Here is a 44,891-nt window from a genome sequence, read left to right as displayed (position 1 = left end):
TTCATCGACTCACCCCTGACCATGCTCGTCACCGCCATCGCCTCCATCCTCATGGTCATCGGCTGGTACGCCTGCCGGGCCCGCATCCGCGAAATCGCCGAAACCCGCGACGGCTACACCGGAACCTCACCGGTCATCGCCAACGCTCCGGCTGAGACCTTCAAGAAGTAACTGCCTCCACGCGCAGTAATTGCTGAGACGCCCGACGGCGGCACTTGAGTTCTGGAATTCCGGAACCCAAGTGCCGCCGTCGGGGTTTAATGCTGTTGCTGCTTTACTTTGAGGGCTTGACCACCATCGCCGAGCCGCCGCCGCGCCTGGCCGGTTCGGCTGCCGCGAGGGTCCTGCCGTCCTCCAGGAATTCAATGGCGGTGGCCGCCCCGATTTCCGAGGCGGACGAGAACGAGTCGCCGGACGGGGCAAGGATGTGGCCGAACCTGCTGGTGAGGTCCGCGCCGTACTTGTCAATGAAAGCCGGCTCAGCGCTAACTTTTTCCGTGTTCCGCTGTGCTGCACGCGGAGCCGCAATGGCCTCCGGGATGCTCATGCCCAGGTCGATCCGGTTCACCAGGGTCTGCAGGACGGTGGTGATGATGGTGGATCCGCCCGGGGAGCCCAGGGCCAGGAACGGCTTGTCGTCCTCCAGCACGATCGTGGGCGACATGGACGAACGCGGCCGCTTGCCCGGCTCAATCCTGTTGGGGTCCGCCGCGTCATAGACGGTGGAGAAGTCCGTGAGCTCGTTGTTGAGCAGGAACCCGCGGCCGGGAACCACCATGCCGGAGCCGCCGGTCTGCTCGATGGTCAGCGTGTACTCCACCACGTTGCCCCACTTGTCCGAGACCGTCATGTTGGTGGTGGAAATGTTTTCCGTGTCCTTCTCATCGGCGGCAGCGGCCGGTTTCACCGGGCAGGTGCCGTCGTAGTTGGTGACATCCCCCGTCGTCTCCAGCGGCTTCACGGCTGCGTGCATCGGGTCGAGCTCACAGGCCCGTTCCTTACCGAAAATGGGATCGGTCAGGGCTTTTGTGGGCACTTTCACGAAGGCGGGGTCACCCACGTACTTGGCGCGGTCCGCGAAGGCCAGGGCGCTGGCTTCCAGGTAGTGGTGCAGGACGGCCGGCTGGTCCTTCTTTAGTGCGGGCAGGTCGAAGACGTCCAGAATGTTCAGAGACTCACCTACCGTGGTGCCGCCGCTGCTGGACGGTGCCATGCCGTAGACGTCGTACCCGCGATAGTTCACATGGGTGGGCTTTTGTTCCAGAGCCTTGTAGTGCTCCAGGTCCTCCTCGGTCATGGAGCCCACAGGGACGGGAAGCCTGTCCTTCGGGTCAATGGCCAGGTCCACCGGCGGATTTTGGACTGTCTTGGCAATCTCCTTGGCCAGCACTCCGTCATAGAACGCGTCCATGCCCTTGTTTGCCAACAGCCGGTAAGTGTCTGCCAGGTCGGGATTCTTGAAAACAGATCCCACCTCCGGGAGCTTCCCGTCCTGCAGGTACAGGTCCTTGGTTGAAGTGAAGGCTTCGAAGCGCTTCTGGTTGTCCTCCGTCTGGCTGCGGAACGTCCTGTCCACCACAAACCCGCGATCGGCAACTTCAATGGCCGGCTCGAGCGCGTCGCTGAGGCTAAGGGTGCCCCAGCGTTTCAGGGCGCGCTCCCAGGTAGCGGGAGTACCGGGGACGCCCACCGAGACGCCGCTGGTGACGAGTTCAGGGGTGAACCGGTACGGCTTGCCGGTAGCGGGGTCAATGAATGAATCCGGTTTGATCCCCGCCGGCGCTGTTTCACGTCCGTCGATGGTGCTGACCTTCTTGCTCTTGGCGTCGTAATAGACGAAGTAGCCGCCGCCGCCGATCCCGGCGCTGTACGGTTCGGTGACTCCAAGGGTGGCTGCTGCGGCGACCGCGGCGTCCACCGCGTTTCCGCCCTCGCGAAGGACTTCAATTGCCGCCGCTGAGGCCTCGGGGTCTACCGTGCTGACCGCACCGCCATGCCCTACAGCTGTCGGCTCCTTGTGGACCTGGCGCTCGTCGGTGTCACTGGCAAATGCAGTGCTGCCGACGGCCCCGGTGGTAACGCTCATGGCCAGCGCTGCCGTAACAGCTGCGAGCCGGCGTCCAAGATGTGGCATGGTGGCTCCTAAATGGGGGTTTGAGTGATGTGGGCCACGCTACTCTTCGGGTAGGACACACTCAACGGCTCCGGAAAGGGAGAGGGCACCATGGCAGGATCCAAGCTCGCAGTGGTTGGCGCCGGGAGCGTCGGGACGTCGCTGGCATACGCGGCGCTGATCCGCGGCTCGGCCAGCAACATCGCGCTGTACGACGTCAACACCCCCAAGGCGGAGGCCGAAGCCCTGGACCTCGCCCACGGCAGCCAGTTCGCCGCGGCATCGGCGACCGTCACCGGAGGCGGGGATATCGCCGTGACGGAAGGTGCCGACGTCGTGGTCATCACGGCAGGTGCCAAGCAAAACCCGGGCCAGAGCCGGCTGGACCTTGCCGGCACCAATGTGCGGATCCTGGAACAGCTGATGCCGCCGCTGCTTGAACGTGCGCCGGACGCCGTCTATGTCCTGGTGACCAACCCCTGCGATGTCCTGACGGTGGCTGCCCAGCGCATCTCCGGGCTGCCACCGGAACGGATCTTCTCCTCCGGCACGGTGCTGGACACCTCCCGGCTGCGCTGGCTCCTGGCCCGGGAGGCCGGGGTTTCCGTCACCAGCGTCCATGCCAGCATGGTGGGAGAGCACGGGGACACGGAGTTCCCGCTGTGGTCCGGCGCCACGATCGGCCCGGTCCCCATTCGCGACTGGACGGTCGCCGGGGAGCGGATCTTTACGCCCGAATACCTCGCTAACACCGCCCGGGAAGTGGTCCAGGCGGCCTACAAGGTCATCGCAGGCAAGGGGGCCACGAACTACGCCATCGGCCTCTCCGGCGCCCGCATTGTGGAGGCACTGCTCCGCGACGACAACGCCGTCCTTCCGGTTTCCACCGTGTTGTCAGGGCTGTACGGGATTTCCGGGGTGGCCCTGTCCCTCCCCAGCGTGGTGGGGAGGGGCGGAGTACACCGCGTCCTGGAAACGCCCATGGACGACGCCGAGCGGGCAGCCCTGCAGCATAGCGCTGACACCCTGCGGAACACGATGGTCAAGCTGGGGGTCTGAAACGTTTGCAGATGCCCGCGGCCCACGTCATGCAACGCCACTGCAACCCCGGCCGGCAGCTGCTTCACATATGCTCACCTGAGACGGCCACGCTGGCTCAACCACGACTGGCTCAATGACGAACCAACAGGAGTAACGCATGACCAACTGGCGGATCAGGGATTTCCACTCGGCGGACCTGGACGGGATCCTGCACCTGTGGGAGACACTGAAGGCACACAATGTGGAACCCGTGTACGCCCTGTCCGAGGTCCTCGCGTCCTGCGAAAAAGACCATGCCGTGGTTGCCGTGCAGGGCGAGCAGGTGGTGGGCGCCGCCGTCGGCCGGGCCGCGCACGACCAGGGCTGGATCGTCTTCCTTGCCACCCTCCCCGAGTACCGGGGCAGGGGCATCGGCACCTCGCTGCTGGCCGCCGTCGAGAACCGGATGGCCCCCCACGGCCTGAACAAGCTCTCAGCCCTGATGCCTGAGTCCGAAACCCGCGTGGAGGCCTTCCTGGGCCGCGGCTTCGCGCTGAAGAAAAACCTGCGCTACTTCGAGCGGACCATCCCCGTCCAGCGCCAGGAACTCGGAGCGCTGGGCCAGCTGGGCGGCCGCGTCCTGGCCCGCGACCTCTGGGAAAACGTGGCCGGCATGCGCAGGGAAAAGGAACTGCTGGAACGGCGCCTGGTGCTGCCGCTCGCCGAGGCGGACCTGGCCGATGAATTCGGTGTGGTGCCGCCGCGCGCCGTCGTCCTTTTCGGCCCTCCCGGTACCGGCAAGACCACCTTCGCCAAGGCCATCGCCTCCCGGCTGGAGTGGCCTTTCGTGGAGGTGTTCCCCTCCCGCCTGGCCGGCGACCCGCAGGGCCTGGCCGGCGCGCTCCGCGAGACCTTCCTGGAAATCGCCGAACTGGAGCACGCCGTGGTGTTCATCGACGAGGTGGAGGAGATCGCCTCCCAGCGCTCCGGCGAGCCGCCATCGCCGCTGCAGGGCGTCACCAACGAGCTGCTGAAGATCATCCCCGCGTTCCGGGAGCAGCCGGGCCGGCTGCTGGTCTGCGCCACCAACTTCATCCGGGCCCTGGACTCGGCCTTCCTGCGCCACGGGCGGTTCGACTACGTCATCCCCATCGGGCTGCCGGACCGGCAGGCGCGCGAGGCGATGTGGCAGCGCTTCATCCCCGCGGCCGTGGTGGACGCCGTGGACGTGGAGCTCCTGGTGGAACGCACCGAAGGCTTTTCCCCGGCGGACATCGAGTACGCGGCGCGGAGCGCCTCCCAGCGGGCGTTGGAAAAAGCGGTGTACGACGACGGCGGGCTGGCCTCCGGGGGCGACGTTTCCGTCCGTACGGCGGTCAGGAAGGGGCCTTCCACACAGGACTACCTGGACGCCATCGGTGATACCCGCACCACCGTGAGCGCTGAGGTTCAGGCCGACTTCCTGGAAGACATCGAGGCGCTGGGAAGGGTCTAGCCGGCGGTTTTCCATCGGACCGTTGCAGGGACTTTTGCCCCTTTGCCCGGCCCCTGCGGGACGCCAGAGTGGTGGTCATGGCAAGAATCCTGATCCCATACGGAACCGCGGAGGGCCAGACGGCCCGCATCGCCGACTACATCTCCGACGTGCTGCAGGCCCACGGCCACCAGGCCGACACGTTGGACCTCAAGCACGCGGAGCACGACCTGCCGGACGGCTACGATGCCGTCATTGTGGGCGCCTCCGTCCATGCCGGGAAGCACGAAGGGTTCGTGGCGGATTTTGTCCGCCGGAACCGGTCCAGGCTGGAGAGCCTGCCGGCCGCCCTGTTTTCGGTGAGCCTGGCCGCCCACGGGGATCCGGAGGATGCGGAAAAGTACGTCGCGGAGTTCGAGGAGAGCACCGGCTGGCAGCCTGACAAAGTGGCGATGTTCGGCGGCGCCCTCCTGTACACCCAGTACGGATTCCTGAAGCGCATGATGATGAAGAAGATCGTCAGCGGCCACGGCAGCCAGGACACCGATACCGGGCGCGACTACATCTACACGGAATGGGACGGGGTGCGGCGGTTCGCGGAGGAGTTCCTGGTCTACGTGGACAGGAACCCGGGGCCGGCGTCGTAGCGGAGGTTCTCGTAGTCGGTGTCGTCGGCCTCGTCCAGCTGCTCGTCGAATTCCTCCAGCAGCCAGGGGTTGGCCCGCGCCAGGATCTTCCGGACCTCGTCCACCTCCACGGCAGCGTAGAGCACGGGCCGGGCATCCCGGTACTTGGTCACCGGGGGCTTGTCCGGCCACTTCTCCGCCAGCGCCTGGACCCGCTCGGGCAGCGAGTTGTGCGCATTGTCCGCGATCTTGACCAGGGCAGCATCATGGTCCTCGGCGATCTCACGGATGCCGGACTGGTAGTCGTCCGGGTTGCTGTGCAGGCGGTTGGTGACCCGCTCGATGATGTCCACGGAGCGCTCCGGGACACCCATGTCCAGCAACGCCTGCCGGGTCATTGGCGTGTCCTCGGCGATGTCGTGAAGGTAGCCGGCGATCCGGATCTCGTCGTCGAAGTCCGCCAGGGCGTCCCCGACCGCGAGGACGTGCTCCCGGTAGGGCCGCTTCAGCTTGTCCTTCTGCCGGTTGTGGGCCACCTCGGCCAGGACCTTTGCGGTCTCCACCGTGAACGTGGGCGTGCGGACCTGGTCCGGCATGTGATCGTCTGGCATCCCACAAGTTTAGCCAGCGGACAGGCGGTCCATTCCGGTCCACACCCAGGGTTTGCGCGGCAGCCGTGCGGGGTCAAGTGCCGGCAGTGCCCGGTCCAGCGTTCCGGCGGGCAGTCCCAGGGACTCCAGCAGCAGGTCCCTCACTTCGTGGGCAGCCACCCCGGCCTGGGCGAGGTCCGCCAAAGTGACTGCGCCGTCACGCTTTGCCAGCCTTACGCCGTCGCGGTTTACCACCAATGGAACGTGCACATATTCCGGAACAGGAATATCGAGGAGCGAGGCGAGGTAGGCCTGGCGCGGCGTGGAGGGGAGCAGGTCGTCGCCGCGGACCACCTGGTCTATGCCCTGCGCGGCATCATCCACCACCACGGCCAGGTTGTAGGCGGTAACCCCGTCATTCCTGCGCAGCACGAAATCGTCCACCGCCCCCGTATATGCACCATGGAGGACATCCTGCACCGTATATTCCCGCACGTCCGCCCGCAGGCGTATGGCGGCCGGACGGGTGGACCGCTTGTACTCCAGTTCCGCGGGCTCCAGGTCGCGGCAGGTGCCTGGGTAGGCTCCCAGCGGGGCATGCGGGGCGGACGGCGCCTCCTGGATCTCCCGGCGTGTACAGAAACACTCGTACGTCAGGCCGGCCTGTCCGAGCCGGTCGATCGCCTCCGCGTAGAGGGCCGCGCGGTCCGTTTGCCGGACCACGTCGCCGTCCCAGGTGACGCCCACAGCCGCGAGGTCCCGCAGCTGCACAGCCTCCGCTCCTGCGCGGGCCCGGTCCAGGTCCTCGACACGCAGCAGGAAGCGGCGTCGGGTGGAGCGGGCGAAAAGCCAGGCAAGGATTGCAGTCCGAAGGTTTCCTACATGCAGCTCACCGGAGGGGCTGGGGGCAAAACGGCCGGCGGAGGTCATGGATCAACCCTAGACGGAAGCACACAAGAGCCCCTCAGCTACCGATGACTCCGCCGGGGCGGGCGTCGGTAGCTCAGGGGCTCTTGCCGTGTTTACAGAATGAGCGTGGTGTGAACAAGCGTCAATCCGGCGGCCTCCTTGCGGGAAGCGATGTCCAGGTGCCGGGTGGTGTGCCGGGAAACTGTAGCCTGCGCGGACCGGCGGTAGCCTTTGTCCTTGTTGCCACTATTCCAGCAGAGAACATACAGTTGGGACAACCGGCCGAACTTCGCTTGGTCAGTCTGACTAATCACCGGCCTTCAGATCGACAGGAAATGATCAGATTGCAGGAACTTGACGCCACGGACCGGCGGATCCTGAATGCCCTGGACCAAGACCCCCGCGTCCCCATCATGGTGCTCGCGCAGCGGTTGGGCCTGGCCCGCGGGACCGTCCAAAGCCGGCTGGAGCGGATGACGGCGTCGGGAGCCCTCCGGCCCAACAGCAGCCGGGTGATCCCGGCATCCCTTGGACGCGGGGTGGCTGCTGCGGTCAGCGCCGAGCTGGACCAGAGCCACCTGAACGAGGCCATCGCTGCCCTGCGTAAGATCCCCGAGGTCCTGGAATGCCATGCGCCGGCCGGCGATACCGACCTCCTCATCCGGGTAGTGGCCAAAAGCCCGGACGACCTCTACCGGGTGTCGGAGGAAATCCGGCTTTGCCCCGGCATTGTCCGCACGTCCACCAGCATGTTCCTCCGTGAGGTCATTCCGTACCGGACCACGGGGCTCCTGCAGGACCAGGCGGAGTAGCGGCGGCACCAGGGGCAGCTCTCCCCATCGCCGCAGGAAAGATGCCCGGCTAGGCTGGCACGCGGGAGATCCAAAAGCGGGGGACCAACAGGGGGACAACATGGCGGGGAACTTTTACGGCGGCGATGTGGCGCAGCTGCGGCAACTGGCCAAGGACCTTTCCGCCGGCGCCAACCGCCTCAACGCTTTGGGGCAGCAGCTCAGCAGCAGCGTAGGTTCCGGCCTCTGGAAAGGGCGCGACGGCGACAGGTTCCGCAGCGAATGGACGTCGTCGCACGCAAAGCTGCTGAGGTCCGCAACGGCAGGGCTGGAGTCGGCCGCGAAGGCAGTCCTGGCCAACGCGGACGAACAGGAGAAGGCAAGCACCACCGGGTCAGGCGGCGGCGGTGGTGGTTCCGGAGCAGGCGGGCCTGGCGGCAGCGGTACCGCCCAGGAACTGACAGACACCCTGAACGGCATGACCCCCGCTGAGCGGCGCGCCTACCTGCAGAGCGACGAATTCCGCCGGTGGGCCGAGGCGAACCCCGACGCTGCCAAGGCCGCCATGGATGCCGCCGCGGACTCGGGCCTGATCAGCAAGAACTCCAAGGGGTACCAGGACTTCCTCAATGACTACTGGAACCGGCAGGCGATGCTGGAGATGGGCATCGATCCTGCCGACTGGGACACGTCAAAGGGTACGGAATACAACTGGGAGACCATCGCCAAGGTCTATGACTTCTACGGCCAGGCCTACCTTGCCAATCCGGACCTGCAGTGGGCAGGGATGGCCAACATGATCGGCCCGTCCTTCGCCGGCGGTTTCCGGGACATGGCCATGCTGCGGGACCTGGCCCAGCAGATTACCGACAACCCGGCCTCCGATATCCCCCTTCCCGTCCTGGACCAGCTGGAAGAGCTAGCAGGGATGACGGATGGTGAAATCCGGTTCTACGAGACCAGCATGCTGGACATGAACAAGGAAATTTTCCTGGACCAGGCCCGCCAGCACCAGGCGTACCTGAACGGCGGCCTCGACGAGATCAACCGCCTTCGCGACTCCGGCGCCATCGACCACGCCACGGCCAACGCGTGGGCGCAGATCGATTCGGGAGACCCCGGCCAGGTCCGGGAAGGCAACACAGCACTCCTGTACCGCGAGCAAAACGAAATCATCGCCGACGACTACGACACCATGCGCAGCCACCCCGGCGGCGAAGCGGTGACCTACATGGTGACGCTCGCCGGCGAACCCTCCATCCCCGGCGCCAGGAGCTACCCCGAGGTGTTCCCGTACAGCTTCAGCGTGGAAAGCCCCGGCCCGGAGAACATCCCCTTCACCAGCTGGGACAACCCGGCACAGTTCCGCACGGACTTCACCACCGGCTTCCCGGACGGCAACATCGCCGACGCCGACCAGCGCTGGAACCTCATCAGGCAGGACACGCTCCCCGCTTACCAGCACCTCCTGGCCACGGACCCGGACCGGGCCGCGCAGATCATCGGCTCCGACTTCGACGGCCGCGTGGACCAGTACCGCCCCACCAATAACATTCCGGGCATCATGGACCGGTTCCTTGACGGGTTTGACGCGGAGGTCCACCAGTGAGTGCGCCACGCCGGGCCGCCGCACCCCGCGGAAGTGCCGCCGTCGTCATTGCCCTCCTCTCAACCCTTGTCCTGACCGGCTGCCAAGCCGCCACTCCGGCCCCCGCCGATCCGACCGCCGCCACATCACCTTCTGCAGGGAGCACCATGAAGACCTCCTCCTTCTCCACCCTTGACGCCGCCGGCGTGGAAAACATCCGCACCACCAGGACTGCCCGGCTGGATATGAGCTCGGGGCGCCTGGAGAAGGACGCCGTCCGCGTCACCGAGGACAGTTACGGGCCCGAGATCAATACCCGGGACTCGGGCAGGATCAGCCTCAGTATCCTGGCACCCAACGGCGAAATCACCGCCGAAACAGACCGGATCCGTTTCAACACCACTGACACCCGCACGGACTTCAGCGAGGTCACCTACTTCCTCACCGCAGGCTCGGCGGAAGAGTTCTTTGAGCTGATCAGGGACGGCGTGCAGCGGTACGGGATATCCGCGGAATCGGCTGAAGAGTGGATCAGCAGCACGCAGGCGGACCCAGCCTCCAGGAGCGATTTCTCCATCACGCCCGGAACAGACACGGGACTGACGGTGAACTATGACCTTCGCTATGACGGCAGCAAGGACACGCAGGTGATCATCGTCCACATCCTGCCCGCAGCCTGACCCGCCGGACCCTGCTCCTAGACCGGCGGACCCGCGTTGGACTTCAGGTTCTTCATCACCAGCGTGGATGTCAGCCGCTCCACGCCGGGCAGGGACGTCAGTTCGGTGTCATAGAAGCGCTGGTAGGCGGGCAGGTCCGCGGCGATCACCTTCAGCAGGTAGTCCGGTGAACCAAACAGCCGCTGCGCCTCCACGATGTTCGGGTTGTCCGCCACCCGGTTCTCGAAAATCTCCATGGTGGGCCGGTCCACCTGGCGAAGCGTAACGAACACGATTGCCTCGAACCCCAGGCCCACTGCGGCAGGGTCGACGTCAGCCTTGTACCCGCGGATCACCCCGGACTGCTCCAGGTCCCGCAGCCGCCGGTGGCACGGCGCCACCGTCAGGCCCACCTTCGCAGCCAGCGCGGTGGCAGTCATGCGGCCATCCTCCTGAAGGTGCCGCAAAATATTCCTGTCAATTTGATCAAGCATGCAATAAACATACTGCCCACGCCGCGGGGCGGGCGAAAACCGGACAGCACTTTTGGCGGAATTCTCCCTATGGTTGCTCCTGAGAGCCCGTCGACAGGAGAAACCCGCATGAATCCGCAGCTGTTCCTGGCCTTCCTGGTGGTGGCCGCAGCCCTGGCCTGCACGCCGGGAGTGGACTGGGCCTACACCATCGCGGCGGGCCTGCGGCAGCGCAGCTTCGTCCCGGCCGTTGCCGGGCTCTGCGGCGGTTATGTCCTGCATACCGTCCTGCTGGTGGCCGGGTTGGCCGCCGTGCTGATAGGCATGCCGGGCGTCCTGGGCTGGATTACCCTGGCCGGCGCAGGTTACCTGCTGTGGCTCGGGGTGGGAACCCTCCGTTCCTGGCGCAACGCCAGCTTCAGCGCGGACGGCGGCGCCGCCGGAACCCAGCTGCGCACCTTCCTGCAGGGGATGGGCACCAGCGGGATCAACCCCAAAGGCCTGCTCTTCTACATTGCCCTCATCCCGCAGTTCGTCAGCTCCGAGGCCGCCCTGCCCGTGCCGGTGCAGTCCGGGCTGCTGGGCCTGACATTCGTGGCGCTGGCGGGCCTGGTCTACACGGCGGTGGCCCTGCTCTCGCGCACGCTGCTGCAGAGCAGGCCGGGGGCCGCGCGGGCAGTAACCCTTGCCAGCGGCATCATCATGGTGGCACTGGGGGCCGTGCTGCTGGGCGAGCAACTGCTGCCGTTCGCAGCCAGCCACATCCAGTAGCCGGCCGGGTTCCTAGTCCCCGCCCAGTTCCTTCCAGTCCTGCTCCCAGATCCGCCGCATTTCTTCGTCCTTGCGGATGGGCACCGGCGCCTCGAGCTCGCGCTGCGGTTCCGGGTCCCCGCGCCGTTTTCCCCAGTCGCGGGGGTTCAGCGTCCGCCGGCCCGATTCCAGCACGAGCAACGCCCGGTCCGTCAGGGCGTCATTGCGGAGCACCAGGTGTGTCTTCCGGCGCCGCAGGACTTCGGCGATCGCCTGGTGCGCAGCATCGAGGCGGCCCTCCCGCCGCAGGGCACGGGCGCGGACCAGCAGCAGGGCGGCGGAGAGGTCGTCCGCGTTCAGCAGCCCCTCCGTCCAGTCGATGACGGTGCGGCTTCGTCCCAAGGTGAGGGCCAGGGAGCAGCGGGCCAGGGCCATGGGGAGCGACGGCGGCAGCCCGGTCAGTGCGTCGAGCGCGGCTTCGGCGCGGCCGGTCTCACGCAGGGAATGGGACAGGGCAAGGAACACGGATTCTTCGCTGAACAGCACCGGGATCTCCACCCGTTCGGCCAGTTCAATCCGGGTGACGATCCGGGTGAGGTAGGTCGACGAGTAGCGGTTGGCTTCATCGTCATTCCTGGTGGTGAGCCCACGTTGCAGGAGCTCGGAAGCACGCAGGTAGCCGCCGTGCTTGTACGCCAGGAGCCCGCCCATGAGGTAGCAGAGGCCGGCCCATCCGGGATAGGCCCGTGCCAAGGTAATCAGGCGCTCCGGTTCGCGGCTGGTGAAGACGGCTTCGTGGACCACCTTGGCGGGCTTGGGCAGCAGCCGCTTGAGCCGCGGCACCTCGCCGTCAATGGACAGCAGGGCAGGGTTGCGGCCGCCCAGGACGCCGGTCAGCAGGCCCCCCACTCCCCCGGCCAGGTCGTGGACAGGGGTGCGCAGCTGTGCCTGCCCAAAAGGGGTGAGGTCGCGGCTGTCCCAGTAGATTGGTGCGGTGTCCCCGGCGCTCATCTTTCAATGCTAACTGCGAGTCCAGGGCCCCGGGCCTCTGCGTACACCAACCCGCAATCGCGCCAGGGCCTTGTCCCCGACCCCTTTTTCGGGAAGGGTAGCAAGCACCCTTAGTAAGCAAATTACAGCAAGGAGAAACCCATGCAGATCGACAAGAATCAGATCCTCGAACTCCTTCGGTCGCAGGGAGACCAGGCCAAAGCCTCGCAGGCGGAATCGGAACTGCCTGACCAGGTGGACACGGAACAGCACGCAGGCCTGCTGTCCAAACTCGGCATCGATCCCGCCGAACTGCTGTCCAGGCTTCCCGGTGGACTCGGGGACAAACTCCCGGGCGGACTGGGCGATAAACTCGGCGGGCTGGGGCTCTGAGGCCTCAGCTCCCCGCCATGAACCATTCGGTAAAGGAGCTGGCGCGGCCGGATCCGTCGAACGTAATGACCCACAGGTTGTCATAGGTGGGGCGGCCACCCGAGTAGGTGGTGGCGCCCTGGACAAAGGCGGTGCGCCCATCGCAGCCCAGCAGTTCCCAGGTGAACGTCCAGTCCGCGGGCTCGTCACGTGCCGCAAGCCAGCCCTGGACGATCCCGTCCTGGCCCCGCCAGGGTTCGGGATCATGGGGACGCGTCTCGTAGAGCGCATCCGGGGTGAAGAGGGCGCGGATGTCCTCCGGGGCGTTGCTGGTCCAGGCAGCCTGGTATTTTTCCATCCAGGAGCTGATGAAGTCTCTGGCTGAGGCCGGTTGGGTCATGATCCGGTTGTACCCGCGGAACATGCCGCGCGCAACAACGGGTTCAGCCGTTGGCGGCGGCGATCCACACGCCGATCACCCAGGTGCTGGCGGCAAGGCAGGCCAGCCCGAATTCCGCAAGCATTCCCAGCCCGGTGGCCTTCAGGGCAGCCCAGCTTGACCTGGCCGCCGTCGAAAAATCCCGCGTCCGGGTGAACTCGCTGACCAGCAGACCGGCCGCGAAGCCGACGAAGAGGCCCACCACCGGGATGATGAACATCCCCACCACGCCCGCCACAAGGGCCACCACGATGCTGCGGCTGGGAATGGCGTGCTGCTTGAGCTTCCTGCCAGTGAGGACGGCGCCGGCTGTCATGCCCGCGGCGACAAAGACCATGGCCACCGCGAAGATGACCCACCCTGCCGTCCCGGCGCCGCCCCAGATGGCCCAGGCCAGCAGGCTTAGGCCGATGAGGACGCTGCCGGGCAGGACGGGAATGATGGTGCCGGCCACCCCTACCAGGATTGCCAGGCCGCACAGGATGGTCACCACTGTCTCGGAGCTCATGGACCCCAGTCTATGGGCCGGTCCTTAATGCCCGACGGCGGTGCCTCCTTTGGGGAAGGAGGCACCGCCGTCGTGGTTTCTGCCGGAAGGCGCTACTCCGCCTCGACTGCCGCGGCGACGGCGGCGGTGACCGCGGGTGCCACCCGCGGGTCCAGCGGGCTGGGGACGATGTAGTCGGCCGAGAGGTCTTCGGCGGCGAGCCCGGCGATGGCGCGCGCTGCCGCGAGCTTCATGGCCGGCGTGATCCGGCGGGCGCCGGCGTCGAGGGCACCGCGGAAGATGCCGGGGAACGCCAGGACGTTGTTGATCTGGTTGGGGAAGTCGCTGCGGCCGGTGGCCACCACGGCGGCGTACTTGACGGCCACCTCGGGCAGGACTTCGGGGTCCGGGTTGGACAGGGCGAACACGATGGCGTCCTGGTTCATCGAGGCCAGGTGTGCCTCATCGAGCTTGGAGGAGGAGACGCCGATAAAGACGTCAGCGCCTGCCAGGGCCTCGGCCGGCCCGCCGGTGACACCGCGGGGGTTGCTGCGGCCGGCAATGTCGGCCTTCTTGCTCGCCGGGTCCGCGGCAAGGTCCTTGCGGCTGCTGTTGATGACGCCGCGGGAGTCGAGCAGGACGACGTCGGTGATCCCGGCTGCGAGCAGGATTTCGGCGACGGCGATCCCCGCCGCACCGGCGCCGGACACCACCACCTTCAGGCCCTCGAGGCCCCGGCCGGTCACCTTGGCGGCATTGGTCAGCGCGGCAAGGGCCACGACGGCGGTCCCGTGCTGGTCGTCGTGCATGACCGGGCAGTCAAGGGCTTCGATCAGCTTTTCCTCAAGCTCAAAGCACCGCGGTGCCGAGATGTCCTCGAGGTTGACGGCGCCGAAGCTGGGGCGCAGGCGGACCAGCGTTTCAACGATTTCGTCCACGTCGGTGGTGTTGAGGACCAGGGGGATGGAGTCAAGGTCGCCGAAGGTCTTGAAGAGGGCGGACTTGCCTTCCATGACGGGAAGCGAGGCGCTGGCACCGATGTTGCCCAGGCCCAGGACGGCAGTGCCGTCGCTGACCACCACTACCAGGCGTTCGGCCCAGGTCAGGGTGCGGGCCAGTTCGGGCTTCGCGTGGATGGCCCGGCTGACCTCGGCCACTCCGGGGGTGTACGCAATGGACAGGTCCCGCTTGTTGGAGAGCGGAACATTGCTGGTGACGGACAGCTTTCCGCCCTGGTGGGCACCGAAGATTTCGTCTTCGGTCAGGGCCGTGGCTGCGGAACTGTCGGTGGCTGTGAATGCGTCAATGGACACGTCGTTGTCTCCTGGTGCTCGCCGTGGGCGCACGGCGCATGGGGCTGGAGCCCGGCCGGGCCCAAGCGGGGAAAGTAGTGCGGCAGCAAACCCAGGGGTGGCGGGTCCGTGGGAACGCCGGGGATGTTTCCGCCCTGCCGCTCCGGTGCCCCCATGGTAGGCAGCCCGGGAAGGGCGCTTTCGTCCTCCTTGACAAGGCTCAGCGGAGCCAAAACGTTTAACCAGACATTTTAGTGATCCACATCACGGCATTATGGCGTATTTAATACCGTTTTGGTCTAGACCAGTTACGCAGACTTGGCCACTGTGAAGCCCGCCTCTGCCGCAGGGGACAGCCTTCCGCACGCCTTTTTCAGGTCCTCCTCGGCTTCGAAGAGGGACAACCGCCGGTTGCGCACTGACTGGACCAGACCAGTGACTGTCAGGAGGAGGACCCTCGCCCCCACGGCGTCACCGCAGGCGCCGGCGACGAGCTTTTCACTCAGCGCATCAATCTCGCGCAGGAGTTCGGTGGTGTCCTTTTCCGGGTGGTACACGCCCCTGCTGAGGCATTGCTCCACGGCGGGTTGCATGACGCGCATGTGGAAGATCTCCATCAGCAGGCCGGACAGTGCACGGCCGCGGAAGCGTGGGGATGAGCCCCTGGTTCCGGCCTGCAGCTCGTCCAGCTGCTGGCGGTACAGCGCAAGCATCAGGTGGGCGGAGGACGGAAAGTAGCGGTAGAGGGTGCCCAGCGGGACGTCTGCTTTTTCTGCCACCTGGGAGAGTTCCACGGCATCCAGTCCCGTACGGGCGAACCCGGCGGCGGTGTCCAGGATTCGGGTGTAGCGGAGGCGCTGGCGCGGAGCGGAAGGCCGGGCGGCCATGGGCGGATGGTCTGAAAAAGTCTCGGGCATCAGCATTCCGGGGTTGTGTTGTAGGGACTGCGGCCAGGAGCGCCCCCACTTCCGTACCGCCCTGCAGCCGGGTTCAACTATACGGCACAGCAGTGTGCCCTAATTAGTCAGCGGCCTTAGTTTTGGGGCACCGGCCGGTCAGTCGACGCCCTTGATTTTCACCACGAAAACCGCGCCCGTCAGCCCGACGGCAGCGGCCGTGAGGAACAGTGTCCGGTAGCCGCCACCGTAGGTCACTGCCAGCAGTGCCAGGGCCGGGGCAACCACCTGCGGCAGCGAGTTGGCCACATTGATGACCCCCATGTCCTTGCCCCGGCTCGCGGCGAACGGCAGGACCTGGGTCAGCAGCGCAAAGTCGACGGCCAGGTAGGCCCCGAAGCCGATGCCCAGGACGGCGGCGCCGGCGAGCGCGCCGGGCCAGACCGGAAAGAATGCCATGATGGCGCCGGCCATGGCGATGGTGGCGGAGGAGCCGATGACGAAGGGTTTCCGCCTGCCCACCCTGTCGCTCCACGGTCCGGCCAGCACCGCAGTGATCATCACCATCACCGCGTAGATACCGGTCAGGACCAGCACCCCCGTGGCGGGATCCCCATACCCGATGACGTCCCGCAGGAAGAAGAGCAGGTAGACGATGGTGAGCTGGTTTCCCACGTTGACCAGGAAGCGGGTGAGCCAGGCCCAGGCGAAGTCCCGGTGGCGCCGGGGGCTGATCCAGAAGCCCCTCAGGAAGCGGCCCATCCGGAATCCGCCGGCTGTCTCCGCCGGCAGCGGGGGATCGTTCCGGTGGAACAGGTACGGCAGCACGGACAGCAGCAGGGCGCCCGCGCACAGCCAGTAACCCACCAGGAAGTTCCCTGACACCACCGCGCCGAAGACGGCCCCGGCAAGGATGCCAAGGGTCTGGCCCATGGCAGCAAGGCCGCCCACTCCCCCGCGCTGGATGACGGGCACCCTGTCCGGGACGGCCGCGGTGATGGCTGCGTAGGCGGCGTTGGCTCCCAGCTGCACCAGGCACCAGAAAAGGACCATCAGGGACACGGCAGCGGAGAAGGACATGGCCAGCAGTGCCGCCGTGGCGAGGACTGCTCCGGCCAGCACCCATGGGGCGCGCCGGCCGAACCGGGAGGTGGTCCGGTCCGAGAGGGCACCGAAGAGCGGGTTGGCCACCAGCGAAACCGCGGCGCCGCAGGCCGTGACCAGCGAGAGGATGGCTTCTTTTGACGGCGCGTCGATGCTGATGGCCTGCTGGCCGATGAACACGTTGATGGGCCCGAAAAAGGCCGCGTTGATGCCCACGTTCACCAGCACCAGCCCGGTCACCCAGCGGGCGGTGACCTTCTGCACCGGCTCGGCGAGCGCCGCCGTGGCTTTCCCTGGCGATGTGCCGTCCAACGGCGCAGGCGTGTTGAACGGACTCATTGGCTTGGCTCCCCCTGGTGCGGCCGGCTGACGGTGGAATCAGACTATCGTGGGCGGTAACGCGACGCCCGGCGGCGGGCGGCGGATGTGCATAATCCACCACTACGCGAGGAGAGCTACGTGACCACAACAGCAGGAAACCAATCCGTTCCAGCAGTCAATACCGCGGACCTCTACGATGAGCGCGGCGACCAGTTGGCGTCCGTCTCCCTGCAGTTCCAGTCCCTTGGCGGCCGCTCGCATTTCAGCGGCCCGGTCCGGACCATCCGCTGCTTCCAGGACAACGCCCTGGTGAAGTCCACGCTCGGTTCACCCGGTAACGGGGCCGTACTGGTGGTGGACGGCGGCGGATCGCTGGGCACGGCCCTGATGGGGGACATGATCGCCGAAAGCGCCGTGGCGAACGGCTGGGCCGGCGTCGTCATTAACGGCGCCATCCGCGACCGGCTGGCCATCGCGGACCTGGACCTCGGCGTCAAGGCCCTGGGCAGCAACCCGAAGAAGAGCCAAAAGGCTGGCGCGGGTGAGGTTGACGTCGATGTGGTGATCGACGGCGTGACCTTCCGTCCCGGAGCCACCGTCTGGTGCGACCCGGACGGCATCCTCGTGGAGCCGTAGCAGGAACGTTCGCAGGGCCGGGAATAGAAACAACGAGTAAGATAGTTACTGAAAGCAACTATCGCTGCTTATTTCCTTTCTTTCCCTTGGAGCACCCATGTCCAAAGCCACTGCCGCGCCCCGCGCCGGAGAAGTCCTGACGCAACGCCAGATCGTCACCGTCATGGTGGGCCTGATGCTGGGCATGTTCCTGGCATCCCTTGACCAGACCATCGTCTCCACCTCCATCTACACCATTGCCAACGACCTGGACGGGCTCTCCCTTCAGGCGTGGGCCACCACGGCGTACCTGATCACCTCCACTGTCAGCACGCCGCTGTACGGCAAGCTGAGCGACATCTTCGGACGCCGCCCGCTGTACCTGACCGCGATCGTCGTCTTCCTGGTGGGCTCCCTGTACGCCGGCTCGGTCCACTCGATGACCGAACTCGCTGTTGCCCGCGGCATCCAGGGCCTCGGTGCCGGCGGCCTGCTGGCCTTGGCGCTGACCATCATCGGCGACATCGTCTCGCTCAAGGACCGTGCCAAGTTCCAGGGCTACTTCATGTCCGTGTTCGGCATTTCCTCGGTCCTGGGCCCGGTGGTGGGCGGTGCGTTCGCCGGTTCCGCAAACATCCTGGGCTTCGATGGCTGGCGCTGGGTCTTCTTCATCAACATCCCCATTGGCCTGGCCGCCCTGGCGGTGGTGTTCCTGTTCCTGCACCTGCCGGCGAAGCACCTGAAGCAAAAGATCGACTACTGGGGCGCCGCCGCCATCACCGTGGCCATCGTTCCGCTCCTCCTGGTGGCTGAGCAGGGCCGCACCTGGGGCTGGACCTCCCTGAACTCCTTCCTCTGCTACGGCTTGGGCGTGGTGGGCATTGCCTGGTTCCTGCTCGCGGAGAAGCGTGCCGGCGATTACGCCCTGATTCCGCTGCGGCTCTTCCATAACGTCACGTTCGGGCTGTCCTCGCTGCTTAACTTCATCATCGGCATCGGCATGTTCGGCGCCATCGCCATGCTCCCGATGTACCTCCAGCTGGTCAAGGGACTCACCCCCACCGAGGCCGGCCTGATGATGATCACCTTCACCGTGGGCATCCTGTTCGGCTCCATCACGGCAGGCCGCACCATCTCGGCCTCCGGCACGTTCCGCATTTTCCCCATCATGGGCACCGGCATCCTGACCGCGGCCGCCCTGGTGATGGGCTTCTCGCTGGCAGTGGACACCGAACTCTGGGTACCGGGCCTGATCGCGGTGTTCTTCGGCGTGGGCCTGGGCTTCTGCATGCAGCCGCTTACCCTGGCCATGCAGACCTCGGTGCCGCCGCGGGACATGGGCGTGGGCACCTCCTCCGCAGCCTTCTTCCGCTCCATGGGCGGCGCCGTGGGCACCGCCGTCTTCATCTCCATGCTCTTCAGCCTGGCTGCCAGCCGGATCGCCGACAGCATGAAGACCGCCGCCACCGACCCCGCCTACCTCGCCGTCCTCAAGGACCCTGCCGTCGCGGCGGATCCGGCCAACGCCAAGCTGTATGAATTCTTCAGGAACGGCGCCTCCAACGACTCCCTGAACGACACCAGCTGGCTGCACACCGCCAACAGCACCCTGACCAGGCCCATCACCGAGGGCTTCGCCACGTCCATCGACACCGTGATGCTGACGGCGGCGGCGCTCACCGGCCTGGCGTTCCTCATCAGCTTCGCCCTTCCGCGCAAGAAGCTGACCGACCAGAAGGCATCCCCGCAGGACAGGGACAGCATGGAAATTCCGGCTCACTAGCCCTGAAGCGCAAGGCAGGACGACGACGGCGGCACGGCCCGCCGTCGTCGTCCTGCCTTAAGGGGGCAACAGGCGCCAAGTGGAACCTCGGGCGGTGACGTGCCACACTGTTTAGCGCGTGTGCGCCGGCCCCTCTGGCCGGTACCGCAGCCGACGACGTCCGCACCGCATCCATAAACCCCCAAACCCAGGGAGAACCATGCCCACTGCACAGGAGCAGACCACAACCGGGATACCGCGGCGGGTGATCTGGCTGGCGCTCGCGGGGGCGGTGGGCGGATTCCTCTTCGGTTTCGACTCATCAGTGGTCAATGGAGCCGTGGACGCCCTGAAGGAAGAGTTTGCGCTCTCGGAGGCCGTCACCGGCTTCGCCGTGGCCATCGCCCTGCTGGGCTGCGCGGCCGGCGCCTTCCTGGCCGGCAAGGTGGCTGACCGTTACGGCCGCATCCCGGCCATGAAGCTGGGCGCCCTGCTCTTCCTGGTCAGCGCCGTAGGCACCGGCTTTTGCTTCGGCGTCTGGGACTTGATCTTCTGGCGCCTTGTGGGCGGCCTGGGCATCGGGCTGGCCTCTGTCATCGCCCCTGCCTACATCTCCGAAATTTCGCCCCGGAAGGTCCGCGGCCGCCTGGCGTCCCTGCAGCAGCTGGCCATCACCACGGGCATCTTCGCCGCACTGCTCTCGGACGCGCTCCTGGCCACCAGTGCCGGCGGCGCGGACCAGGCCTTGTGGCTGGGCATTGAATCATGGCGCTGGATGTTCCTGGCCGCGGCCGTCCCGGCCGTCGTTTACGGCTGGGTTGCCTTCACCCTGCCCGAGTCCCCCCGGTTCCTGGTGTTCCAAGGCAAGGAAGACCAAGCCCGGAAGGTCTTCGAATCCATCGCGCCCTCCGAGGACGCCGACCGCCACATCCGGGACATCCGCGAAGCCATCGAGGAAGACAAGCTGGCCGGCCAGAAGGGGTCCCTCCGCGGCAGGACGTTCGGCCTCCAGGCTGTGGTCTGGGTGGGCATCACGCTGTCGGTGCTGCAGCAGTTCGTGGGGATCAACGTGATCTTCTACTACTCCACCACCCTGTGGAAGGCTGTGGGCTTCCAGGAGAAGGACTCCCTGGCCATCTCGGTGGCAACCTCCATCACCAACATCCTGGTCACCCTGGTGGCCATCGCCCTGGTGGACCGTGTGGGCCGCCGGCCCATCCTGCTGGCCGGATCCGTGGGCATGGCCGTGTCCCTGGGCGCCATGGCCCTGGCCTTTTCCTCGGCAACGGGCAGCGGCGAGGACATCAGCCTGCCGGGCGCGTGGGGTCCCGTGGCCCTGGTGGCCGCGAACATCTTCGTCGTCAGCTTCGGTGCGTCCTGGGGGCCGCTGGTGTGGGTCCTCCTGGGCGAGATCTTCCCGTCCAGGATCCGCGCCCGGGCGCTTGGCCTGGCCGCCGCGGCGCAGTGGGTGGCCAACTTCGCGATCACGCTCAGCTTCCCGGTCATGGCCTCGGCTTCACTGCCGCTGACCTACGCCATGTACGCCCTGTTCGCGGCGGCGTCCTTCTTCTTCGTCATGTTCAAGGTGCCGGAGACCAACGGCATGTCCCTGGAGCAGGCGGAGACGCTGTTCGTGCCCAAGGGTTCCGCCAAGTAACGCCCCATCACTTTTGGCGGCTTTTCCCGGGACGCCCCATCAGCTTTCGCAGGAAAACAACAAACCCTCCATCACATGGCGTGATGGAGGGTTTGTTATTTTGCGGCTGTTTACACGACGTGCGGCTCGTGCGAGGAGAGGTAGGACCGGCCGCCGAATGCCACCAGGATGGCGATGGCCATGGCCACCGCCCCGGCAAAGAACGGAACCTGCGGGCCAAAGTGCTCTCCGAGCTGCGCCGCCGCGAACGGGGCCAGGGCGCCGCCCATCCAGCGGACAAAGTTGTAGCCGGAGGAAGCCACGGGCCGCGGCGCATCGGAGACACCCATGGCCAGTTCCGTGTAAATGGTGTTGTTGATGCCCAGCAGCGCACCGGCAACAATGACCAGGACGACGACGGCCGGCACCGAGTGCCCCGCCGCCAGTCCCAGCCCGGCCAGGTCCAGCATGAGGACGAACAGCGTGCCGGTCAGTACCTTGACGGCGCCAAACCGGCTCTGCAGGACCGGTGCAACGAAGACCGAGAAAACGGCCACGGCCACACCCCAGCCGAAGAACACGCCGCCGATGCCGTAGGCGTCCATGCCCAGGATGAACGGGGTGAAGGCCAGGATGGTGAAGAAGCCGTAGTTGTAGAACAAGCCGCTTGCCGCCGTCGTCCGCAGTCCCTTGTGGCCCAGCGCCAGGAGGGGGTCGCGCAGGCGCACCTTGCGCTCCGGCAGGGGAGTTTTGGGCAGCAGGGCGATCAGGGCGATGAAGGCGGCAGCCATGAGGACGGCGGTGCCGAAGAACGGTGCGCGCCACTGCCAGCCGCCCAGGAGGGCGCCCAGCAGCGGGCCGAGCGAGATGCCCAGGCCCAGCGCGGCCTCATAGAGGATGATGGCGGTCCCGGCGCCGCCGCTGGCAACGCCGACGATCACGGCGAGCGCGGTGGCGACGAACAGGGCGTTGCCCAGCCCCCAGCCGGCGCGGAAGCCCACCAGCTCACCGACGCTGCCGGACAGGCCGGACAGGGACGAAAAGACGACGATGACGGCCAGGCCGATCAGCAGCGTCTTCTTGCCGCCGATCCGGGAGGATACGAACCCCGTGATCAGCATGGCCAGCGCCGTGACCAGGAAGTAGCTGGTGAACAGCAGGGACACCTGGCTGGGGCTGGCATCCAGGTTGGTGGCGATGGCGGGGAGGATGGGGTCCACCAGGCCGATGCCCATGAAGGCGAACACAGCGGCGAGGGCGGTGGCCCAGACCGCCTTGGGCTGTTTCAGGAATGAGGCTTTTTCAGCCTGAAAGGTTGATTCTGGTGCTTGCAGGGTTTCTGCGAGCTGGCCGTCCATGGAGGGTACTCCTAAGTTCGTGGCTGGTTCAGTTCTGGAGGGATGCATTGATTTTGTCGATGACCGGCAGGGCCGCCGCCAAGGCTTTGCGGTCCTGGTCGGAGAGGGTACTGAGGATTTCGGCCATCACCTGGTTGCGCCGGTTGTTGGCGGAGTCGACGGCGGCGCGGCCTTCGTCAGTCAGGACCACCCGGACAGCGCGGGAGTCCGCCGGGTCCGGCTCGCGGCGGGCCAGGCCCGCGCGCTCGAGTTTGATGATTTGTTCCGTGGCACTGGGCACGCGGACTCCGAGGTTCCGGGCAATCTCGCCGACTCGCTGGCCTTCGCCGAGCATCATCTTGAGGGTGCTGAGCTGGGCGGCGCTGAGTTCGCCGTCGGCGTCGAGGCGCCTCACCAGGTAGATACTGTGGCGGAGGGCTTCGCGGAACCCGCTGGCAAGTTCCTGCAATGCGGCATCGTTGGTATTCATCGTTAGGCAGCCTAACATTTAGGGTACCTAACGGTCAAGGGTTTAGAGCGCCAGTTTCATGCCGACATGGCTGGCCTCGAAGCCCAGCTGCTCGTAGAACCGATGGGCCGCGGTGCGGCTCTTGTGGGTAGTCAGCTGCATCAGGTTGCAGCCGCGCTTTTGCGACTCCCGGACGGCCCATCCCACCATCAGCTTGCCGATGCCCTGCCCGCGAAGGGACGAGGCCACGCGAACCCCCTCAAGCTGTGAGCGCCAGGCTCCCTGCCGGGAGATTCCCGGGAGGAAGCTCAGTTGGAAGGTGGCAACCACCGGACCGGCCTCTTCGCCGGGCGGCACCAGTTCGCCCACCACCAGCAGGTGGGAGGGGTCGGCGTCGATCGCTTCGAAGGCCCGCTCGTAGGGCTCCATGTCCCTGGCTGCTTCGCGGCCGGCGCCCAACGCGTCGTCGGCGAGCAGGCGCACCATGGCGGGCAGGTCCGCCTGGTTGGCGTGGCGGAGGCGGAACGTCCCGCCGTTGACGTCGGCGGTGAGCAAGGCGGGCGCTGCATCTTCGGGAAGGATCACCTGCCCAGCTTGGCACATGATCTGAGCTTGGCTTGAGGGAAAACCTGCCAAAGGTGAGCGGGCGTTGCCGGGGCACAGCAGCAAACCCACGACGCCGACACCCCGCCACTGGAATGCAAGTGGTGAGTGCCGGCGTCGTGGTTGCAGATGCGTTGGTGGATTTCCTGCAGGATCTGATGGAGCGTTGCGTTAAAGGCCGCAGGTGGTGATGGTGCGTGTCAGGTGATGCTTTGGGCGGGGGTGTCGGCCATTTCCGCCTGCCGCTCCTCCACAAGGGTGGCAACAGCGGCGAACAGCGGGTGGCCGGGCGCCAGCCCGGTAATCCTTTCGGTGGCATCAGTGGGGCTGGCCGAGCCCAGGATGGCTGCCAGCTCGGTGGCCTCGGCATCAGCGGGATCGTTGAACCGGAGGGCTGCCGCGATGGCACCCAGCAGGGCCTCAGGCACCACGCCGCGTTCTGCCAGTTCCGCTGCCGGACCGATGAACCGCTCGTTCCGGCTCAGCTTCCGCAGCGGAGCCCGGCCCACGCGGTTGACGGTGTCCGGCAGGTACGGGTTGGAGAACCTGACCAGGATCTTCTGGACGTAGGCTTCCTGCTCGTCGTTGCTGAACCCGTGCTTGGCCACCAGGAGCTGCTTGGTTTCCTCCAGCACCGCCCGGACATCTTCAGCCACATCCTGGTCCGCCATGGCGTCGGAGATCTTCTCCAGGCCCGCCTCGAACCCGAAGTATGCCGCTGACGCGTGGCCGGTGTTCACGGTGAACAGCTTCCGCTCGATATAGGGCGAGAGGTCGTCCACGAACGTTGCGCCGGGGATCGCGGGAGCGGAGTCACCGAAGGCAGTGCGGTCGATGACCCATTCGTAAAAGGTCTCCACGGTGACGTCCAGGCCCTGGCCGGCTTCCTGGTTGGGAACGATCCGGTCCACCGCCGTGTTGGCGAACACCGCCTTGTCATCCAGGACTGCGGCGGTGGCTCCGGGCTGGGCCGCCACTTCCTTGGCAAGGATGTCCGTGGCGTTGATCGCGTTCTCGCAGGCCATCACCTGCAGGGGCGCCCGGCCGGGCTCCCTGGCGACGATGCCCTTGGCGATCACGGGCGCCACGAACTTCAGGATGTGCGGACCCACTGCGGTGGTGACGATGTCCGCCGTCGCGATCTCGGCGACCAGTTCCGCTTCCTGGGCGTTGGAGTTCAGGGCCCGGAAGTTATCCACAGTCCGCACGGCCGGGTTGTCCCCCACCTCATGCACGGCGTAGCTGTCCGCTTCCTTGAGCCGGTTGATCAGGTCCTCGGCCACGTCCGCGAACACCACTTCGTAGCCGGAATCGTGCAGGAGCAGCCCCACGAAGCCACGGCCGATGTTGCCGGCCCCAAAATGTACTGCCTTCACTATGCGTTGACCTTTCCGAAGAGTTCCAGGACTTCATCCTCGGACGTGGCGGCCTCGAGACGGGCAACCTGTTCCTTGTTCGTGAAGACCTTGGCGATGGAGGACAGGATGTGCAGGTGCTCGTTGTTGATGCCGGCAACGCCCACCACGAACTTGACCTGCTTGCCGTTCCAGTCAATGCCTTCCGGGTAGCGGATCACGGACACGGCCGACTTGCGGATGTGGTCCTTGGCGGCGTTGGTGCCGTGCGGGATGGCCAGGAAGCTGCCCATGTAGGTGGAGACAGATTCTTCCCGCTCATGCATGGCTGCGATATAGCCCTCATCCACCGCCCCGCGGGCCAGCAGGAGCCGGCCGGCCTCGTCGATGGCGGCGTCGCGGGTGGTGGCCGAACCGCGCATGACCACGCTCTCGCGGGCCAGGATGTCGGAGCTTCCGTTCGCGGAAGCTCCGGCGGCACCTGCTGCCGCAGGGGCTGCGTCCAGCGGGGCATCGGCGGCGTGCGCACCGTGGGTGGTGCCGGCGTCGGACGTTCCGCCTTCGGTGTTGCTCTCGCGGACCAGGTCCACGATCTCCTCATAGCGGGGGCTGCTCATGAAGTTGTCCACCGAGTAGTGGACGGCGCTGGAGGTGGCCGGCTTGGCCCGTTCGGTGAGGTCCTGGTGCGTGACCACAACGTCGTAGGTGTCGCTGAGGTTGGCGATGGAGGCGTTGGTGACCTTGACGTCCGGGAAGCCGGCCGCCTTGATCTTGTTCCGCAGCACGGAGGCGCCCATGGCGCTGGAGCCCATGCCGGCGTCGCACGCGAACACGATGTTCCGGACGGGGCCGGCCAGGACGCCCACTCCGCCACGGCCGGAGGCGGCACCTGCGGAAGCGCCTGCACCAGTGAGGGTGGAGGACACCGAGCTCTTCTTGCCCTTCATTGCCTCCATGCGGGCAGTGGCGTCGCCCAGGTCGGCTTCGTCGCTGTGCTTGGTGGTCTTCATGATGACGGAGGCCACCAGGAAGGACGCCGTGGTGGCGAGCAGCACCGACAGGATCACGCCGAGGTAGCTGTCACGGGACGTCTGGGCGAGCACCGCGATGATGGATCCCGGGGCGGCGGGGGCAACGAGTCCCGCGCCGGTGACGGCAAGGGTGGCGATGCCGGTCATGCCGCCGGCGATGGCTGCCAGGATCAGCAGCGGGCGCATCAGCACGTACGGGAAGTAGATCTCGTGGATGCCGCCCAGGAAGTGGATGATCGCAGCACCGGGGGCCGACGCCTTGGCGGCACCGCGGCCGAAGAACATGTAGGCCAGCAGGATGCCCAGGCCGGGGCCCGGGTTGGCCTCGAGCAGGAACAGGATGGACTTGCCCTGGTCCAGCGACTGCTGGACGCCCAGCGGCGTGAGCACACCGTGGTTGATGGCGTTGTTCAGGAACAGCACCTTGGCAGGCTCGATGAAGATGCTGGTCAGCGGCAGCAGTCCGTTGTTGACCAGGAACTGCACCACGTTGCCGGCTGCGGTGCTGAAGGCCGTCACCAGCGGTGAAATTCCGTAGAAGCCCAGCATGGCGAGCAATGCGCCCCAGATGCCGGCGGAGAAGTTGTTGACCAGCATCTCGAAGCCGGGGCGGATCTTGCCGTCCCAGAGCATATCGATCTTCTTCATGGTCCAGCCGCCCAGCGGGCCCATGATCATGGCACCGATGAACATGGGGATGCCGGCACCAACGATCACGCCCATGGTGCCGATGGCTCCCACCACGCCGCCGCGGACGTCATAGACGTTCTTGCCGCCGGTGTAGCCGATCAGGAGCGGCAGGAGGTAGGTGATCATGGGGCCTACCAGGCCGATGTTGGGCTTGCCGCCGGTCTCGCCGAAACCACCCAGTTGCGGAACGGGCAGCCAGCCCTTCTCGATGAAGAGGGCGGTGATGATGCCCCAGGCGATGAACGCCCCGATGTTGGGCATGATCATGCCGGACAGGAATGTCCCGAACTTTTGGACGTGCACGCGCGCGCTGGTGCGGGGTTTTGCAACTGTCTCTGTTGCCATGTGATTTCCTAACCTCATTCCTGCTGCTCCGCAGGAGTGGTCCGATGATTACGACGACATACTGCTGGGTACTACGGGGTTGCGGGGCTAACCGGCGGGGCTGGTGGAGATCCGGTGCAGCCATTCGAGGAAGAGCTTGAGTTCCGAGCTGGAAAGCTGGTCAGAGTGCGAAGCCTGAAGTGCGGCGTTCAGGGCGATCGCTGCCACCACCACCGAGGACTTTCCGGTGCCGCCCGGGGCCGGGCCGCTGGCGGGCTCGGCGGACACCGCGAAGATCATGGCGTCCCGGGTCATGGTGGACAATTCGAGGTTGCGCTCGGTTGCGGGCTCCGCAATCAGCATCAGCGTCACGCCCACATTGGCTGCCAGGATGGACCTGGCTGCCTCCCTGGGCTGGACGTTCAGCTGGCCCGCCGCCGCTGCCTTGTTCAGCATCTCCTCCATGAGCGCCTCGGCGTCTGCCACGATGGCAGGCCGGCTCTCCGGACGGATGTTGCCGAACATCACCAGGTACAGCTCAGGCTGGTTCAGTCCGAACTGGACGTGGTTGTCCCACATTCTCCGGATGTCCTCAAGCGGCCGTCCGGAGGGGGCGAAATCCCTTTCGCCCGCGACATATTCTTCAAACCCTGCGGCGACGACGGCGTCGAACAGACCTTCCTTGTCACCGAAGTGGTGGTACAGGGTGGGCGCCGAAACCCCCGCCAGCTGGGTGATCTGGCGGGTTGACACCGGTGCTCCCGCGGATTTTGCCAGCAGTTCCGCGGCAGCACGGAGCAGCCGCATTTTGGGGGGAAGCTGGCCATCCAAACTCATAACCGCTACCCTAGCACCTATAGCGTTGCTATATGAACTGAATCACATACAATTTTTTCAGGCACGTTTCCCGCCCTGGACGTAGCAGTCTTCAGGCGGACCCGGCACGGTGCCGGAGAACTTGGCGGGCCTGTCCACCGGCAGAGAATGAGGACCTTCAGTGCAGAACTTCCCAGGAGTAGGCGTCAGCCCAGGCCGCGTCATCGGCACCGTCCGGCAGATGCCCAAACCGATCAGTGAGCCTCCCGCCGGCGAACAGCTGGCCCCGGGCACCACTGCCGAGGAAGCCACAGCAGCACTGAAGGCAGCCGCGCAGGCGGTGCACGACGAACTGAAGGACCGCGCCGCCCACGCCACCGGCGACGGCAAGGCCGTCCTGGAGGCCACCGCACTGATGGCCAAGGACACCATGCTGATCAAGGGGGCAGCCAAACTGGTGGCCCGGGGCACCTCCGCCGAACGCGCCATCTGGGAATCCGGTTCATCCGTATCCGAGATGCTGCACAACCTGGGCGGCTACATGGCCGAACGCGCCACCGATGTCCTTGACGTGCGCGCCCGGATCGTGGCCGAGCTCCGGGGGGTTCCCGCACCCGGCATTCCCGCCTCCAACACCCCGTTCGTCCTGGTGGCAGAGGACCTGGCCCCCGCGGACACTGCGACACTCGACCCGAACAAGGTCCTGGCACTGGTGACCGCAGGCGGCGGCCCCCAGTCGCACACCGCCATCATCGCCCGGTCCCTCGGCCTGCCCGCCGTGGTTGCCGCCGTGGGCGTGGACGAACTCCCGGACGGCACCGAGGTGTACGTGGACGGCGCGGCCGGCCTCATCACCTCCGGGCCCGACGAATCCCTGCGGGCAACAGCGGAAGCATGGGCCGCCACGGCATCGCTGCTGGCAGAGTTCACCGGCACGGGCACGACGGCGGACGGCCACGAAGTGCCGCTGCTTGCGAACGTGGGCGGCGGCAAGGACGCCGAAGCGGCCGCCAAGCTGGGAGCCCAGGGCGTGGGCCTCTTCCGCACTGAGTTCTGCTTCCTTGAACGAGATACCGAACCCAGCGTCGAAGAGCAGGCCGCTGCCTACAAGAGTGTCTTTGATGCCTTCCCGGGCAAGAAGGTAGTGCTGCGCACCCTGGATGCCGGCGCGGATAAGCCGCTGCCGTTCCTGACGGACTCCACCGAGCCCAACCCGGCCCTCGGCGTCCGCGGCTACCGCACCGACTTCACCACTCCCGGCGTCCTGGACCGCCAGCTGGAGGCCATCGCCCTGGCGCAGCAGCAGTCCCAGGCCGATGTCTGGGTCATGGCCCCGATGATCTCCACGGCGGAGGAAGCGGCCCGGTTCGCTTCCATGTGCGCCGATGCCGGCATCAAAACCCCCGGCGTCATGGTGGAGGTCCCGTCGGCAGCCCTTACCGCCGAGTCCATCCTCCGCGAGGTGGGCTTTGCCAGCCTTGGCACCAACGACCTCACCCAGTACGCCATGGCCGCAGACCGCCAGCTTGGTCCGCTGGCCAACCTGAACACCCCGTGGCAGCCTGCCGTCCTGCGCCTCGTCGGCCTCACCGTTGAAGGATCCCGCGCGGAGGGCCACAACAAGCCCGTGGGCGTCTGCGGCGAGGCTGCCGCCGATCCCGCCCTCGCCGTCGTCCTCACCGGCCTGGGTGTGAGCACCCTGTCCATGACGGCGCGCTCCCTCGCCGCGGTGGCGGCAGTCCTGAAGACGGTGACCCTGTCCGAAGCCCAGGACCTGGCCAAGCTTGCCCTGTCCGCGCCGAGCGCCACCGAGGCGCGGGCGTGGGTCCGGGAAAAGCTGCCGGTATTGGAGGAGCTGGGACTCTGACGCGGCCGCGGCCGCGGCCGGCCGCGGCCGGGATAGGCTACGTCCATGGCACTGATAGCCCCCCGCGTCACGGCCGGACTGCCTGCCGGCGACGCCCGCAGCCTTGCGCGCGCCCTGGCGGACAGCAATGACATCACCGTCTTCGTCGACGGCACGGTCCACCGACTGCCCGGGCAGGCGCGGGACGCCGTCGTGGACCTCCTCGCCCGGCTCAGCCGAGGCGAAACGGTGACCGTGAGCAGCGTGGAGGACATGCTGACCACGTCGCAGGCGGCCGAGCTTGCGGGTATCTCGCACACCTACCTGCGCAACATGACGGACCGCGGTGAAATCCCGGTGGAGTACCGCGGCTCGCACCGGCGGATCCGGACAGCTGACATCATGGCGTGGCTCGAGGCCCAGAAACTTGCGGAACAAAAACGCCGGCATGACAAGGCCGCCGGGGCCGACGCCGCCGGCACGGGCGAGTAGTTGGGCACCCGCATGGCGTGGCCCCGCTCCCGGAAGGAGCCACTGAGGTCAGCCGACGTGGAGGCCGACGGGCTCCAGGGGCGCATCCTTTGGGCTGACGGCACACCTGCGCCGGGGCCGGAAACCGCCGGCAGCCAAACCGTGCCCGCCTACGTCCTTATCCACGGCATCGGGGTTTCCCACCGCTACCTTCGGCGCCTCCACGACGAGCTCGCCGCCGTTGCCCCCACCTATTCCCTGGACCTGCCGGGTTTCGCCGGCACCCCCAAGCCCGGGCGGCAACTGTCGGTGGAGGACTACGGGGCCTTCATCGGGCAGGCATTGAAGGCCTGTGGCATTGGCCCGTATGTCCTGGTGGGACATTCGATGGGGGTCCAGTTCGCCATCGAAGCCGCGCTTGACGCACCGGAGCAGGTGCGCCGGTTGGTGCTGATGGGTCCCGTGGTGGACTCGCGGCACCGCAGCGTCCGGCGGCAGGGCCTGGCACTGTTCCAGGACTCGCTCCTGAGGGAAAGCGCCTCCTCCAACTGGCTGGTCTTCTCGGACTATTTCCGCTGCGGTCCACGCTGGTACTTCACCATGCTGCCCGTGATGATGGCCTACCCCACCGAGCTGCGGCTTGCGGGCATCAATGCGCCAGTGCTGGTGCTGCGCGGAAAACACGATCCGGTGGCGGGCGCGGATTGGTCGCTCCGGCTCTCGCAGGTTGTGCCGCAGGGAAGCTTTGTTGAGATTGGCCGGGCAGGACACGTGGCCCAGCACCTGCGCCCGCGGCAGGTTGCGGACGCCATCAGGTCTTTCGCCGAGGCCTCCGTCTAGCGTCAGATTCCGGACCTCAAATTCTGGGCCTTCCCGCCCAGCGCCGCATTTTGAGGGCGGCGTGCAGTTCCAGGCGGAGCATGCCCTTCAGCGGGTCCACCCCCAGCAGCTGCCGGATCCGGCCCAGCCTGTTGTAGATGCTGCTGCGGTGCAAGTGGAGCTTGCCGGCGACGTCCTGCACGGAGCCGTCGTTGTCATAGAGGAGTTCAAGGACCGGGATGAGTTCGTCGTTGCGGTCGTGGTCCTCGAGCATGCGGAAGTAGACCGAACCGGAGTCCGCCCAGGCTCCCACACCTCCCCCGGCCGACGCGAGAAGCTGGTAGACGCCCGTTGCGCGGCAGTCCACCAGTTCGCCCAGCTGCGGGTCCACCGCCGCCGCCTGTGCCGCCACCCGCGACTGCCGGTATGCCTCCGACAACTGGCGGGTTTTCGAGAAACCCTCGCTGATGCCCAGGATGATCCGGTGGACCGGGCGGCCGGAGCGCTTGGCAAGCTCCAGCTGGTAGTGGACCAGGACCTGCGCGTGGTTGGCCCGGCCGGTCGACTCGCGGAACAGCACCACGGAATGCGTCTCCGTCCCGGCGCTGAACAGGGCGGCATCCACCCCAACGGTTGCCTGGAGCGCGGTGGAGCGGTGGATCAGGGTGGACGCGATGGGGTCCGGACCGCTGGCCCAGCCGTCCGCATCGAGCACCGTAACCATCTGCCACGGGCCGCGCCCCTGGACTTCCTTCCAGCCGGCGACGGCGGCCAGGGCATTGGGTTCCCCTGCACAGGCGGCGAGGAACTCCCGCTCCCTGCCCCGCCGGAATTCGGATTCGGCCGTATTTGAGTCGAGCAGGAGGCCGGACAGCAGCTCAAGCTCGTGGTTCACGCCCGGCAACTGGGTGAGGATCGCCGTCGGGCTTTCCTCCGCGGAGTCCTGCTGCACCCAGAGGTAGCCCACGCGGAATCCCCGCACCATAAGCGGAACGCAAACCCGGCCCAGCATGCCCAGGTCCGGGTTGGCGGGAACCACAACGGGCCGCACGGCTGTGGCGATGCCGTGGGAGAGCTGCCAGGCGCTCACGTCCGCCGGGACCTTCTTGCTGAGGAGGAAGTTCACGCGCACCCGGTCGGCGTGGGACTGGTTCGAGCTGTAGGCAAGCAGCAGGCCGTCCAGGTCCTCGAGGGAAAGCCCGCGTCCCAGCTTCTGTGCCACCTGTTCCACGAGCTGTTCCACACCCTGCTGCTGCATGGGCCAACACTACTGCTGCGGAACCCCTGAGGACGAACGGACATGAGGCGACACCTGACGCTTCAAGGCTCGACAGATGTCTAGCTGACGGCGGCAAAAACCGCGGAATCACGGGATTTCCCATGTGGCGCTTCGGGCTCCCGCATGTCAGCTGGCTCACAGCCGGATTTATCGTTGAAGCACGAAATCCTTCCGTTTTACGGCCCACCGGCCCCACACCCTGGAGCAGACGATGATCATCGGCGTCCCCAAAGAAATCAAGAACAACGAGTTCCGCGTGGCCATCACCGCGGCCGGCGTCCACGAGTTCCTTACTCACGGGCACACCGTCCTGGTGGAGCGCGGCGCAGGCCTCGGCTCAGGTATTACCGACGAGGAATACTCGATCGCCGGTGCCGAAATCGTCAACGAAGCCGATGACGTCTGGGCCCGCGCGGACATGGTCATGAAGGTCAAGGAACCCATCAAGGCCGAGTACCACCGCTTCCGCAAGGGCCTGATCCTCTTCACCTACCTGCACCTGGCCGCCGAGCCGGAACTGACCCGGGAGCTCATCAACTCCGGCGTCACCGCCATCGCCTACGAAACCGTGCAGGAGGGCCGGTCGCTGCCGCTGCTCGCCCCGATGTCCGAGGTTGCAGGCCGCCTGTCCGTCCAGGTGGGTGCCACCTCCCTGATGGCTCCGGCCGGCGGCAAGGGCGTCCTGCTGGGCGGCGTGCCCGGCGTGCGGCCCGCCAAGGTGGTTGTCCTGGGCGCCGGTGTGGCCGGCACCAACGCCGCAGCCATGGCCCTTGGCCTGGGTGCCGACGTCACCATCCTGGACATCAACATCAACCGCCTGCGCGAACTGGACGCCCAGTACCAGGGCCGACTCAAGACCGTGGCGTCGAACAAGTACGAGATCGAAAAGTCAGTGGTGGACGCAGACCTGGTGATCGGTTCCGTCCTGATCCCGGGCGCCAAGGCCCCCAAGCTGGTCACCAACGACCTCGTGGCCCGGATGAAGCCCGGCTCGGTCCTGGTGGACATCGCCGTGGACCAGGGCGGCTGCTTCGAGGACACGCACCCCACCACGCACCAGGAACCCACGTACAAGGTGCACAACACCATCTTCTACTGCGTGGCCAACATGCCCGGCGCCGTCCCCAACACCTCCACCTACGCGCTGACCAACGTCACCCTGCGCTACGCGGTGTCCCTGGCCAACCTGGGCGTCAAGGCCGCCTTCGACCGTGACCCCGCCCTCGCCGCCGGCCTGAACATCGCCGCCGGCCATGTGGCCCACCACTCCGTGTCCGAGGCCCACGACCTGCCCCTCGTCGCCGACTGGCACGAACTGGTTTCCGCCTAAGCCCTTCCGACGCCCGCTGCTCGTCCCGCTGCGCCGGACGACAGACATCCTCTGCGTGCTGCTCCCCACCGGCCCCCTCGCCTCGCAAGCTCGGCCAGGGAACCCTGCCGGCGTGGGCCCACATCGTCGCTTTGACGCACGCTGCCGGATGCCTGTCGTTCGGCGTTCGGCATGTCAAACGGCCGCCGAGGCGACCTTGCGGGCTTTTTCTATGATTTTGAGGACCTCGACCGCGTCCTCCGGATTTACGGGGAGGGGAAGGGGCGACCCTGCTCCGCCGTCGAGGATCTTTTCCGCCAGGATCCGGTAGAACTCCGGGTAGGCGCCGCGTTCGGTGGGGAGGCGGTCCAGGTGGCCGTCCCGGCCCAGGAGGCCTGCCCATTCCGGCGCCTCCTGGCCGTAGGCGGGGTCCAGGGGGCTTCCGCCGGCCGCGATGTAGGGCTCCTGCGGGTCCACGCCGTTCTTGGTGAAGCCGCCGATTGAGCCCAGCACCCGGAAGCGGGGGCCCTGCTGCGCGCACAGCATGTTCATGGTCAGGTGGCTGGTCACACCGGAATCGTGGCGGAGGACCAGGAAGACGTCGTCATCCGCCCGCTCGTCGGACCGCCGGGCCTTCAGCTCCGCGTGCAGGACGGTGGCCGGGCCAAACAACTGCAGCGCCTGGTCGATCAGGTGGCTGCCGAGATCGAACAGGGCCCCTCCCCCGTCGGCGGCCGTGGCCCGCGCCTTCCAGGCCTTCGCAATCGAGGGCTGCCAGCGCTCGAAGCGCGATTCGAACCGGGTCACGTTTCCAAGGGCCTGGGCCGCCAGTAGCTTCCGCAATGTGAGGAAGTCACCGTCCCACCGCCGGTTGTGGAACACCGTGAGCACCCGCCCCCGCTGCCGCGCCAGCTCGATCAGTTCCTGCCCCTGGCCGCTGGTGACCGCGAAGGGCTTGTCCACCACCACGTCCAGCCCCGCCTCCAGCGCAGCCCTGGCCAGCGGATAATGCGTCGCGGGTGGCGTCGCCAGGACCACCAGGTCAAGGTTGGCTGCCCGCCCCAGGACGGCGTGGGCGTCGGGCACCACTGCCGCGCCCGGAAGGCGGGCTGAGGCAGCCGCGCTCCGGCCGGCGTCGGACGTGGCCACGACGTCCAGCGAGTAATCGCTGTTGGCCGCCAGCAACGGCACGTGGAACACACTGCCGGCAAGCCCGTAGCCGACGACGGCGGTACGGATGGTGCGGGGGTCCCCTTCAGTTCCGGTCATGGAAGCTACGCTACCCCCGGGCCCGGCACGGTTGGTCAGGAACCGTTAAACACCGGAAGCCGGTACCCCTGCTTGAGCAGGGATACCGGCTTCCGGTGTTACGCGGTTGCAGCCGCGGCAGTTACTTCTTTTCCCAGCCGATGGTGGTCCAGTCCGGAACCTGCGAGGTGCTCTGGAACAGGGACGGGCCATAGTTGGCCAGGCCGGTGCGGACGAAGGAGATCTGCGGGCCGTTCATGACCACGCCCATGGAGAAGTACTTCGCCATGTGCTCCTTCTCCACGTCCATTGCAGCCTTGTTGCGGGCTGCATTGTCCTCGATGGAGGCAAGGTCCGCGATCTTCTTGTCCAGCTCCGCGTCGCCCAGCTTGTTCTCGTTGGTCTTGGAGTCGTAGTACTGCTTGACGGCGTCGGTGGCGTCCGCGCCCACGGTGTAGCCGGAGACACTCATGTCGAACTCGCGGGAACCGAGAACCTTGCCGAAGTCGGCGGAGGCGCGCTGATCGATGCCCACGTCCATGCCGCCAGCCTGGAGCTGCTTCTGCAGGGTCTGGGTGAAGGCGAGGGTGGTGGGATCGTCGCCGAAGTTGCTGATCTTGAAGGCCGCGGGCTTACCGTCCTTCTCCATGATGCCGTTGGCGTTGGCCTTGTAGCCGGCGTCGGTGAGGACCTTTTTGGCGGCGTCCGGGCCGGTTTCCTTGACGGGGTAGTTGTCCTGGTAGTACTCGGAGAACGGCAGCAGCATCATGGAACCGGAGCTGGGCTCTTCCCAGTTCAGGCCGTTGAACCGCACCTTGCGCAGGGCTTCACGGTCCACGGCGGCGAAGATGGCCTTGCGGACGTTGACGTCGGTGATGCGCTGGGCGTTCAGGTTCATGCCGCCGGCGAAGAGGCGCTGGCCGCGGCGGACTTCTGAATTCTTGGTGCCGTCAAGCTGCTTGTAGAGGGAGATGGTGTTGGCGGACATAGCATCGATCTCGCCGTTCTTGAAGGCCGCGATCTGCGCGCTGGTTTCCAGCTGGCGGAAGGTCACGTTGGCCAGCACCGGCTTGGTGCCCCACCACTTGTCGTTGGGTACCAGGGTGACAGTCTTGGCTGCAGTGTCGTACTGGTCGAGCTTGAAGGGGCCTGCCATCCACTCGGGGTGCATGTTGCCGTTGAAGCCTTCATTGAAGACCTCCGGGGTGTTGACGGCGGGGTGGATGAGACCGAAGAAGAGCGAATCCACCGGGAAGACCGGGCGGGTCGTCTTGACGATGACTTCCTTGTCGCTGCTGCCTGCCTCGACGGAATCAACAAATTCGTAGGCGCCGGAGCTGACAATGTCGTAGCCGGCGTCAGGGCTCTTGAGGATGTTCCAGGTGTTCTTGAAGGCCTTGACGTCAATCGGGGTGCCGTCGTTGTAGGTGGCCTTGGGGTTCACCTTGATGGTGATGGTCTGCTTGCCGTCCTTGACCACGCTGTCCACCGACTCGCAGAAGTCCTTGTTGGGAGTGACCTTGCCCTGGAAGTCCACCTTCCAGCAGCCGCCGACGCCGCCGCTGTTCATGGCAACCGGGTTCATGGGGACCTGCAGGGCGGAGTTGTCCGCACTGTTGCCGTTGTTGGAAAACCCGTTGAAGTCGGGCCCGATGTTGCCCAGCGGCAGGGTGACCTTGCCGCCCTGCTCAAGGTCCGCCGCAGGCTTCTCGTTGATGCTGATCAGCTTGGACAGGTCGCTGCCTGCCTCCTGCCCCTTGGCTGTTTCGGGGCCGCTGGCACCGCCGCCACCGCCGCAGGCCGTCAGCGTCAGGGCCGCAGCAACAGCTGCAGCTCCGCCGATCCTGTTCAGTTTCCTCATGGTTTTCCCTTCATTGGTGCGAGTGGTGGTGCGTGTGGGTCGATAAGTCTCAGGGCGCATGGTGGTCCGCCGTTTCGTGGACCACCAGCATGTCCTCATCCAGTTCGCCGTCCGGGAAGAAGCAGGCGAATTGCTGGTCCATGGCGGACGCTGCTGCTTCCAGGGGCGGTTCCAGGGTCAGGCATTTCTCCTGCTTGGCCGGCGGCAGCGCCGCGAAGACAGGACAACGGGTGGCGAAGTTGCAGCCTTTGGGCGCCTGGAGCGGTGAGGGCAGGTCGCCCTGGAGGATGATGCGTTCGCGGGTGCGTTCCAGCTGGGGATCCGGCACGGGGATGGCGGACAGGAGGGCCCGGGTGTAGGGATGGCGGGGGTTGTCGAAGACCCGGTCTACGGCCCCGATCTCCACGATCTTGCCCAGGTACATCACCGCCACGCGGTTGGAGATGTGGCGTACCACCGAGAGGTCATGCGCCACCAGCAGGTAGCTCAGACCCAGTTCGGCGCGCAGGTGGTCCAGGAGGTTGATCACGCCGGCCTGCACTGAGACATCGAGGGCCGAGACGGGTTCATCCAGGACCACCAGCTTGGGGTTCACCGCCAGCGCGCGGGCGATGCCGATGCGTTGGCGCTGGCCGCCGGAGAACTGGTTGGGGAAGCGGTTGACGTGGTCCGGCTGCAGGCCCACGAGCTTCATCAGCTCCATGATCCGCTTCCGGATGGCTGCCCGGTCCATGCCCGCGTTCTGCAAGGGTTCGGCAAGGACTTCGTACACTGTGAACCTCGGATCCAGGGCACCCGTGGGGTCCTGGAACACCATCTGGAGCTCGCGGCGCATTTTGGCTTTGGTCTTCGCATCGGCGGCCTGCTTGTTGCTCAGGCCGCCGATCACCACCTCGCCGTCCTGGTCCGCGTGGAACTCCATGATTTCCAGGAGCGTGGTGGTCTTGCCCGATCCCGATTCGCCCACGATGGAGAAGCATTCACCTTCCCGGATGTCGAAGCTGAGGCCGTCCACCGCCTTGACGGTGCCGATCCGGCGCTTGATCAGGGCACCCCTGGTGAGCGGGAAGTGTTTCCGCACGTCCTTGAGCTGCAGGACGGTGGTGCGCTCTGCCCGGGGGACGGCGTCGAACCGGGACACCGGCACCGGCGGGGCGGCGAATACGTCGTGGACGTCCACGTCCCCACCCAGGGCCTCGGACTTGATGCAGGCGGCACGGTGCAGTCCCTGTCCGTCGACGGGCGCCAGGGCGGGCTCGCTGTCGAGGCAGGCCTCGGAGGCAAGGGGGCAGCGGGGAGCGAACGAGCATCCGACGGGGGCGTGAAGCAGGTTGGGCGGCATCCCCTCGATGGGAACGAGCGAGGACTTCTCCGCCACATCCACCCGGGGCACGGCGCCGAGCAGGCCCATGGTGTACGGCATCCGGGGGTTGTAGTAGATGTCATCCACTGCACCGGTTTCCACCGGCTTGCCCGCGTACATGACCATGATGTCGTCTGCCATGCCGGCCACCACGCCGAGGTCGTGCGTGATCATCACCACCGCGGCACCGGTCTCCTCCTGCGCCGTGTGGAGCACCTCAAGGACCTGGGCCTGGATGGTGACGTCCAGGGCCGTCGTCGGCTCATCCGCGATCAGGACGCGCGGATTGTTGGCGATGGCGATGGCGATCATGACCCGTTGCCGCATGCCCCCGGAGAACTCATGCGGGAAGGCTTTCAGCCGTTCCCTGGGGCTGGGGATTCCCACCATGGCCAGCAGCTCGACGGCGCGGGCTTCCTTGGCTGTCCTGCTCATGGCGGGGTGGTGGATGGTCAGCGCCTCGACGATCTGGGTGCCCACCGTGAACACGGGAGTGAGGGAAGACAGGGGATCCTGGAAGACCATGGCGAGCTCGTTGCCGCGGTACTTGCACATGTCCTTGTCGCTGAGCCCCAGCAGCTCCCGGCCCTTGAGCCGGACGGAGCCGGAGACCTGGGCCGTGGGCGGGAGGAGCCCCATGATGGCCAGCGAGGTGACGGATTTGCCGGAACCCGATTCCCCCACGATTCCCAGCGTCTTGCCCGGCATCAGGTCGAAGTCGACGCCCCTGACGGCATGGACCACGCCGTTCTCCGAGTTGAAGCGGACGTTCAGGTCACGGACGGACAGCACTGCGTCGGTGGGGGCGTGCAGTCCCGCCACGTGCAGGCGCTCCACATCTGACCGTGCGGGTTCCATGGCTCCGGTGGTGGTTTCGCTGCTCATGCCGTCTTCTTTTCCGCCGTGGTTTTCCGGGCTTTGGCCTTCTTGGCCTTGCCGGTGGAACTGGAGCTGGGGTCGAAGGCGTCCCGCAGGCCGTCGTTCATCATGGCCAGCGAGCCGGTCAGCAGGAACATGACGGCCAGCGGCACCCAGAACATCCAGGGGAAGGTCTGCACCTGGGACGTAGCGCCGCCGATCAGCACGCCGAGGCTCACATCCGGGACCTTGATCCCGATACCAATGAAGGAAAAGGCCACCTCGGCGAGGATGGCTGCGGTGACGCCGCGGGTGATGTCCAGGATCAGCAGCGAGCCGATGTTGGGCACCAGGTGCCGCCAGACGATCCGGCGCGGCGGGACACCCATGTACTGGGCTGCTTTAACGAAGTCCCGCTGCATGAGGGACATGGACATGGAGCGGATCAACCGGGCGGTGCCCATCCAGCTGAACACGAGCAGGACAATGATGAGCAGCAGCCAGGAGGGGAGGTCGCGTTTGAGGCCGGCGCCGCCGCCGCTGGTGGCGACTGCCACCACCAGGAGCGCCGGCATCATGATCAGCGCCTCCAGGATGAACAGCATGACCTTGTCCACCTTGCCGCCAAAGTAGGCCATGCTGCAGCCGTAGACGGCGGCGATCAGGACCGACACCAGGCCTACCACCAGGCCGATCAGGATGGAGATCCTGGTGCCCTCCACGGTCATGGCGTACAGGTCGATGCCCGCCTGTGACGTTCCGAGGTAGTGGTCAGCCGACGGCGGCATCCCGATGTTGAAGGGGTCGATGGTTTCCTTGTCCCACGGGGTGAAGAACCCCCCGATGAACGAGAAAGCCGTCAGGGCCAGGAAGATGGCCAGGCCCGCCACAGCGGTCTTGTTCCGCAGGAAGCGGCGGAAAATGATGGTGTTCTTGCCAATGACGACGTCGGCGCTTTCCAGGTGCGCGTCCTGCGCCACGGCTGCCGGGTCAACGGCGTTCAGGTTGGTCATGGCTACTGCACCCGCACTCTCGGGTCGACAAGCGTGGTGGCGAAGTCCGCCAGGATGGCGCCCAGCGCAAAGATCACGGAGCCGTAGGCCAGGGTGGCCGTGGCGGCATTGACGTCCTGCAACGAGATGGCATCGATGCTCCAGGACCCCACGCCTGGCCAGGCGAAGATCTTTTCAGCGAAGAAGCCGCCGGCGAAGATGGCCGGGATGGTAAAGGCGATGCTCTGGGCCACCGGAATGAAGGACACGCGAAGCGCGTGCCGGGCAATGGCCTGGTTCCGGGTGAGCCCCTTGGCCCGGGCGGTGCGGACAAAGTCGGCGTTGACGTTGTCCAGCAGGTATTGCCGCTGGGCAATCTGGTACGCGCCCCACCCGACGAGGGTGATAGCCACCGTGGGCACTACATAGTGCGCCACCATGTCAACGAACTGGGCCCAGCCGGGCGCGATGCCGGGGGTGGAAATGCCGGTGACGAAAAAGATCCGGTCACCCACGGATTCGTTGATGTTGATGGCTCCCAGCTGCACCAGGAAGTAGGCGATGGGTGCGGGCACGATGTACGCCAGGTAGCTGTAGGACGTAATGACACGGTCCTGGAACTTGTACTGCCGTGCCGCCGAATAGACGCCGAGTGCGACGCCGATGACCAGGGTCAGGATGATGGAAGCCAGGAAAAGCCGGGTGGAGATCCATACGCGGTCCCCGAACTCTGCGTTGATGTAGGCACCGTTGGGGCTGCGCCCCCAGTCCCAGCGGGTGACAATGCCGGTGAGCCAGTCAACGTAGCGCTCCCACGGGCTAAGGTCCGGGTCCAGGCCCTTCAGTCGCATTGAGTTGGCAACCTGCTCCGGGGTGGGCCGCGGGATCCGCTCCTGCTCGAGCAGTGCCGGCTTGAGCGAGCTGACGGCCAGGAAGTAACCGGCGGAGGTGGTGAGGAAGATCATCACCACATAGGTGATGCCGCGCTTGGCAAGGTACTTGAGCATGGGTGCTAATTCTTCAGCGGTGCCGCCGGATGCTGGACGGAGGAACACTCCGGTGTCCGCTGGCGTGCCGTGCCTTTGGCCAATTCAACCATCACTGCTGGATCCTTCCGTCGTCCCCGGCCAAGCACGGATTGTGCCGCCTCACCGGGTTCTGCACCAGCGGGTAGCTGGCCTCCCGCAGCCCTAGGGCAGGTCCTGGTGGACTATGTCGCGGGTCACATTCCAGAGGAAACTATCACAAGCCGTCACCTGAAAAGTGCCGCCATCGCCGGAAATCAGGCGCGCCGTATCAGATCGTTATGAATAGTTCTGTGAAGTTGGTTTGACTGGACGCAGGAGCAATCAACCGCGTAATCTACGCGCCGCCTGCCACCCGTGTGACAAGATCGCGCCAGGAAGTTGCCAGCCGCTCGATGGTCACTCCATGGTCGCGGACAAGGTGCAGGAGCCGTTCAGCGTCCAGGGTGGCATTGAGGGATCCCGCCATCAGCCACGGTTCAGGGGAATCGACGCCGGCTTCGCGCAGGAGCATCTGCACGTGGTGGTTCCAGAGCGCGGCGGCCGGGACGTCAAACCTGCCGCGGGAGGCATGGCCGGCCGCGAGGACCAGGTCCCCGTATTCCAGCACGTAGGCGATCCGTCCGGCACCAAAGGCGATCAGCCGGTCCAGCGGCGCGGCGCCCGGCCCCAGGGGCGGGGCGCCGAACAGAACGCGGGCTTGGAAGGCGGCCTCCGAATCGTCCAGCAGCGTCAGCATTAATCCGGCGCGGCTGCCGAAGCGGCGGAAGATGGTTCCCTTGCCAACGCCAGCGTGTTCCGCCAGGCGGTCCATCGTAAGTGCCGCCACCCCGCCCTGCCCGATCAATTCCCGGGCAGCCAGCAGGAGCCGTTCCCGGTTCCGGGCAGCATCGCTGCGTTCCGCGGCCGTCACCGGTGTCATTCCCGGCCGCACTGGGATGGAACTCACAAAGACAGTGTAGTCACGGGGAATAGAACCGGACTACGGTCCGTTTAGTCCAGTGATGGCTCCCCGAGCCTCTCACTATCGAACGCGGTCCCCGCCGCGACCCTAGCCAGGAGATTCCATGACCAAGAGCACCGTCCTTACCCTTGTGGGCAGCCTCCGCGCCGAGTCCACCAACCAGAAGCTGGCCGAAGCCATCCAGCTCAACGCCCCCGAACAGGTGGACGTGGTGATCCACGAAAGCCTGGGCAACATCCCGTTCTATAACGAGGACATCGACGTGGAGGGCCAGGTGCCGGCTGCCGCCGCAGCACTGCGTGCCGCCGCGGAAGAGGCCGACACCCTCCTGCTGGTCACGCCCGAACACAACGGCACCGTTCCCGCCGCCCTGAAGAACGCCATCGACTGGCTGTCCCGCCCCTTCGGCGCCGGCGCCCTGGCTGGCAAACCGACCGCCGTCGTCGGTACCGCGTTTGGCCAGTACGGCGGCGTGTGGGCCCAGGACGAGGCCCGCAAGGCCGCCGGCATTGCCGGCGCTCAGATCCTGGACGACGTCAAACTCGCCGTCCCCGGCTCCATGGTGCGTTTCGCAGAAGTGCACCCCAAGGACGACGCCGAGGTAGTGGAGCAGATCAAGGGCATCTTCGACGCCCTGGCCGCCGCAGCACCGGCAGCCTAGGCTCCCGCGCAACCTGGCCGCGCCCGGCACGCAACTCCGCGTGCCGGGCGCGGTGCGTTAAAGGGCACTTCCAAGGCCGTGACCAACTCTTATCCCAACCGGTATCTTCCGGACATCCGGGCGGGCAGGGGTGGCCGTAGCGTTAATCCACTGGAAACTACCGGATCGGATTGCGGTGCCCCATGGCAAAAAGAAGGAGTCGGGGCGGCGGTGGCCCCGGCAGCCTGACGGCGGCAGCGGGCTGCCTTGCGCTGCTGCTCTCCGCTTGCAGTGCCCCGCTCTCCCAGCCCCAGGAATCTTCCCCGCCTGCAACTGCCGGAACTGCCGCAGCCAGCTCTGCCCCGCTGGCCCTCCTGCCGGCCACGATGGGCGGCAGCACCCTTGGTGCGCAGTATGGGCGGGCGGCAGGAATACCGGAACCCACCCCGCAGGCCACAGCAGCGGCCATGGTTCCGCCGGTAACGTCCTACTTCGTGATGGTGGACGACGGCGGGAGGCACGGCGTGCGCTTCGGCTGCAACGACAGCCTGGTTGGCTCCGCCCCGGCAGGGGGCGCCGGGGATACCCGGCTCAAGGCCGCGATGGGAGGCCTGCTGGACGGCGAACAGCAGCACGGCGGGCTGTTCAACGCGGTGGGCGGTTCCCGGCTGAAGTTCCTGTCCGGAAGTTTTGACGGCACCACGGTCACGGTCTACCTGGCGGGCACCCTCAAGCCGGGCGGGACCTGCGACCTTCCCCGCATCGAGGCCCAGCTCACCCAGACGGCCCTTCAGGCCGTGGGGGCCATCAGGGCTGACATCTACATTAATGGCGAGGCCCTCGCCGATTTCCTGAAATCGAAGTGAGCCAGTCGGTAAATCGTTGATAAACAACTGTTGCTTTTGAAGCAACAAGTAGCTGTATCCTGACTTTGTGACCCACGAAACACTTGACGCTTCCGCAGGCACGCTGCCCGCGGAAGCCATCGACGCGATCGAGCGTGCCGCCACCTCCGCGCACCGGCATGAGGAGCTGTTTTCTGCCCGGGCGGCGAACATCCGGCAGTCGGCAGTCAGGGATGTCTTCGACATCTCCCTGCGGCCCGGCCTGGTGTCCCTGGCGGGTGGAAGCCCCTACCTGCAGTCGCTTCCGCTGGAGCGGCTGGCCGAAACGGCAGCCAAAATCATTGCCGGAGATGGCCTGACCGCCCTCCAGTACGGGGCCGGGCAGGGAACGGCCGAGCTCCGCGCGCAGATCTGCGAGGTCATGGCCGCCGAAGGGATCCTGGATGCCCGGCCGGAGAACGTGGTGATCACCGCAGGTTCCCAGTCGGCCCAGGACGTGGCCACCAAGCTCTTCTGCAATCCGGGGGACGTGGTGCTGGTGGAAGACCCCACTTACGTGGGCGCGCTCAACACGTTTGAGTCCTACCAGGTCCAGGTGGAGACCGTGGAAATGGACCAGTACGGCCTGGTTCCGGAACTGCTGGAAGCGCGGATCGCCGCCCTGCAGCTGGCCGGCAAAAGCGTCAAGTTCCTCTACACCATCCCCAACTTCAACAATCCGTCCGGCATCACCCTGGCCAAGGAGCGCAGGCAGCAGGTGGTGGATATATGCCGAAGAGCGAATATTCTGGTCCTGGAGGACAACCCGTACGGCCTGCTCCGCTTCGAGGGGGAGCCCCTTGCTCCCTTGCGGGCGGCAAACCCTGACGACGTGATCTACCTGGGGTCCTTCTCCAAGATTTTCGCGCCCGGACTGCGCATCGGCTGGGCGCTTGTGCCGGAGCACCTCCAGCGACGCTACTACCTGGCGGCGGAGTCGGTAACGCTTTGCCCGCCTGCCCTGAACCAGATGCTGGTCTCGGCGTACCTGCGCGGCTACGACTGGAAAGGCCAGATCGAAACCTACCGCGGGCTGTACGCCGAGCGCTGCCGTGCCATGCTCGCCGCCCTCAAGGAATACATGCCCGCGGGGACCACCTGGACCAGCCCGCAGGGCGGCTTCTTCGTCTGGGTGACGCTGCCTGAGGGCGTTGATACCTACCCGCTGCTGCACAAGGCGATCGATGCGGGCGTCGTGTTTATCCCCGGCGCCGCCTTCACGCCGTCGGACGATCCGTCCAACAAGCTGCGGCTCGCGTTCAGCGCCGTACCTCCCGAAGCCATCGCCGAGGGAGTGCGCCGGTTGGCGCCGGTGCTGCAGGAAGCCATCGCCGCGCTGTAGCGTAAGCCACACGAGTGCCGAAAACCGAGCAAAGGAGCATGCATATGGCTGGAATCATTGTTGTAGGGGTTGACGGCAGCGAGACCGCGAAGAGGGCGGCGCAGTCAGCCAAGGACCTGGCGGCAGCCCTGGGCGCATCCCTGCACGTCGTGTCCGCTTTCGACAGCGACAAGACCGAAGTGTTCGGCAGCGGCAGCGACCGCTGGATCGTCTCTGACGCCGACGCCGCGGAGCAGGTTGCCAGGACGGTGGCGGAATCGCTGGGCCGGGACATCACGGTGACGTATTCTGCGGCACGGGGACGCCCGGCCGACGCCCTCATCAAGGAAGCCCTTCGGATGGATGCACGGATCATCGTGGTGGGAAACCGGCGCATGCAGGGCATCGGGCGCGTCCTTGGCAGCGTGGCCAACAGCGTGGCCCACAACGCGCCCTGCGACGTGTACATCGCCAACACC

General features: G+C 66.3%; 42 protein-coding genes (1 of these 42 only partly in view). 19 read left to right on the top strand and 23 right to left on the bottom strand.

Going from position 1 to position 44,891, the window contains the following annotated elements:
* Positions 1-274: 274 nt before the first annotated feature.
* Positions 275-2,134, bottom strand: coding sequence for a gamma-glutamyltransferase (gene ggt, locus ACR65K_RS12360; protein WP_440153082.1), 1,860 nt, complete (start codon positions 2,132-2,134; stop codon positions 275-277).
* A gap of 90 nt (positions 2,135-2,224) precedes the next feature.
* Here ggt and ACR65K_RS12355 point away from each other — a divergent pair, with 90 nt between their 5' ends.
* From ACR65K_RS12355 to ACR65K_RS12345, 3 genes are all read left to right on the top strand, one after another.
* Positions 2,225-3,172 carry an L-lactate dehydrogenase gene (locus tag ACR65K_RS12355; RefSeq protein ID WP_440153081.1) on the top strand — a complete coding sequence of 316 codons (948 nt, stop codon included), beginning with the start codon at positions 2,225-2,227 and terminating at the stop codon, positions 3,170-3,172.
* 139 nt (positions 3,173-3,311) lie between these two features.
* Positions 3,312-4,628 carry an ATP-binding protein gene (locus ACR65K_RS12350; protein ID WP_056335586.1) on the top strand — a complete coding sequence of 439 codons (1,317 nt, stop codon included), beginning with the start codon at positions 3,312-3,314 and terminating at the stop codon, positions 4,626-4,628.
* Between the two features lie 77 nt (positions 4,629-4,705).
* Positions 4,706-5,254, top strand: coding sequence for a flavodoxin domain-containing protein (locus tag ACR65K_RS12345; RefSeq protein WP_056336097.1), 549 nt, complete (start codon positions 4,706-4,708; stop codon positions 5,252-5,254).
* Here the strand turns inward: ACR65K_RS12345 and ACR65K_RS12340 are convergent.
* A complete protein-coding gene (locus tag ACR65K_RS12340; RefSeq protein ID WP_440153078.1) occupies positions 5,221-5,844 on the bottom strand; it encodes an HD domain-containing protein in 624 nt (207 codons plus the stop codon). The two genes, ACR65K_RS12345 and ACR65K_RS12340, sit on opposite strands and share 34 nt — an antisense overlap.
* A 9-nt stretch (positions 5,845-5,853) precedes the next feature.
* Positions 5,854-6,753: a tRNA glutamyl-Q(34) synthetase GluQRS gene (gene gluQRS, locus ACR65K_RS12335; protein ID WP_440153077.1), complete on the bottom strand. Its 900-nt coding sequence runs from the start codon at positions 6,751-6,753 to the stop codon at positions 5,854-5,856.
* 314 nt (positions 6,754-7,067) lie between these two features.
* Between gluQRS and ACR65K_RS12330 the strand changes: the two genes are divergently transcribed.
* From ACR65K_RS12330 to ACR65K_RS12320, 3 genes are all read left to right on the top strand, one after another.
* A complete protein-coding gene (locus ACR65K_RS12330) occupies positions 7,068-7,544 on the top strand; it encodes an Lrp/AsnC family transcriptional regulator (protein WP_056335594.1) in 477 nt (158 codons plus the stop codon).
* A 100-nt stretch (positions 7,545-7,644) separates the two neighbouring features.
* Positions 7,645-9,132, top strand: a complete 1,488-nt coding sequence (locus ACR65K_RS12325; RefSeq protein ID WP_440153075.1) for a WXG100 family type VII secretion target — start codon at positions 7,645-7,647, stop codon at positions 9,130-9,132.
* On the top strand, positions 9,129-9,791 hold the full coding sequence (locus ACR65K_RS12320; RefSeq protein WP_056335599.1) for a hypothetical protein: 663 nt from the start codon (positions 9,129-9,131) through the stop codon (positions 9,789-9,791). Before ACR65K_RS12325 ends, ACR65K_RS12320 begins: the two co-directional genes overlap by 4 nt.
* Positions 9,792-9,808: 17 nt before the next feature.
* Here ACR65K_RS12320 and ACR65K_RS12315 read toward each other — a convergent pair whose 3' ends face one another.
* On the bottom strand, positions 9,809-10,264 hold the full coding sequence (locus tag ACR65K_RS12315; RefSeq protein WP_056335603.1) for an Lrp/AsnC family transcriptional regulator: 456 nt from the start codon (positions 10,262-10,264) through the stop codon (positions 9,809-9,811).
* A gap of 108 nt (positions 10,265-10,372) precedes the next feature.
* Here ACR65K_RS12315 and ACR65K_RS12310 point away from each other — a divergent pair, with 108 nt between their 5' ends.
* Positions 10,373-11,014: a LysE family translocator gene (locus ACR65K_RS12310; RefSeq protein ID WP_056335606.1), complete on the top strand. Its 642-nt coding sequence runs from the start codon at positions 10,373-10,375 to the stop codon at positions 11,012-11,014.
* 12 nt (positions 11,015-11,026) lie between these two features.
* Here the strand turns inward: ACR65K_RS12310 and ACR65K_RS12305 are convergent, their stop codons facing one another.
* Positions 11,027-12,004, bottom strand: coding sequence for a hypothetical protein (locus ACR65K_RS12305; protein WP_056335609.1), 978 nt, complete (start codon positions 12,002-12,004; stop codon positions 11,027-11,029).
* A gap of 141 nt (positions 12,005-12,145) precedes the next feature.
* On the opposite strand from ACR65K_RS12305, the gene ACR65K_RS12300 reads away from it, so the two are divergent.
* Positions 12,146-12,376 carry a hypothetical protein gene (locus tag ACR65K_RS12300; protein ID WP_056335612.1) on the top strand — a complete coding sequence of 77 codons (231 nt, stop codon included), beginning with the start codon at positions 12,146-12,148 and terminating at the stop codon, positions 12,374-12,376.
* A gap of 4 nt (positions 12,377-12,380) precedes the next feature.
* On the opposite strand, the gene ACR65K_RS12295 is transcribed toward ACR65K_RS12300, so the two are convergent.
* The 5 genes from ACR65K_RS12295 to ACR65K_RS12275 all read right to left on the bottom strand — a co-directional run bounded on the left by ACR65K_RS12295 (position 12,381) and on the right by ACR65K_RS12275 (position 16,912).
* Positions 12,381-12,755, bottom strand: coding sequence for a nuclear transport factor 2 family protein (locus ACR65K_RS12295; protein WP_056336100.1), 375 nt, complete (start codon positions 12,753-12,755; stop codon positions 12,381-12,383).
* Positions 12,756-12,798: 43 nt separating this feature from the next.
* Entirely contained in the window at positions 12,799-13,302 is a 504-nt protein-coding gene (locus tag ACR65K_RS12290) for a DUF456 domain-containing protein (protein ID WP_440153072.1), read from the bottom strand.
* 92 nt (positions 13,303-13,394) lie between these two features.
* Complete coding sequence (locus ACR65K_RS12285) at positions 13,395-14,594, bottom strand: NAD(P)-dependent malic enzyme (RefSeq protein WP_440153071.1); 1,200 nt, start codon at positions 14,592-14,594, stop codon at positions 13,395-13,397.
* 287 nt (positions 14,595-14,881) lie between these two features.
* The gene (locus ACR65K_RS12280; protein ID WP_440153069.1) at positions 14,882-15,490 is read right to left on the bottom strand and encodes a TetR/AcrR family transcriptional regulator; all 609 of its coding nucleotides are present in this window, start codon (positions 15,488-15,490) and stop codon (positions 14,882-14,884) included.
* Positions 15,491-15,628: 138 nt separating this feature from the next.
* The gene (locus tag ACR65K_RS12275; RefSeq protein ID WP_440153067.1) at positions 15,629-16,912 is read right to left on the bottom strand and encodes an MFS transporter; all 1,284 of its coding nucleotides are present in this window, start codon (positions 16,910-16,912) and stop codon (positions 15,629-15,631) included.
* Positions 16,913-17,032: 120 nt separating this feature from the next.
* Between ACR65K_RS12275 and rraA the strand changes: the two genes are divergently transcribed.
* The 3 genes from rraA (at position 17,033) to ACR65K_RS12260 (ending at position 20,928) form a co-directional block, all read left to right on the top strand.
* Positions 17,033-17,530: a ribonuclease E activity regulator RraA gene (gene rraA, locus ACR65K_RS12270; protein WP_056335628.1), complete on the top strand. Its 498-nt coding sequence runs from the start codon at positions 17,033-17,035 to the stop codon at positions 17,528-17,530.
* A gap of 97 nt (positions 17,531-17,627) precedes the next feature.
* Positions 17,628-19,292 carry an MDR family MFS transporter gene (locus tag ACR65K_RS12265; RefSeq protein ID WP_440153065.1) on the top strand — a complete coding sequence of 555 codons (1,665 nt, stop codon included), beginning with the start codon at positions 17,628-17,630 and terminating at the stop codon, positions 19,290-19,292.
* 199 nt (positions 19,293-19,491) lie between these two features.
* On the top strand, positions 19,492-20,928 hold the full coding sequence (locus ACR65K_RS12260; protein ID WP_440153064.1) for a sugar porter family MFS transporter: 1,437 nt from the start codon (positions 19,492-19,494) through the stop codon (positions 20,926-20,928).
* Between the two features lie 110 nt (positions 20,929-21,038).
* On the opposite strand, the gene ACR65K_RS12255 is transcribed toward ACR65K_RS12260, so the two are convergent.
* From ACR65K_RS12255 to ACR65K_RS12230, 6 genes are all read right to left on the bottom strand, one after another.
* On the bottom strand, positions 21,039-22,265 hold the full coding sequence (locus tag ACR65K_RS12255) for an MFS transporter (protein ID WP_440153063.1): 1,227 nt from the start codon (positions 22,263-22,265) through the stop codon (positions 21,039-21,041).
* Between the two features lie 28 nt (positions 22,266-22,293).
* Entirely contained in the window at positions 22,294-22,734 is a 441-nt protein-coding gene (locus ACR65K_RS12250; protein ID WP_440153061.1) for a MarR family winged helix-turn-helix transcriptional regulator, read from the bottom strand.
* Positions 22,735-22,776: 42 nt separating this feature from the next.
* Entirely contained in the window at positions 22,777-23,316 is a 540-nt protein-coding gene (locus ACR65K_RS12245) for a GNAT family N-acetyltransferase (RefSeq protein ID WP_440153059.1), read from the bottom strand.
* Between the two features lie 200 nt (positions 23,317-23,516).
* Positions 23,517-24,692: a mannitol-1-phosphate 5-dehydrogenase gene (locus ACR65K_RS12240; protein ID WP_440153057.1), complete on the bottom strand. Its 1,176-nt coding sequence runs from the start codon at positions 24,690-24,692 to the stop codon at positions 23,517-23,519.
* A complete protein-coding gene (locus tag ACR65K_RS12235; RefSeq protein WP_440153055.1) occupies positions 24,692-26,737 on the bottom strand; it encodes a PTS mannitol transporter subunit IICBA in 2,046 nt (681 codons plus the stop codon). Before ACR65K_RS12235 ends, ACR65K_RS12240 begins: the two co-directional genes overlap by 1 nt.
* 87 nt (positions 26,738-26,824) lie before the next feature.
* Entirely contained in the window at positions 26,825-27,553 is a 729-nt protein-coding gene (locus ACR65K_RS12230) for a TetR/AcrR family transcriptional regulator (protein WP_440153053.1), read from the bottom strand.
* Positions 27,554-27,713: 160 nt separating this feature from the next.
* Between ACR65K_RS12230 and ptsP the strand changes: the two genes are divergently transcribed.
* Genes ptsP through ACR65K_RS12215 form a run of 3 tightly spaced genes read left to right on the top strand, consistent with a single transcriptional unit; the run spans position 27,714 to position 30,689 of the window.
* On the top strand, positions 27,714-29,399 hold the full coding sequence (ptsP, locus tag ACR65K_RS12225) for a phosphoenolpyruvate--protein phosphotransferase (RefSeq protein ID WP_440153051.1): 1,686 nt from the start codon (positions 27,714-27,716) through the stop codon (positions 29,397-29,399).
* A gap of 45 nt (positions 29,400-29,444) precedes the next feature.
* Positions 29,445-29,870 carry a helix-turn-helix domain-containing protein gene (locus tag ACR65K_RS12220; protein ID WP_056335655.1) on the top strand — a complete coding sequence of 142 codons (426 nt, stop codon included), beginning with the start codon at positions 29,445-29,447 and terminating at the stop codon, positions 29,868-29,870.
* A 12-nt stretch (positions 29,871-29,882) separates the two neighbouring features.
* Positions 29,883-30,689: an alpha/beta fold hydrolase gene (locus tag ACR65K_RS12215; protein ID WP_440153049.1), complete on the top strand. Its 807-nt coding sequence runs from the start codon at positions 29,883-29,885 to the stop codon at positions 30,687-30,689.
* 16 nt (positions 30,690-30,705) lie between these two features.
* On the opposite strand, the gene ACR65K_RS12210 is transcribed toward ACR65K_RS12215, so the two are convergent.
* Entirely contained in the window at positions 30,706-31,926 is a 1,221-nt protein-coding gene (locus ACR65K_RS12210) for a PucR family transcriptional regulator (RefSeq protein ID WP_056335659.1), read from the bottom strand.
* Positions 31,927-32,158: 232 nt separating this feature from the next.
* Here ACR65K_RS12210 and ald point away from each other — a divergent pair, with 232 nt between their 5' ends.
* Positions 32,159-33,277, top strand: a complete 1,119-nt coding sequence (gene ald / locus ACR65K_RS12205) for an alanine dehydrogenase (RefSeq protein ID WP_142118425.1) — start codon at positions 32,159-32,161, stop codon at positions 33,275-33,277.
* A gap of 174 nt (positions 33,278-33,451) precedes the next feature.
* Here the strand turns inward: ald and ACR65K_RS12200 are convergent, their stop codons facing one another.
* The 6 genes from ACR65K_RS12200 to ACR65K_RS12175 all read right to left on the bottom strand — a co-directional run bounded on the left by ACR65K_RS12200 (position 33,452) and on the right by ACR65K_RS12175 (position 41,552).
* Positions 33,452-34,525 carry a Gfo/Idh/MocA family protein gene (locus ACR65K_RS12200; protein WP_440153047.1) on the bottom strand — a complete coding sequence of 358 codons (1,074 nt, stop codon included), beginning with the start codon at positions 34,523-34,525 and terminating at the stop codon, positions 33,452-33,454.
* Positions 34,526-34,646: 121 nt separating this feature from the next.
* Positions 34,647-36,365 carry an ABC transporter family substrate-binding protein gene (locus ACR65K_RS12195; protein WP_440153045.1) on the bottom strand — a complete coding sequence of 573 codons (1,719 nt, stop codon included), beginning with the start codon at positions 36,363-36,365 and terminating at the stop codon, positions 34,647-34,649.
* Positions 36,366-36,414: 49 nt separating this feature from the next.
* On the bottom strand, positions 36,415-38,613 hold the full coding sequence (locus tag ACR65K_RS12190) for an ABC transporter ATP-binding protein (protein ID WP_440153043.1): 2,199 nt from the start codon (positions 38,611-38,613) through the stop codon (positions 36,415-36,417).
* Positions 38,610-39,599, bottom strand: coding sequence for an ABC transporter permease (locus tag ACR65K_RS12185; RefSeq protein ID WP_440153041.1), 990 nt, complete (start codon positions 39,597-39,599; stop codon positions 38,610-38,612). Before ACR65K_RS12185 ends, ACR65K_RS12190 begins: the two co-directional genes overlap by 4 nt.
* A gap of 2 nt (positions 39,600-39,601) precedes the next feature.
* Positions 39,602-40,585: an ABC transporter permease gene (locus tag ACR65K_RS12180; protein WP_056335679.1), complete on the bottom strand. Its 984-nt coding sequence runs from the start codon at positions 40,583-40,585 to the stop codon at positions 39,602-39,604.
* A 355-nt stretch (positions 40,586-40,940) separates the two neighbouring features.
* Positions 40,941-41,552, bottom strand: coding sequence for a TetR/AcrR family transcriptional regulator (locus ACR65K_RS12175; RefSeq protein ID WP_440153039.1), 612 nt, complete (start codon positions 41,550-41,552; stop codon positions 40,941-40,943).
* A gap of 118 nt (positions 41,553-41,670) precedes the next feature.
* Here ACR65K_RS12175 and ACR65K_RS12170 point away from each other — a divergent pair, with 118 nt between their 5' ends.
* The 4 genes from ACR65K_RS12170 to ACR65K_RS12155 all read left to right on the top strand — a co-directional run.
* Positions 41,671-42,228, top strand: coding sequence for an NAD(P)H-dependent oxidoreductase (locus ACR65K_RS12170; RefSeq protein WP_056335685.1), 558 nt, complete (start codon positions 41,671-41,673; stop codon positions 42,226-42,228).
* A gap of 182 nt (positions 42,229-42,410) precedes the next feature.
* Positions 42,411-43,073 carry a GerMN domain-containing protein gene (locus ACR65K_RS12165; protein ID WP_440153038.1) on the top strand — a complete coding sequence of 221 codons (663 nt, stop codon included), beginning with the start codon at positions 42,411-42,413 and terminating at the stop codon, positions 43,071-43,073.
* A 67-nt stretch (positions 43,074-43,140) separates the two neighbouring features.
* Positions 43,141-44,433: an aminotransferase-like domain-containing protein gene (locus tag ACR65K_RS12160; protein WP_440153037.1), complete on the top strand. Its 1,293-nt coding sequence runs from the start codon at positions 43,141-43,143 to the stop codon at positions 44,431-44,433.
* Positions 44,434-44,477: 44 nt separating this feature from the next.
* Positions 44,478-44,891, top strand: partial view of a universal stress protein gene (locus ACR65K_RS12155; protein ID WP_142029470.1) — the 5' portion only. It continues 15 nt past the right edge of the window; the window shows 414 of its 429 coding nt (coding positions 1-414); its start codon is at positions 44,478-44,480; its stop codon lies off the right edge, out of view.

The organism is Arthrobacter sp. SAFR-179, from assembly GCF_059414945.1.
The sequence above is the reverse complement of the archived record's forward strand: the minus strand, read 5'-3'. Positions and strand labels throughout refer to the sequence as shown.

Excerpts from the sequence above, each read along its gene's own strand:
- ACR65K_RS12235 (WP_440153055.1), bottom strand. The coding sequence starts at position 26,737 with ATGGCAACAGAGACAGTTGCAAAACCCCGCACCAGCGCGCGCGTGCAC.
- ACR65K_RS12355 (WP_440153081.1), top strand. The coding sequence starts at position 2,225 with ATGGCAGGATCCAAGCTCGCAGTGGTTGGCGCCGGGAGCGTCGGGACG.
- ACR65K_RS12170 (WP_056335685.1), top strand. The coding sequence starts at position 41,671 with ATGACCAAGAGCACCGTCCTTACCCTTGTGGGCAGCCTCCGCGCCGAG.
- ACR65K_RS12220 (WP_056335655.1), top strand. The coding sequence starts at position 29,445 with ATGGCACTGATAGCCCCCCGCGTCACGGCCGGACTGCCTGCCGGCGAC.
- ACR65K_RS12300 (WP_056335612.1), top strand. The coding sequence starts at position 12,146 with ATGCAGATCGACAAGAATCAGATCCTCGAACTCCTTCGGTCGCAGGGA.
- ACR65K_RS12345 (WP_056336097.1), top strand. The coding sequence starts at position 4,706 with ATGGCAAGAATCCTGATCCCATACGGAACCGCGGAGGGCCAGACGGCC.
- ACR65K_RS12185 (WP_440153041.1), bottom strand. The coding sequence starts at position 39,599 with ATGACCAACCTGAACGCCGTTGACCCGGCAGCCGTGGCGCAGGACGCG.
- ACR65K_RS12350 (WP_056335586.1), top strand. The coding sequence starts at position 3,312 with ATGACCAACTGGCGGATCAGGGATTTCCACTCGGCGGACCTGGACGGG.
- ACR65K_RS12265 (WP_440153065.1), top strand. The coding sequence starts at position 17,628 with ATGTCCAAAGCCACTGCCGCGCCCCGCGCCGGAGAAGTCCTGACGCAA.
- gluQRS (WP_440153077.1), bottom strand. The coding sequence starts at position 6,753 with ATGACCTCCGCCGGCCGTTTTGCCCCCAGCCCCTCCGGTGAGCTGCAT.
- ACR65K_RS12275 (WP_440153067.1), bottom strand. The coding sequence starts at position 16,912 with ATGAGTCCGTTCAACACGCCTGCGCCGTTGGACGGCACATCGCCAGGG.
- ACR65K_RS12215 (WP_440153049.1), top strand. The coding sequence starts at position 29,883 with ATGGCGTGGCCCCGCTCCCGGAAGGAGCCACTGAGGTCAGCCGACGTG.
- ACR65K_RS12245 (WP_440153059.1), bottom strand. The coding sequence starts at position 23,316 with ATGTGCCAAGCTGGGCAGGTGATCCTTCCCGAAGATGCAGCGCCCGCC.
- ACR65K_RS12290 (WP_440153072.1), bottom strand. The coding sequence starts at position 13,302 with ATGAGCTCCGAGACAGTGGTGACCATCCTGTGCGGCCTGGCAATCCTG.
- ACR65K_RS12165 (WP_440153038.1), top strand. The coding sequence starts at position 42,411 with ATGGCAAAAAGAAGGAGTCGGGGCGGCGGTGGCCCCGGCAGCCTGACG.
- ACR65K_RS12230 (WP_440153053.1), bottom strand. The coding sequence starts at position 27,553 with ATGAGTTTGGATGGCCAGCTTCCCCCCAAAATGCGGCTGCTCCGTGCT.
- ACR65K_RS12325 (WP_440153075.1), top strand. The coding sequence starts at position 7,645 with ATGGCGGGGAACTTTTACGGCGGCGATGTGGCGCAGCTGCGGCAACTG.
- ACR65K_RS12200 (WP_440153047.1), bottom strand. The coding sequence starts at position 34,525 with ATGACCGGAACTGAAGGGGACCCCCGCACCATCCGTACCGCCGTCGTC.
- ACR65K_RS12315 (WP_056335603.1), bottom strand. The coding sequence starts at position 10,264 with ATGCTTGATCAAATTGACAGGAATATTTTGCGGCACCTTCAGGAGGAT.
- ACR65K_RS12260 (WP_440153064.1), top strand. The coding sequence starts at position 19,492 with ATGCCCACTGCACAGGAGCAGACCACAACCGGGATACCGCGGCGGGTG.
- ACR65K_RS12210 (WP_056335659.1), bottom strand. The coding sequence starts at position 31,926 with ATGCAGCAGCAGGGTGTGGAACAGCTCGTGGAACAGGTGGCACAGAAG.
- ACR65K_RS12295 (WP_056336100.1), bottom strand. The coding sequence starts at position 12,755 with ATGACCCAACCGGCCTCAGCCAGAGACTTCATCAGCTCCTGGATGGAA.
- ggt (WP_440153082.1), bottom strand. The coding sequence starts at position 2,134 with ATGCCACATCTTGGACGCCGGCTCGCAGCTGTTACGGCAGCGCTGGCC.
- ACR65K_RS12305 (WP_056335609.1), bottom strand. The coding sequence starts at position 12,004 with ATGAGCGCCGGGGACACCGCACCAATCTACTGGGACAGCCGCGACCTC.
- ACR65K_RS12310 (WP_056335606.1), top strand. The coding sequence starts at position 10,373 with ATGAATCCGCAGCTGTTCCTGGCCTTCCTGGTGGTGGCCGCAGCCCTG.
- ACR65K_RS12280 (WP_440153069.1), bottom strand. The coding sequence starts at position 15,490 with ATGCCCGAGACTTTTTCAGACCATCCGCCCATGGCCGCCCGGCCTTCC.
- ACR65K_RS12250 (WP_440153061.1), bottom strand. The coding sequence starts at position 22,734 with ATGAATACCAACGATGCCGCATTGCAGGAACTTGCCAGCGGGTTCCGC.
- ACR65K_RS12195 (WP_440153045.1), bottom strand. The coding sequence starts at position 36,365 with ATGAGGAAACTGAACAGGATCGGCGGAGCTGCAGCTGTTGCTGCGGCC.
- ACR65K_RS12340 (WP_440153078.1), bottom strand. The coding sequence starts at position 5,844 with ATGCCAGACGATCACATGCCGGACCAGGTCCGCACGCCCACGTTCACG.
- ACR65K_RS12190 (WP_440153043.1), bottom strand. The coding sequence starts at position 38,613 with ATGAGCAGCGAAACCACCACCGGAGCCATGGAACCCGCACGGTCAGAT.
- ald (WP_142118425.1), top strand. The coding sequence starts at position 32,159 with ATGATCATCGGCGTCCCCAAAGAAATCAAGAACAACGAGTTCCGCGTG.
- ACR65K_RS12180 (WP_056335679.1), bottom strand. The coding sequence starts at position 40,585 with ATGCTCAAGTACCTTGCCAAGCGCGGCATCACCTATGTGGTGATGATC.
- ACR65K_RS12330 (WP_056335594.1), top strand. The coding sequence starts at position 7,068 with ATGATCAGATTGCAGGAACTTGACGCCACGGACCGGCGGATCCTGAAT.
- ACR65K_RS12255 (WP_440153063.1), bottom strand. The coding sequence starts at position 22,265 with ATGGACGGCCAGCTCGCAGAAACCCTGCAAGCACCAGAATCAACCTTT.